Raw genomic sequence first — 57,671 nt, 5'->3', positions numbered from 1 at the left:
AATTTTCGGGTAAATTCACTGCTTCCGTTTTTCAACTTTGCAATAACTCCCGATACAAAAATAACGGCTAAAATATAAGCCATCGAAATGCCCAAGGCGACCATATTTTGCATATTATCTCTCCTTTGAAACAGCGGTCGCCTTACGGGACTGCAATTCTGTGATAAGTTGTGTTGCTTTTAAAATGAGTTTGAATTTTGTGAGCTTTGATGTTGAGCAGCGTCTTGAAAAGCAGTTATACCCGTTTTTTCTCACCTCATCTTCAATAGCCTGATATATCAGGGCTGCTGCCGCTACGGAAAGCCGGCATGAGCTTTGAAAATACATAAGGTATCTTACATAATCGTTATAGAAACCTGTTCCAAGCCTTGAAAGTTCTTCCCACAATGCTGTGAACTGTGCAGGTATCGCAATGTTGCCCTGTACTGCCGCTTTGCTCATGTGTAAAATGTCATCCTTTGTCAGATTATGCGTGATCATCATGTCCTGAGGAAGGTAGATCCGATTGCGCGTCAGTATATCTTCTCCTATATCGCGCAAAATATTGGTTATCTGCATACCGATACCGAGATTTTCACAGGCTGAAAGAAAATCCTCATCGCAGGGATTGATTTTCTCATCCGCCAATATGGGGGCGAGCATCAAGCCTACCGAGCCCGCAACAAGACGGCAGTATTCGATAAGTTCGTCGCTCGTTTTTATATCTTGAAAGTGAAGATCAAGGTATTGTCCCCGTATTTGGGCTAAAAAGCCGTCTTTCGGGATTGAAAACCTTTGTACCGTATCCGTAAGTGCGGGGAGCCATTCTTCCATAGAAGTTTTTAAAGCCTCATCGGCAGTTCGGGAAGCATCCTGCACGCGACCGCCATACAACGATAAAACGGTTTTTTCAAGATTTTCAAGAAGGGCTTCGGTTTGAGCCGCTGTGCGGGATGCAAACACATCGTCTACCAGATCATCAGCATAGCGGCAAAAAGCATAGACGGCGGCAACAGCGTTAAACCGTTCTTCGCTTAAGCGAGAAAAGGCACGGTAAAAACTTTTTGCTCTGTTTTTTATCAGAATCCGTGCCGCCCGATAAGATTGTTCAAGAACCGTTATCGTTTTATCCTCATTTTGAGCCGCTATCATCGGGATCATCTCTTATCAGTTCGCAAGCGCATATCTTTCCCCCTTCAATAGCGATTGGAACACCCGCACCCGGATGCGTACTGCTTCCCGTAAAATACAAACCTTCGCAGTGTTTTGCCTTCGATTGGGGGCGAAGGTGATTGCTTTGCCGTAAGGTCGGCTGTAGACCGAAGGTTGCCCCGTAGTGTGCATTAAAACGGTTTCTAAAATCATTCGGTGTAAATACGTGTTCCGAAACGATTTCTTCTTTCAGGTTTTCAAGTCCGGGAATCGATTTTAGGGATTCGAGAGCTTTTTCGCGGTAATAATCGACCGTCTTTGCATCCCACTCATACTTTACGGTTTTCAGTTCGGATACCGGTATTAAAAGATAAAAGCTCGATTTTCCCTGTGGCGCGGTATCGGGATCCGCATTTGAAGGCACATGAAGATATACCGACGGATCTTTAAGCAAATCGCCCGTAAAAATCGATGCCAGGTTGTCGTCCAAATCTTCGGAAATGACAAAATTATGAACGCTCAAATCCTTGTGCGGATTTTCGACTCCCCAGTAAAATACCAAACAGGAACACGAATAATCCATGTTTTTGATTTTTTCGTCCGTATATTTTCCGCGCGTTTTTTCGTCGTCGATCAATTCCTTCATGGTGTAGGGGAAATCGGCATCCGAAATAACATAGTTGGCTTCAACCTCTTTGCCTTTGGTGAGGACTCCCTTTACCTTTGCGTTTTCTATGAGGATTTTTTCGACCGGACTGTCGTAATGAATTTTCCCGCCCAATTCCTGAAACAGCTTTGCCATCTGTTCAGCCATGGTGTACATACCACCTTTTATAAACCATATACCGTAAAAGAGTTCTATCATCGGAATGATGTTATATAAAGAAGGGCCTTTTTTAGGTGATACGCCTATGTACAGAGTTTGAAAGCTGAACATACTATGGAGGTCGGCATCCGGAATAAACGAGGCCATCATTTTATCTGCACTGTTAAAGGTTTTTAATTTCAGCGCCTGATACAGGGTATAGGGATTATACATATCGAGCGGTTTTCTGAAAGGGCGAGTGATAAAATGTTTTACGGCGACAATGTAGCGCCGGTATATTTCATTCAAATAAGAAATAAAACCTGCCGAATTGTCGGTTCCCTTGGCTTCAGCCATATTCATTAAATCAACAAGATTGTTATTGACTTTATAATGTCGGGGGTTTTCTCCCTTAAAATACACTTCGTACATCGGGTCAAGCCGTGTCATAGGTATGTAATCATCGGGATTTTTACCGGCAAGCTCGAAAACCTCACGGTAGACGCTCGGCATCATCACAATGGTCGGTCCTACATCGAAGCGGTAGCCGTCCTCATGTATGGGATGCATTTTACCGCCGCTTACCTTTTCTTTTTCATAAATTTCGACTTGATAGCCTGCATGCTGCAAGCGAATAGCAGCTGAAAGACCGCCCATGCCGGCGCCGATAACGATAATCTTTTTCATGTAATCTCTCCTTATCTTACTATATATAGAGCGAGAAACTTTTTTTGTCAATTAGTAATCATTCTGATTATATTGATTTGCAGAGATAAATTTTAATAAAAAAGATACAAAGAAGATAATAATAAGTAAAAGCAAGCAAGAAAATCAACATACAGAGGCAGAGCACACAATATAAAAACAATTTTCCCAAGAATTAATTGTAAGTACGGGGAGTACCCGATTTACAGCCCCCCGAGAAAGATACCGGCAATAACTAAAATCAGGCATACGGGTACAAAGACATACTGCATATAGGGGGCGTACCAACTGCCGACCTTATGCTTGGCATGAAGGTTGATATCGTCGAGTGTCTGCTGTGCTCCATATACCCAAAAGATGACAAAGGCCGCTGTAACCGCTGCAAGCGGAAAAATGATGATAGCGACAGCGTCGGTGAAGGTGCCGAATACCTTCATGTCAAAGTTGAGCGGTACGGCGATACATGCTGCTAACGCGGTGATAATAATCGCAGCTTTTTTTCTGCCGATTCTGAATTTGGACATCAGCGACTCGACCGGGACTTCAAGCATAACAATTGAAGAGGTAAGGGCGGCAAACAGTGCACAGAGGAAAAAAAGTATGCCGAAGATATAGCCCGCCGGCATGTGTGCGATAATTTTAGGTACGGCAATAAAGAGGAGCGCTGCACCCGCCTGCGGATTGATTCCAAGCGAATATGCGACCGGAACGGTGAACAGGGCGCACATCACCGAAGCAAGAAAGTCCAAGCCTGCCGTTTGGCGGGCGGTACGGGGAACATCGGATCCCTCCGGCATATAGCTTCCGTATATCAACATTGCAGCTCCGCCGAGGCTGAGAGTAAAGAAAGCCATTCCCAGCGCATATATCCAGATTCTTAAATGACCGAATGCTTCCCACTTAGGTCTTAGCATTATGGCAACTCCGCGTAACGCGCCCGGTAGGGTGAGCGCACGGATAACCATCACGGTAACGACGATATAAAAAGTTGCCATCATCACGGTGGTAAAGCGTTCGATGCCTTTTTGAATGCCGAGACTGACGATCAGCGCCGTTGCAACAAGGGCGGCGAGCGTCCACGGAATATTGGCGGGCGTTCCTGCAAAGGATTCGAAAAAAGCGGGATGCAGCACTGGAAATGTATTGGTAATCGCCAATACAAGATAACGCAGTATCCATCCGATGATAACGGTGTAGAACGATAAAATGCCGATAAGGGCTACGACCGGAAACCAACCGACGGCACGGAGTAGGGGATTCGCGGTTTTTTGCGCAATAACCGATTCAAAGGCAAGTACCGGCCCCTTACGCATCTTTCGTCCGAATGCATATTCTCCCATCAGTCCGAAGGCGGAAAAGCCGAATAAAAAAATGAGGTACGGAATAAGAAACGTGATGCCTCCGAACTCTGCTAAGCGGGCGGGAAACATCCAAATATTCGCCAATCCCATTGCCGAGCCTACGCAGGCAAGGAGCATTCCGATGTTTGTTTTAAAAAGTTCTCGTTTTTGTTTCATTTTTACCTCAATAATTTTGCGGCTGTTTACCTTGTTTCTTTAAAAGCGGCGCCTACCGCATTCATATCCTCGATAAACTGAGGGTAGGATATTCTTACACAATCAAAATCTTCTATACAAGAGGGTTCGGAAAAATTTTCGGTATTTTCCTTCGTTGTATCCGATTGTTGTCCGCTGTGATACCGTGCGGCAATTCCGCAGGCAGCAACGGCGAGCATCATCGCGATGCGGTGGTCGCCGCGGCTCCGTACCCGTGCGGGATGGAGTTTCTGTCCGCCGCTGCCGTTTACGGTGCTGCTGTTCCCGTCGCTGCCGCCGATGCGGAGAAAATCTTCTCCTTGGGTGATATCCGCTCCGAATTTTGCGAGTTCTTCCGCCGAGGCAGCAAGCCGGTCGCATTCTTTAAAACGGCACACACCGGCGTTGAGCAACAGTGTTTCTCCCGTACAAAACACGGCGGCAGCGGCGAGGATGGGAACCGCATCGGGGATATCCGTACAGTCGAAGCGTCCGCCTTTTAATTCGCCGGATATGGGAAAGACCGAAACCGTACGGCGCTCCGTATCGCAGCGGATGTCAGCGCCCATCGCTTTGAGGATGGAAAGCGCCTGCGAATCCCCCTGCGTGTCTGCGGGATCGAGGTTGGTCAGCGTAAGCGCCGTATTGCAGATGACGGCTGCTGTTAGGGGAAAGAGGGCGGACGACCAATCGCCCGGGATTGTTTGCGTAAAGGCACGATAGCGCTGTCCGCCTGCAACCTCAAAATAGCAATTGCCGCGGTTTAGTACCTCGATACCGGCGATGCGCAGCCAAGCGCAGGTCATCCTAAGGTACGGACGTTCCCCTGCATTGTTAAAGGTAATGCGGCTCATTCCGTTTAAAAGCGGCGCTGCAAGGAGGAGTCCCGTTACGGGCTGGGAAAAAGGACCGTCGAGTTGATATGCTCCGGCGGACAGCGGGCCGCAAAAACGGAGCGGCGGGACTTCCATGCTGCCTGTACTGTTCTTAACGCTTGCCGCCGAGTACGGGATGCCCGCTTGCCGGTATACTGAAAGGAGCGGTTCCACGGGGCGGCTCCGAAGGGATTCATCTCCGGTGAGACACACCGGCATATCGGCTGCGGCAAGGATCATCCCTAAAAAGTAGAGGAGGGAACCAGAGTTGCCGAGGTCGAGAATGCGTTCCGCGGCACCGCGCCCTGCGGACGCGAGGAGACCGCCGGCTGGCGGTGTAACTTTGAGCACAAGCGGATTATTCGATACTTCCGTAATGGTAACGCCGAGCTGCCGCAGTACCTGTACGGCGCTTTCCATGTCCCCGCTGATAAGAGGCGCGGTAATAAACGAAGTATCGTCCGCTAAAGAGGCGCAGATGAGGGCGCGGAGCGTATGGCTTTTGGAAGACGGCGCCGTCATCGTTCCGCAAAAAGACGGCGTACTCACTCTGAGATTCATAACTGTCGGTTTATTCTGCTAGCCGGATGTTTTTTTTGTTCGGGGCTTTTTTACCGCTGCTTTTTCGGTTTTTGCATCGGCCGTTTCTTCTGCGGCAGGCTCAGTCGCTGCCGTTCTTTTTTTGCTTACAGCGGACTTGGTTCTTGCGGTTGCCTTTGCATCCGCAGCAGACTTAGCAGATGCAGCTTTTTTTGTCTTGGTACCGGTAGCGGGTTTTGTTGCGTCCGCTTCTTCTTCGCCTGCAGCAGACTTGGCGCTTGTCCTTTTTTTTGTCTTGGTGCTGCTAACAGGTTCTTCTACATCCGCGGCAGATTTGGAAGCTCTGCTTGTTTTTTTTGCCGAGGCTGTTCTCTTGGGCTTTTGTTCAGCTTTTGGCTCTGAGGCAGGCTGAGCGGTTGCCCCGGTATCCTGCACGAGGGCTCGTTCAAGCGCATCGACACGTTCCGACGTTTCGTACCGTTTAAGCTGTACAACCTGTGCTTGTGCCTGCTCGAACCGTTTTGTGTTGCGGTACACACAGGCAAGGTCGTAGTGCAGGTCGGCACTGTCGGCAAAGGCTTCAAGTCCGGTTCGCAATGTTACCTCCGCACGGGCATAGTCGCCTTTTTGAACGGATATGGATGCAATCAGCTGATATATCCGGACGGACGGCTGAATATCGAGCGCCTTAACCAAACCGTCATCGGCCTCGTTGAGAAGGAAGAGCGCATAGTCGTTTTCAGCCTTATCGGTGAGAAGCTCAGGATTTTTCGGATCGAGTTTTAATGCCTTATAATACCACTGCTGCGCTTCTTCGCGGGAATCGTCGTCGGCAAATGCATTCGCTAAGGCATGGAACGCTGCCGCCCGATTCCGCTCCACAGCAAGATCGGCGGTTCCGTTTTCAATATCGAAGAGCGGCAGACACTTTGCAAGTTGCCCCTTTCTGCGTTGTACTTCAAGGTAGTTTACCAACAGGGATACTTCATCGGGCAGTAGCCTGCGCGCTTCCGCGACTGCCGCTTCCGCCTGTTCAATATCGTTTTCGCGCAATGCTGCTAATGCACGTAAATTGTGCACCCAACCGTTGTGCGGATCGGCGGCAAGCGCTTGTTCCAATGCCGGCTGATATTTTCCATTACTTAAATAGAGTGCTTCCGCCAGCCGGAACTGATATAATCCGTACTCCGGTTCAAGGGTACATGCTTTTTTGAATGCTTTGACCGCCTCTTTCGGTTCATCTGTTTTGAGCAGCAGTCCGTACAGGTACCAGTCAGCGGAATCTTCCGAACCTTTTTTGCATGCCGTTTTTAATTTGAGCAAAGCATCATCGTATCTGCCCACTGCGTAAGCATATTTTCCGGCAATCGAAAGCGTTCGGGGATCATTCGGCGCTATACGTTCCAATATCGTAATAACTTCCGCAAGGTCATCGTAGGCTTCCTGCTGTAAAAATGCGCGCGCAGCCTGCATATATGCATCTACCGCTTCCGGCTTTTTCCCGCAATCGTAGAGTTCATTCGCCTGATGGAAGGCAAAAAGCCCCTGATCGGGATTGATTGTAAACGCCCGCCGGTATGCTTCTGCCGATTCTTCGTGCTTGCCCAAGGCATGGAATAAATGTCCTTCAAGGTTTGAAAGGAAGGAGGATTGCGACATCATCGGCTTCGGAACTTTTTGCAGTAAATGCTGTAAATCTTCATACCGTTCAGCCCGATAGTAAATGCCGCCAAGCTCCGCAAAGGCTTCCTCGTTGGAAGGATTCGCTTCCAAGACCGATTGAAATTCCCGCTCGGCTTCGTCAAGCATCCGCTGTGCAAAATAAATGCGGCCTGCCAGTATCCGATCCGCTTCTTCCGGTTCCTTTAACCGTGCTGCAGCCCGGAGCTGGAGCAGGGCAGGAACATACCGCCCCATCGCGTAGAGCGTTTTTGCAAGACTGATGCGGGCATCCGGCGGCACCGCGGAAAATTCGTTTGCTTCCGTGTATGCCGTTTCTACCGTCATCGGGATGGAGTTTAACGAAAAGCGGGAAAGCTGCGCGGTAACCTGCGGGTAGGTTTCCCAGTTTTGAATTGCAAAGGCAATTTTTCCCGCTGCCTGAATGGTGTCATCCTCGCAGCAGGCAACCCAATGGCCGTTTATCAAAATAGTGATAGTCGTATTATTCGCGATCAGTTTGATTGAGTACGCACGTTTTGTATCCGTCTCTTCTTTATGATTTGAATGGTCTGAATAGGACTGATCTGGATCGGAGTGATCTGAACTATGATGATCGATATCGGGATGAGCGGAGCCGGGGATTTTTACCCAGCCTAGGAGGGGCATCGGAGTGCTGTTGACGACTGCATCGAGCCGTACCCATCCCGCATCGGAGATCATCAGTGCGTAAAAGGTACTCTGGCTGATATAACGGAACAGGATTCCGGCAGCGAATCCTCCCGCCTTATCGGTTGGTGTGTCCTGTCCGTCCGGCTTTTTTGCCGGCTCCGGCAAACGCATATCGGCTTCGATAATCACATCCTTATAGCGGAATACCGGATTGACCGTCCACGCATAGAGATGCTTCCGCTGCGCTTCGAGCGTGATGCCGCCCGTATTGTTTCCGGTAGGCTCAGGCGGCGTAAAAGCTGCCGTATATCCGTCACCCGTTTCGGCAGCAAAGCGGCAGTTCTCAGGCTTGGAAAAATCTGCCTGCCATTGTTCTTCAACGATTTCTTCGTAATCAATTGGAATTTCTTCTTTAGGCTTTCGCAGATTTTTAATCTTACTTTTAAAATAATCGATGTAAAGTTTGAACATCCCCATAGGATAAAAATAGCGGAAAAAAGAAAAAAAGTCTATCTGGAGATGTTCAAGGCCGTAATTCTCATCAGATTCCAGTCATACATAAATCAACATTCTTGATATTATTCAATAAATCTTTATTTTCCGCAGTTATTTGTGTTTTTCCTATTCTTATGTGTGTTAGTTTTTTTAAGTTTGTTAAAAACGATACATCCGAAATAGGAGATGAATCAAAAATGCTCAATTTTTGTAAATTTTTAAATTCCGACAATGCCTCATAATTGCATACATTTTTACAATTCTCTATTGTCATCTTTGTGACTTTTGGCAACGTATTGCCAATGTTGTCTAAAGTTTGAAGTTTTGGACAATAAGAGAAAGTCAATTCTTCTATATTCGTATTTAATCTACAAAGCGGAATAGAGGAGGCAGTCAATCTAAAAAAAGAAACTCTTTTTAAAAATTGTAAATTATCTATTTGCTTAAAGAAACTTGCTAAATCACTACAGTTATGAATATCGATACTCTGAAGATTACTACATTGAGAAATATCACTTTTTTTATGCCACTTATAACCAATACTCGTTATATTCTTATTAGTAATACTTCCTATAAATTTTGGACTGCCTAATTCTTTCAGATTTGGCATTTCATTTACAAAAGAAATATCAATTGTTTTATAATCAAATCTTATAATCAAAGAAGAAAGAGTTTTTAATCTTACGATAACTGAAAAATCGTCAATGCAATGCGTGCTATCAACAGTAAGCTTATTCAAATTATACAACTGTAATTCTGCCTTAATTTCATCTGAAAAGTTTGTTATTGAAGCTTCTGAAATTTTATTAGTAGTATCCGTATATAGTTTTAATCCGTTTTTTTCGATCAACATCACCGTTTATTCTCCACCCATACGATTCTATCATCAAACATATATTTGAAATAATCCTAGCATACTGCTTTTTGCCTGTCAAAATGAAAAATCTATAATTTCGGTAATTTGCGAAAGATGTTCGATGTGGTTGTTTTGAAAAATATATTCTCTACAATTGAAATCACTGTATATCTATGCTATAAATAAATATGCAACCGTCCATATCTTTTTATAATGTGAAAGACCCGTCCGTATGCATTCCTTTAGAGATGCTGTTAAAAATAAACGATGAAGAAGGGGGAAATTATATTCCCCGGCAGATACCGATTTTACCCGATTCGCTGATATATAAAAACCCGCCGCCTTCCTTTCGCGATGTTGCATTTGAAGTGTTCCGATCCTTTTTTCGGGATGTTATTCCCGAATCCGATTTATACACCCTTATTGCACGCGCATTTCCTTTCAGGGTTCCGGTATTTCCGATTGATCCCCGTACTTATATCATTGAACTTACCCATGGAGACGGCGGATCGTATACCGATTTCGGCGCGCGGTTTACTGCACAGCTGGTCGATTATTTCTATCAGCGCAGCGGGAAGCCGGTGCATATTCTTTTTGCAGGGACGGAGTGTGAAACGCTTTCGCTTGCAAAAGCATTTTCCGAGTTTGAAGATATTCATGCAACTTTTTTATATCCTAAAGATCCGAAAGATGCTTTTCAGCCCATGATAAAACAGCAATTTCTTTTACTTCCCGAACACATACATATCTTTGGTGTCAACGGCTCTCTGGCTGACTGTAAAGCAATGGTTCAAGAAACGGCAGCAGATGCTGATATTGCCGGCTCGATGGAGCTTTTTATTCCTCATGCAGTGCATATCGGCTATCTGTTATCGCAGGTGTGTTGCTGTATGTATGCTGCATTAGCGGTACTTTCACGAGCCGGTTATGATAACAATATTGAACGGCCGCAGTTGATTATCGGTACTCCGTTGAAGCAGCCGAATGCTCTCAATGCTGCCGTACTTGCAAAAGAGATGGGCGCGCCCATAAACGGTTGTATTACGACAGTTAATGCTGCTTGCCGTATTCCTGAAAAAGACTACGAAGAAGAATGTAAACGCTTTAGAATGCTGTATGCACACAGCGCTCCGGAAAGATGCGCCCCGGAGGTTGCCTTATTTCGGTTTAATCAAGATTCCGTGTTAGAGGCAATGCGAGACTGTAAAGATCGAACAGGTTGTATTATCAGTCCCGATATTGCGACTGTATGGCAGGGGTGGAACGCGGTAAGAAACGGTTCGGTAATAGCGGATGAACATAATTCTATTGAAAGTCTTTGTATGAATACCGGTTCGCTGCCCCGTTGGGTATCCGATGAACACACTGTTCATTCTTGTATCACGATTATCCCGGAAATAACACATCCCGTGTTCCACTCCGAAGCAGTTAGAACGGCAACGGGAATATACCCATCAGTACCTACTTACTTAAAATATAATCCCCAAATAACAGATGAGCCGACACTGGAATGTTCATCCGCAAAAGATTTGAAAGAGTGGCTTTTGTCTCTCGTCTAATCACCTTTTGCAAAAACACCGCTACTGCATGGAACCACGGACGTCCCTGTCCGCAATGCGCCGTATATAGCCCTACCGTAAGCCTTTTGAAATAGCCTGTTCAGAAGTGTACATCCGTGTACACTTCTGAACGCGAGTTTTTGCGAGGCAAAAACATCGCTACTGCGTGGAACCACGGACATCCCTGTCTGTGATGTACCGTGTATCCTCGAAAAAAGCCTTTTGAAAATAGCCTGTTAAGCAGTTGTACATCCGTGTACAACTGCTTAACGACGAGATTTGTGCATAGCCCAAATCTCGCTCCTGTATAAAACCACTGCCATCCTTGGCAGTTCTGCAAATGCTAGGAGCCTAGCCGAAATAAAGCGGAGACGTATCGGGTATACGTTGAGCATTTATTTCGGCGTAGCGACAACGCAGATACGCCGTATATAGCCCTACCGTAAGCCTTTTGAAATAGACGATGCAGATACAAGGAGTACGACAAAAAAGTACCGCAGGCGTATCTGTGATACGTTGAGGACACTTTTTTGCCGTACGACGCAGTAGATGCACCGTATATTTCAAAAGGTCTATTGGCCTTGATATTCTTCAATAGTATCACTCAAATGCTCAAGGGTAACTCCCGCCTGTTTGAACATCTCGATTGAGTCGGCGCTATCGTGGTAGCGTTTTTCGGCGATCACCCGTTTTATACCGCAGTTGATAATCAGCATTGCACATGTTCGGCATGGGGTCATTTTGCAGTAGAGTGTTGCGCCGTCGATGCTGATACCCCGTTTTGCTGCTTGGCAAATTGCATTTTGCTCTGCATGAACGGTGCGGACGCAGTGTTGACTTACAGAGCCGTCTTCGTGCTGCACCTTTTTAAATTGATGTCCGACATCATCGCAATGCGGTAATCCGCGCGGGGCACCGACATAGCCGGTAACTAAGAGCTGGTTATCCCGTGCAATAACGCAGCCGGATCTGCCGCGGTCGCAGGTTGCACGCTTTGCAATTGCACGGCAGACTTCCATAAAGTATTCGTCCCATGTCGGGCGGACATACGGTTCTTCACTCATGTTTTATCCTTTTGGAAAATTTCCCTATAGCCACGGGTTGATGCCTTCACCCTGTATCGTGCCGTTGTTCTGTTCCTGTGTTTCGGATTCGGTACCGGCAGGTTCAGATTCTAGAGGCGGGAAAGACGGCAACGGGGTTCCCTCATCAATGGTTCCCAAATGCGTTTGAGGAATCGGAGGATTAGTCGTATTGGTTGCTCCTGAGGTGCCCGGAGTCTGTCCCGGTTGAGTTGCCGGATTTTGTGTATTTTGCTCTTGTTGCGGAGTAGGCACCTGCAGCTCCGTTGAAGAATTATCTTCACCTGAACGCAACAACGGATCGGATTCCAAAATGTTGCCGGAGGGTACTGTAAGTTCATCGGTTGTAAACGGATCTACCGTATAAGAGGTATTTCCTGTCCGCCTTTGCTTGCTCGGTTCAGGGTCTTCAAAAATACGCGGGTCAATGAGTACATCCGTTTTAATAATGTCAACAGGCGCTTGACCGGTACTGTAATTACTTTTGCGCAGACGGTCTTTTGCAATTTCCAGCAATACATTATTGGCTTCATGATAGGTACAAGCCTCCGTCGGTTCGGTGCCGGATAAAAAGTAGAGCGGCACAGTACCCTCATCGCAATAAGGCGTTTGCAGCATACCGGATTTTGAACAAACCGACACAGTGGTTAATCCTGTTTCAGGCCGGATAAAATCCCGGTACGGCATATCTTCATGAATCGACTTCATAAAGTTTGCCCACGGAGGCCCTGCAAGCATTGCACCGGTATTGTCGAGTCCCAACGACTGACCTCCCTTGTCATATCCGAACCAAACTGCAGCGGTATAATATGGAGAGTAACCGATCGCCCATGCATCCGACCAGTTTTGGGTCGTACCGGTTTTACCTGCAATAGGCATGGAAAAATACTTACCGGTTTTTTTATCCTTAAAGCGGAATTTTGATCCGCTGCCGGAAGCAGTCATAAGTGTTCCTGCGGTAATCGTTTTCTGTAGTACCGATGTCATAAGATAGGCGTTTTGGGGGCTGATAACTTGCATCGCAGTTCCCCTCCGCCGCTGTTCCAGCCGTAAATCCCGTTCGGGATCCATCACAATTGTACCATTGCGGTTTTCTACGGTACGGATGGCAATAGGATCAACCCTTCGTCCTTGGTTTCCAAAGATAGCAAACGCCTTTGCCATCTGAACGGGAGCAACACTGATAACGCCGAGCGCGAGCGGATACAGCCGCGGGAATGTACGGTCTATTTCATCCTGATCGGTGATACCGAGCAGCGCAGCAGAGCGGGTAATCGCAGCATCGAAGCCGATTGTATCGAGTACTTTAATTGCAGGAATGTTCAGTGATTTTGCCAGCGCCCGCCATGCGAGAACAGTGCCCTGCCAATGCCCTGCATAGTTGTTGGGAATATATGGGACACCGCTCTGGTTTTGGAATACTTGCGGCGTATCTTCCAGCACGGTTGCCGGCGTAATCAATTTAGTGTCGAAGGCTGCAGAATATAAAAGCGGCTTAAAAGAGCTTCCCGGTTGCAGACGTCCCTGAGTTGCCCTGATTATCTGATTCGATTCATCGAATTTACTTCCGCCGACAAGCGCCGTAATGTATCCGGTATTATTTTCCAAACAGATGAGAGTTCCTTCAACCGTTTTTCTTGCGAGCTCATCTTGAACTTTTGCCGTACTTTTTGTGCCGGTAATTTTGAGGTTGTTTAAACCGAAAAGCATTGCTGCCATGTCAACAATAGGATTTAAATCACTGCGGTAGTAGGAAAGGGTTTTTGCCTGTACCCGTTCGGAATCGATATGGAGTGCCGGAATATTAAAGGCAAGCGAAACCAGTGCAGTAATGTTGCTGTACAGTTCGCTCTGTGCAAATCGGTGCGAACGGGTATTCCTTACGCGGCTATTGGCAATGCGGATATAGTCTCCCATCTCTTTTTCAGCTGCTGCTTGATGCCGCAGGTCGCAAGTGGTATGTACGATATATCCATCGGAATAAAAATCCATTGTGCCGTACATCATCGTTTCAAGCTGGCGGCGTACATATTCGGAAAACCAGCGGGCTTTATCTTCACGGTTAAACCATGCGGACGAAGCGGTGCGGGTGTAATCGAAATGAGCCCAATACTCATCGTAGGACTCGTCCCGTTCCTCTTTGGAGAGATAACCGAGCCGCACCATCTCGTCGAGAATATAACCTTGACGTTCCTGCACACGGTTCGGATATTCAAAAGGATTGTAATAGGCGGGGTTTGACAGCTGAATAACCAGTATCGCCGCTTCCGCAGGGGTGATTTCCGCGACGGAATGTCCGAAATAAAAACGGCAGGCAGCGCTTACGCCGTAGGTACCTCCGCCGAAATATACTTTGTTCAAATAGAGTTCGAGGATTTCGTCTTTCGAGTACCGGCGTTCCATTTGAACCGCCCACCACAGTTCTTTAATCTTTCGCGAAATACTCATATCGGTACGGTCACAGTACAAGAGACCTGCGATTTGCTGTGTAATAGTACTTCCGCCGCCGAGTGTCTTACGGGTAAGTTTTCCGATAACGGCACGGAAAATTGCTTTTAAGGTAAAGCCGCGGTGCCGATAAAAGCTGCGGTCTTCGCGTACAAGGAGCGCATTGATCAAGGCCGGCGGTATCTGCTCGAATTTAATAATCTCCCGTTTTTCGTTGGAAGAGAATTCGGTAATCAAATCCCCGCGTATATCAAGTATCCGGGTCGGTAAGTCGGGATTAAAAGCCGTAAATTGTTCACTTTGCTTTACGGCAGCCGTTTCTGCCAGTAAGTAGCCCAGCATCGCTGAACCTGCAACAAGCACGGTAAAAACAATAATAAGATAAATATATAAAAAGACGGTGCGTCCGCGCATGTGCCTATAAAAGCATAAAATCATTTTTTTTTCAAGCATATACCTGTGTCTGTACAATATTGACACTTTACCGCTATCAAATAATAATAGCTGCAAGGAGCATATAAAATGAAAAGACTAAATAAGATAGTTCTGTTTGCCGTATTCGGAATTATACAGATTGTATCATTTGTATCATGTGCCAAAAATGAAAGACAAAGCACGAATAATGAGAGTAATCCTGCCGGTGAAGTAGCGGCAGCCGTTCATACGGATACAAAACAAGAGTCTGCGTCCGATATGGGGAATGCTATGGGCATTAGCGGAGTTATTTATGTGAACAATGCGGGACTTTATACGGAAAACGACGAAGGAAAAATGAAGTGGATTGCTGAAGCTTCACTGGGTGATAAGGCGCTCTATTTGGGAGAAAAGAAAGAAGCCGTAAGAACCGATGGACAAAAACGGACATTTTTTCATGTTGAGCTTAACGGGCAGCGTTATTGGATTCAAGAGTATTCTTATGAACCTGATACCATCGCAGCTTTTATTTCGGGACAGGACGTCGTGCTGTATAAATCGGAATCCCTTGCGGCTATGACGGATGAGTTTATCCCTCGTTATGCTATTGTTGCGGTATATAAAGACAGCCTTGAAAAGCCGGACAGTAAATTTATTAAAATTGCAGCGTATAATCCGGAACTGGTTAGTTCATGGAGTATTAAGGATAAATATGTAAAACGGGATGCGGTAGAAATGGATGAAATGAGTGTTTCGGCTATGATTCTCGCTCAGGTTGCGATGGAATCGAAAAACGACACCATACGGACGGAGCTGTTCCAGAATGCAATTGAACTGGGTTCTCCTTATAGCGATACCATTGCAGTTTTACAGTCGCTTTCCGAAATTATGATAAAAGAAGAGAATTTCATGAAAGAGCTTACAGCTGAAAAAATCAGTGAAAAAGTTACGGCTATCGACGATATCAATCTTTTAAGTATTCCCGATGAAGACTCTGCAAGAACGGTAAATATGCTGAAAGCAGGAGCATCGGCTACTGCCACCCGCAAATATATTAAACAGGATGGAGATTCCGAGAGTGGTATTGAATGGCTCTATATCCAAAACAAGCAAAAAAAAGGCTGGGTTAGAGCGGATTCGGTAAAACTTCAAAACGGATAATATTTATTCGTGCAGTTTAATATTACCCCCTGACGCTCTTGATATTTTACCTTGCGTAATCTATAAAAAAAGGTTACACTAAATAAATAGCAGTATCCGAAAGCGATTCAAGTTTTTAAAGATGCCTTAGCAATATTCAGATTTATGAGAACAACATACCCCGATGTGCTGCGTCGGGGTATGTTGATTATTAGAGGAGACTCGATCATGGATAGTAGTACCATTCTGGCTTATGCAAAGCAGTATATGGCGGAAGAAACCGATCCGACATTCATAAAAGAAGTGGAAGCACTCGTTACAAAGAACGATGAGAAAGAGCTGTTTGACCGCTTCTACCGTCAATTGGAATTCGGAACCGGCGGTTTGCGCGGGATTATCGGCGGCGGAACAAACCGGATGAATCCCATGGTGATTAAAAAGGCAACCCAGGGGCTCGCCGACTATATTATCGAAACCTTTCCTGAAAAGGCAAAGAAAGGTCAACTAAAAGCGGTTATCGCGCATGATTCACGCCGCTATTCGGATGTGTTTGCAGAGGCAACCGCACTCATCTTTGCAGCGAATGGTTTTACAGTCTATTTGTTTTCGGCATTACGCCCGACACCGGAGCTTTCCTATGCAATCCGCGAGCTCGGCTGCGATACCGGCGTTGTCGTTACCGCTTCGCACAATCCGCCGCAATATAACGGATACAAAGCCTATTGGAATGATGGAGCGCAAGTTATTCCGCCCCACGATAAGGGCATTATCGACAAGGTAAACACGGTTAAAAAAGTGAACATGATGAACCGTGACGAAGCGATTAAGAGCGGGAAACTCATCATCATCGATAAAGAAATAGACGAAAAATATTGGGCGAGCGTTAAGGCCAAGCTGCATCGTGGTAATCTTATTAAAGAGATGTCCAAGTCCGTAAAAATTGTCTACACACCGCTGCACGGTACCGGTGCGATGCATGTCGAGAAAGTGCTTGGCGATATGGGCTTTAACATCATCACCGTACCCGAACAGCGCCAGCCGGATGGAAATTTTCCGACGGTGAGCTATCCTAACCCCGAAGACCCTGCTGCGCTTAAAATGGCGATTGAATTAGCGGAAAAAGAAGGCGCAGATATTTTAATGGCAACCGACCCCGATGCAGACCGTTTTGCCTCAGCGGTAAAAGATGCCAACGGAAAGATGCATCTTATTACCGGTAACCAGATGGGAGCTCTTTTTACCGACTATCTCTGCCTGACTGCAAAAGAATTCGGCGTTATGCCGGCAAAACCCGCTATTGTTCGTTCCATTGTAACGTCCCATCTGTGTGATCGCATCGCAAAAGGTTACGGAGTTGAAGCCTTTGAATGTCTAACCGGTTTTAAATGGATCTGCAATAAGGCTGATGAAATTTCCAAACAAGGGTATCACTATATTTATGGTTTTGAAGAAAGCTACGGCTATAATTTCGGGATGGAAATCCGCGATAAAGACGGAATTGCAGCTTCCGCACTTTGTGCCGAAATGTCGCTCTATTGGCGTAAACAAGGAAAGAGCTTGTTAGAGCGTTTAGACGAACTCTTTATGCAGTACGGCTGTTTCTACGAAACAACCATCAACAAGGTATTCCCCGGTGCGGAAGGTGTAGAAATTATGAAAAATATGATGATAAAGCTTCGCACTTCCGCGTTAAAGGATATTGCCGGTGTAAAGGTTCTCACCATCCGCGATATCGATCAATCATGTTCCTACAACCCGCTTACTCCCGATAAGAAAGAAACGGTAGATCTTCCGGTAAGCAATGTGCTGCAGTATTATCTTGAAGACGGAACAATTATCAGTGTCCGTCCGAGCGGTACCGAACCCAAGATCAAGTTTTATATCATCCATCCGCAGCCGGTACAGGGTAAGGATGTTGCCGCTGCCCAGACCAAAGCAGAACAGCAGGTTAAAATTTTTGCTCAAGCATTGGACACTCTTGTCTAATGACGAGTTATGATTGGTTGGCTGCCGTATACGACACGGCAGCCTTTATCGCTTTTGATACCGAAACGACCGGACTTGATCCTGCATCGGGGCGTATCGTCGAAATCGGTGCGGTAAAGTTCGACCGGTGCGGTGTTATTGCCCGGTACAATGTGCTTATCAATCCCAAAATGCCGATGCCGGAAGAAGCAGGCAAGGTCAACGGAATCACCGATGAGATGCTGAAGGATAAGCCGCTGATAGCCGATGTCTTTCCCGACTTTTTCGATTTTATCGGCACCGGTGTTTTAGTTGCGCATAATGCTCCGTTTGACATAAACTATGTTAATGCGGAGTTAAAGCGCGCCGGAAAATCTCCTTTAACCAATAAAGCCATCGATACGCGAATATTTGCAAAGGAAGTATTTCCCGGACTTTCCAGCTATGCATTGCAGGATCTTGCCGTGCAGTTCGGCATTACAGCGCTGGAAGCTCACCGAGCCGAAGACGATGCCCGCGTCTGCATGGAGCTTTTTGAAAAGATTTTAAGCAGATTTTTAAAAAACAATCCCGAACTGGTAGAAAAAATCCGTGCAGAAACGGATGCTGCAAGCCTGTTAGCCCCCGAAACGGAGCAAAAAGAGAAAGATTATTCACGGAGTTTATTTTGATACCGCAACAAAGACGAGAAACGACCACAATCCAAAATCCTTTTAAGGCGCCCGTGTATTATTATGCCCGCACCGACTCTACCTTACAAGCCGCCCGCGAATGCCTTGCCGACGGTTGTCCCGACGGCACGTTCATCTATGCCGGCTACCAAACGGAAGGTCGCGGCCGCATGTCCGGCCGGCAATGGTTTTCCCCTGCAGGGGAAAACCTGCTCGGTACACTCATTTTGAGGCAGCCCGCATCCACCGATTTTACGCTGCGGATAGGCTTAGCCGCTAGTCTAACACTCGATTCTTTTTTGCCTTCCGGCGTACGGACTGCCGTTAAGTGGCCGAATGATATCTTGATCAACGGTAAAAAAACTGCCGGCATCCTGTGCGAAAGCGCGGGCGGCTGTGTTCTTGCCGGTGTCGGTATCAACCTGCTTCAAACGGCTTTTTTGCGGAGTATAGAACACACGGCAACTTCGCTTGCAATGATTATCGGCGCGGATAAATGCCCCACGTTTGAAGTGTTTATTCCTGCGCTGCTGACTCAAATACAGGAATGTCTTAGTTGCCGCGATTGGAATGAAGAAATCAGCCGCCGGCTTTGGAAGCGAGGCTCTATGGTTCGCTTTATGCGCGGGCAACAGGAAGACGATATTATCGAAGGCATTCTTACCGGTATCGCTCCGGATGGGGCGCTGTGCATTACGGAAGAGGATAAGGAACATCGGTATTATTCGGGAGAACTGATCTATTAATCATCCTCGCGGCACTTAGGGATGATAACGAGATTCCGTTCCGCGTCATAAAAGGGTGTTTGTACCGGTATCACCTGATAGTCCGGTTTATGAGCGCCCAATGCCTGCATCTCTTCTTCAATTGCAGTGAGCTTTCCTTTGTAGGCAGCTAAGATACCGGTACTGCGAATTCGTTTTTGCAGGGTAGCAAGCATTGCGCGGTCAAGCGGCCGAAACGCTCGGAATACGGCAATATCAAAATAATCGGCAGGAGCTTTTTCCGCTTCGGATTCCAGCACGGCGGTGTTGGTCAATCCCAGCATGGCTTGTACGTTTTCCAAAACAGCGCATCGTTTGTGCATCCGCTCTATTAACGTAAATTTAATGCTGGGATCTTTAAGTAAAAACAGACATGCAAGCGGAATTCCCGGCAGCCCCGCCCCGGAACCGATATCCGCAATAGTACAGGTGTCTTCGCGTTTGTATGAATCGAGCCGGTGCGCTAATGCTTCCCACGGCGCAAGACTGTCGAGGATATGCTTGATAATCAGCTCTTGAGTGTTTTGTACCTTTATCAAATTAAATGCGGCATTAAACGTTTCAAGTTCGCGAATATATCTCGTTAACATCTCTGCCAGTTTGTCTTGCCGGTCTTCAATATGTAATGCGGCCAATCCCGCTTGTAAAAGTTCCGTGTTTTGTGTATCCATTGTAAAGTGCGCTCCTAATGCCGATCACAAATTAAATCTAAGGAAAACCGGTAAGCAAAGCTCACCTCTAAAAACTAACCTTGAGTTTTTTAAGATGCCCGAAAGGTACCTGCTTAAAACTTAAAACGATCTGCCGCCGCCGCCGTGTGAGCGCCCGCTCGAAGATGTATGGGTGGAGCTTTCGCTTGATTTGTTTTTAGGCCGTACGGTGCTTATTGTATTGGTGCTGATGAGCGGGTCGTCCGTAGAAGCAAAGTGTACCTGTGTTTGTTTCGCTCGATTATAGTACGGTTTTGCACCGGCGATTTTATAGCGTTTTAATAAAACCAAGAAGCTGATTAAAAACACGAAAACGCCGGTGCCGAGGGCAAATAAGATGCTGTTTTTCAGCTTTGTGGCGGCCGCTTGTTCCGGTGATTGGATTATGGTGTGCAGTTCATCGATATATGCATTGATACCGGCGGCATAATTTCCATCCGCTGCTCCTCCGTCGATGAGTGCATCGAGCAGATCATCAATACGGGAATCGGTAACGGTATTGATAGTACGCTTACCTGAGGTTGAAATATGCGCTTTTCTTCCGTTGCCGTCGCCGTATCCCGTTACGATTAATAGCAAGATTCCATCGCGGTCTTCTCCGTAGCCGTAGCCGCCGTAATCAAAGAAATCATCTGCGTATGCTTCCGCCGTCAAATCACCGGTGTCGGGAACCAGTACCACTGACGCATCCGTTTTGAGGCTTTCGGAAAATTCCGTAAAGCGTGCCGCTATTTCCTGTTGTTCGCTGAGAGTCAGAATGCCCGCCATATCGACGACCGGGTTCCCGGCAAATTGTTCTACCGGAATAAAAAGTTCGTCTGCATCCCATTCGGTTTCGCTCCAATCAGCCTCGTCCGAAGTGCTCGTCTCTGCATAAAGAAGTATAAGGGGGAGAAAACAGCAAAAAAGCGTTATAGCGAACAGTTTTTTATAGGCGTATTTTTTTGAACATACCGGCGTTATCATCGTTACCATATAAACATCCCTCCTAAGAACATGAGCGCACCGAATACGATGCCGAGAAGCCCCGATGTCAGTGCTGCTTTTGCCTTATCCAGCGGCAGTTCGCCGCAGGTTGTACCGGTTTGTCCGTTTACGGCAAATACATACGGCTTACCGTGATAGATGTAGGTAAGAATCCACGAGGGGAGTAACACATACCGTTGATCGCGGACGGAATACGCGGTTGAATCTTTTTCCGATTCAAAATGAGTACACGATGTTGACTCTTTGATAAGTGCCGTTGTGGTTTGTTTTGCTTGTGTCATTAACGCAGGTTTTATTGCTTCTTTATCTTCGGTGTATTGTTCGGCAAAGAAACCTGCCAAATACCCTGCGGAAAAATTTTTCATCTCCGCTTCATCGTAGGGAGTAATGCTGTTGAGTAACGATTCGTCGATTTTTGAAAATGCAAGCTTTTGTAGGTTGTTTACGGCAATATCACCGGTGCGGTCGATTTTGTATTTATCGGTTTTTACATAGTCTCGGTCTCCGCTTGACCAGCGGGTAACGTTCACACCGACCGCATGGTAGTCAACCTTTGCATCGATGTCCGCTTGCCAATACGGAAGGTAAATGCCGGTGATTTTTTCCTGCTGCATTTCGCTCGTAAAGCCTTTGGGGGTAAATTTCTTTTTGCCCGCCCATTCCAGAAATTTCTGCACAGCGGTCTTTTTATCAACCTTAAACGGGATAATGCGGTCGGGTTTAAAATTGCCCTTGAGCCGGTCGGTTATAACGACCGGGCTGTGGCAGTAGTAGCAAAAGGCCGCCGTTGAGGTGTCGCCCGCAACAACTTCCGCGCCGCAATTAGCGCATTGGTATACCTTAACGGTTTGTCCGCCTGTTTCGCTGCTGTTGCCGGAAGCGGTATCTTTGTCGGTGTTTTCTCCGCTGTCATTTCTCGTACCGGACTCTGTTGCGGCATTATTACCGGCAGAAGCATCACCGGCGCTTTCGTCTGCTGCAGCAGTTTTAGCTTGCAGTTTTTCGAGATAGGCAGTCAGCTCTTCTTCCGTATGCTCGGTAAAACAGTATCCGCATTTAAATTTGCCCAATCGCGGATTAAACTCAATCGGCGCCCCGCATGCGGGGCATTTGTAGTTTATTACACTCATAGTTGTTTCCTACAGTTTAGCGCCGCACTCGGAACAGAATTTTGTTCCGGGTTTAACTTCTGCGCCGCATGAAGGGCAATTATTTCCTGCGGGTTTCGGCGTGCCGCATTCCGCGCAGAATTTACCGGTGTTCTTGTGTCCGCATTCGGTGCAGAACCATTCGCCTGCCGCTTTTCCTTGAGCGGCTTGTCCCGCCGCGGCGGTTTGCTGCCCAGCCTGTTGTTGAGCTGCTTGCTGCATGTGCATTTGCTGCATATTGGTTTGGCTTGCCTGTCCCATAAAGTTTCCGCCTGCGTTCATGCCCATTCCCATGCCCATAAATGCCATACCGGCGCCTGCCTGATTGGAACCTGCTGCTTCCATACCCCGCGCAATAGAACCCTGCACATAACCTTCACGGATAGAAGGATCGCCGAGCATTGCCCCTTTGTTTCTCATATTGATGAGTTCTTTGGAGCTGTCGTCATACGTGATGCTTGCGATACCGACTGCCAGCACCTCCATACCGCGCAGATCTTTCCACGAATCATCGAGAATCTGTGACATGTGCTTACTGAGGATCGTTCCCTTTGACGGAATAAACGAAATCCGCTCGCCTTCCATCGACATTTGACTGATAGCCGCCTGCAATGCCTCCAAAAATTCGGTTAAATACTGCTCGTTGATTTCATCGATATGTACATGCGTTGCATTTCGGGGACAAGCTTCTTTAAAGAATTTGATGGGATCGGTTATCTTGATGGAGTAATTTCCGAACGCCCGCAAAAAAAGTTCTGCATTATAGAAATTATCAAAATACTGGAGCGGATTGGGCGTACCGAACTTAATCCCCTTGATTTCCTGCAAATTGATATAGAAGACTTCCTGCTTCATCGGTGTTGTTCCGCCGAATTTAAAACGGCTGAACGTTTCTTTTAAAGCATCGCCGAAGCTGCCGCTGAAAAGAGAGGGAGCCGAACTGTTGTCAACCTTGAAATATCCCGGTTCCGCCGTGTAGTCGATAATTTTTCCGCCGTCTACCAGCATCATAAACTGATTTTGATTAACATGGATAATCGACCCATTAGAAATTACATCGCTTGAACCTTTGGTATTTCTGTTACGCTTATCAGTGCGCACCGGAACACCCTTTGCGAGTACAATGCCCTCACCCATATCATCCGCTTCGACAACCTCAAGCCACTGATCCGCTAAACCGCCGCCTACCGCGCTAAGCGCCGCTGTTATCAATCCCATAGTATTACTCCTCTCTGTTTGTAAGATCTCTATTTTATAAGCTCTATATTAGTATAGAAATGAAGAATCGGTAAAGAGGGGGAGATAAGTAGAACATGGAACTCAGTTTTTAAAAAGGCTACTCAAAAAATAAGCAATAATAAAAGATGGGATGGGATACACGTTTGCGACGAATGATGTCCCATGGAATGCCGGGAGGTAAACTTCTTGCAGAATGTATTAAAATATGCTATAACAGCACCAGTTTGTAAACCGGGGTAAACAAGAGGAATACATTGATGCTGCAAAAAAAATTCTCTGTTGAAACAGTAAAATATCTTGTTTTATTTTTATTCCTGATAGCGATAACGGTTTTTTCTATATTTATTGCTGTTTCGCTCGGCCCTGTTAAAATCGGATTGGCAAATACGTACCGGATTATGCTGGGAAAAGCAGTTGCCCCCAATTTACTGACCGGTCTTTCAAACGCTGCTATTGCGATTGTATGGAATATGCGTGTACCGCGGGTTTTACTCGGGTTTTTTACCGGTACAGGGCTTGCCGTTTGCGGATGCGTTATGCAGGCAACGGTCAACAACCCGATTTCCGAACCGTACATTTTGGGTATTTCTGCCGGTGCGACATTCGGGGCTGTTGTCAGTATCATTCTCGGCTTTATTTCTGCCGTAGGGCTTGGAGCCTTTCTCGGCGCGATTGCCGCGACCGTATTGGTGCTGATCATCGCTTCATCACAGCGAAAGATGACCACGACAAGTCTCATCTTATCAGGTACCGTGGTAAATGCCCTGTTTACGGCGTTTGCCAATTTTATCATTTCAATTGGGGCAAATTCTGACAGTATTATGACGGTTAAGTTTTGGACAATGGGTTCTCTTGCCGGTACTTCATGGTCATCACTCCCGTTACCGCTGCTCGTAGTCAGCCTTTCGTATTTTTTTTCTTCTTACAGTACCGCGTTTTTAATGCAATGATGATGGGCGATGAAGTCGCGATAACGTTGGGAATTTCGCTCTACTTCTATCGGTATCTTTTTATGGCAGTCATTGCAGTAATAACCGGTGTATTGGTGTCTGTCTGTGGTATCATCGGGTTTGTTGGGCTGATTACCCCGCATATTGCCCGTGCACTTGTGGGAGCAAACCATCGTAGACTCTTTCCCGTCGCAGCACTCTTGGGTGCGCTTTTTATTATCTGGGCGGATGTATGTGCGCGAATATTGATTCAAAATGCGGAATTGCCGATCGGGATATTCACCGCATTGGTTGGAGCTCCCTTTTTTATCTTTATTGTTGCAAAGCATCAACGGGGAGCAGGGCAGTAATATGGATTTGATGTGCAAGGATGTCCACTGCAGTATCGCTCATAAAGAAATTTTACGAGGTATATCGCTCCATGCGGACGGGCATAAATTTTATACGATACTTGGCCCAAACGGGTGCGGTAAGACGACGCTTTTAAAAAATATCTACCGGATTATCAAACCGGACTCAGGGGCCGTGTATCTTGACGGAAAAGACATCCGTACTGTCCGCCTCAAGGATTCGGCAAAGGAAATGGCGGTTGTCGCACAATTTAATACGCTGAATTTCAACTGTTCGGTACAGGATATTGTGATGCTGGGGCGGACACCTCATATCCGCTTTATGCAAACCGAACGGGAAGAGGATTTTACCATTATACAGGATGCACTGGCAAAGGTCGGGATGTTGACTCGAAAAGATCAGCCGTATCAATCGCTATCAGGGGGAGAAAAACAGCGGGTTGTGCTTGCCCGTGCAATCGCTCAGCAACCTTCTCTCTTATTGCTGGATGAACCGACCAACCATTTGGATATAAAATATCAGCTGGAGATATTGCAGATTGTAAAAGATTTACGGATTAACGTACTGGCTGTGCTGCACGATATACAGTTGGCATGCCGGTATTCGGATTATTTGTATTTGATGAAAGACGGGGATATTTTATATGAAGGAAGTCCTCGCACAACTATTACCGAAGAATCCATGCTGACGATCTACGGTGTTCGCTGCAATATCAGCTGGACAGAGGATTCGCAGGCGATGATTCACTATAGGGGGCCGCTATAATATCTTTGGCTATGCTATCTTTGATAGATAGAAAAGACATCGGCATCTCTAAAAATCTATATCTCAGTTTTTAGAGAGTCACACAACTCTCAGGAGGTTATTCAAATGAAGCAATGTATTAGTATTGCATTGGCTCTTTTTCTTGCTGCCGCAGTGAGTGCGGAAACGGCATATCCGGTCAGCGTTACCACCTATGACAAAGATGGCAAAGTAATAACACAGGTCTTTAAGCAAGCGCCTAAAAAGGTTATTACCAATAATCTTTCAATGACGGAAATGCTGATTGAACTCGGCTTGCAGGATCGTATTATCGGTATGCTGGATCCGGATAATGCAGTGACCGGTAAGCATAAGAAAGCGATCGATTCTATCCCTCATATCGGGAATAAGAAAACCGTTTCCCGGGAAGTGGTATTTTCGTATGAACCGGATGCAGTGCTCGGTAGAAACATGATGTTTTCCGAAAAGTCTTTGGGTACGGTGGGCTTTTGGAATGAAAACGGTATCCCGATATATGCACAAAAAGCTTCGGTTTTAAATATCAAGCAAGACCTTCAAAATATTATCGAAGATGTGAGAAATCTTGGCATTATTTTTAATGTACAGGACAAGGCAGAAGCGTATGCAAAGCAACTCGAACAACGTTTGAATGCTGTGCTGCAACATATTTCAACAAAGGGGACTTCTTTTAAGAAGGCGCTTATTATGTGTGCATATAATGGCACAACGTTCGGGGCGTATAAATCTGCATTGCAAGAAAGTCTCCTGAATGTACTCGGTTATACCAATATTGCAACGGGTACGTCAGGGCTTACGACAGAAAATCTGATAACTATGAATCCTGAACTGATCATCTATGTAACGAGCGACCGGAATAAAAAATTAGACGCAAATGCGGTTTCGTCTTTGCAAGCAAATGTAGTACTAGTTGACGTACCCGCTATTGCTCAGCATAAAATTATGACGATTTCTTATGATGAGCTGATGGACTATGGTACGGCTGTGCTGAATGCCTTGGAAGCTGTTGATGCCTTCCTGCGGAAGTAGCTTCAGTACGAAACGCGATATAACGAACCATATCAGTCTGTCCGGTATAGACATTACCGTGTCGGAACCTGCAGAATATAACCTGCAGTACCGTTATCCTGCGGTTTTTGTCAACGACGGACAGATTGAATATCTGGAGTCACTTGCCCCGAGTATTTTCTTGTTCGGGCTGCACGCACGCAACCGATTTGACGACTATACACCATGGGCTGCCGAGTCATTCCGCACCGATTGTTCTCCTTTTGGCGGCAAGGGCGCGGAATATCATCATCTATTGTTCAAGACACTACTGCCCGAACTCAAAACTAAATATCCCCTTGACGATTCGAGGCTTGCATATGGGGGCCATTCCCTCGGTGGCTTAGCTGCCGTGTGGAGTTTATTCGAATATACCGATATACCGTACATATTTTCCCTTTGCGGTTCGTTTTGGTATCCCGGATTTCCGGAATACTGCCGTGAACACAAAGTTTTGCATAGCAATGCCGCTGTCTATTTGCTGAACGGAAAGAGAGAGGGCGGAAAACACGGCAACCGGTTAGAGAATGCGCCAAAATACGCAGCAGAAGTACATCAGGCGCTTAGAATACAGATAGCACATACAACCGTTGTGTTCGATCCGTTCGGGCATCACGATAAAATGCTTGAACGCTTCAGGGCAGTACAGCAGTGGCTTACCGAATGCTGGCAGCTGTAGAGCGATATTGATTCGTGCGGAGAATCAGTTAATCATAAAAAAATTTAGGCCTTCCAAAATATTTTTAGTTTTTTTCTTGCGTTTTCTCCGATTCTATGGGATACTGAAAAGAGTACAAACATCAGCGGAGGGTTAATTCTATGTTATTAGTTGGAAACGGTATGCTTATCACCCGCGATCCGAACAAGCCTTTTATCGAAAACGGCTGTGTTTGCATTGAGGGAAGTTCAATCAAAGAAGTCGGCGCCGATGCCGAATTGCGGGCAAAGTACCCCGCAGCGGAATATATCGATGCAAAAAAGCGGTGCATCATGCCTGCCTTTATTAACACGCATCATCATATTTATAGCGCTTTTGCCCGCGGCATTGCATTAAAAAATTACAATCCGCAGAATTTCTTGGACATTTTGGAAGGGATGTGGTGGCATCTTGATAATAACCTTCTTTTAGAGGATACAAAGTACAGCGCTTACACGACGCTGATCGACTGTATTAAAAACGGCGTAACGACGGTTTTTGACCATCATGCAAGCTACGGCGAAACAACGGGGAGTCTTTTTACCCTTGCGGATGTTGCCGAAGAGCTCGGTTTGCGGGTAAACCTTTGCTATGAAGTTTCCGACCGGAACGGCGAGGCAGAGATGAAAAAAGCGGTTGCCGAAAATGCCGAATTTATCCGCGCTTGTCAAAAGAAGAAAAATCCCAAGCAAGCAGCGATGATGGGGCTCCATGCCGCATTCACACTGTCGGATAAAACACTCGAATACTGCGCTTCTCAGCTTCCGGCGGGCGCAGGATACCATATCCATGTTGCGGAGGGTATGTCCGATGTGTTCGATTCGGTGCAGAAACACGGGAAGCGGGTTGTACAGCGTCTCTACGATTTTGACATCCTCGGTAAAAACACCTTTGCCGTGCACTGTATCCACATCAATCCTTTGGAAATGGATTTATTGAAAGAAACCGATACGATGGTCGTGCATAACCCCGAATCGAATATGGGCAATGCAGTCGGCTGTCCGCCGGTGTTGGAAATCTTTAAGCGCGGCATTTTGATCGGGCTCGGGACGGACGGATATACGAGCGATATGCTTGAATCGTACAAGGTTGCGAACATTCTGCACAAGCACAACACCTGTGATGCCACGGCCGCGTGGACGGAAATCCCTGAAATGCTGTTTACCAATAATGCAAAGATTGCCGCGCGCTACTTTGATGGTGAACTTGGCGTCTTGAAAGCGGGAGCGAATGCCGACGTAATCGTTACCGACTATAACCCGCTGACACCTCTCCATGGCGATAACGCGAACGGCCACATTCTGTTCGGTATGAATGGCCGTAACGTGGTAACGACCATCGCGGCAGGCAAGGTGTTGATGAAAGATCGCGTTGTTACCGTCGCCGACGAAGAAGCCGTCTTTGCCAAAGCGCGGGAAGTCAGCGCCGCCCTGTGGAAGAGGTTGTAGGTAAGTTCCTCAGTGCACACCGCTATGAATAGAAGATGTAGAAAGGATGATCTTATGGTTAAAGATTTTGATAGATTGACCATAACCGACGATTTCATGTTTTGTAAAGTTATGCAAAATGAAGGATTGTGCAAAGAGTTGCTTGAAATGATTTTAACCGATAAAATCGGCAAGATTACTGCTCTTGCGGCACAATACAGTATTGCAACTTATGAGCAAGCAAAATCGGTACGTTTTGACATAGCGGTACAAAATGAAAAGGGAACTTTCTACGACATCGAAATGCAAGTTGCAGACACGCATAATCTTGCGAAACGTATGCGCTTTTATCAGGCGGCAATTGATATTTCTTTTTTGGATAAAGGCTATTCATACAAAAAGATGAGTGATAGCTTCATTATTTTTATTTGTCTTTTCGATATGATAGGAAAAAACAAACCTGTTTATACGTTTGAAAATATCTGCATTGAAGATAAAAGTATCTGCTTACAAGATGGTACTAAAAAGATTATATTGAATGCAAATGCTTTTAATGAAACTGATGATAAGGATTTAAGCGGTTTCTTAAAATATGTAAAGACAGGTATCGTAACAACGGATTTTACAGGGAGGATAGAAAATATGATCCAAGCAGTAAAAAACAGTGAACAAGCTCGGCAAGAATATCGAATTATGTCTGCCGCCATGATGGATGAACGAGAAAAAGGTTCTCATCAAGCAAAACTTGAAACAGCCGAAATCTTAAAGCGGCTTGGTGATCCTATTCAAAAGATAGTGCAAGTTACCGGTCTCACTGAGGAAGAGGTAGAAAAAATTCATCTTTAATTATGAATTCATAATTAAGAATACCGGTATTCACAAGAGTATGCATCTGCCGGATACCGGGATTGTTTATACAAACGGAGCAGTTATTCGGACTGCATTTGTATCGAATTTACGATGATACAAGGGAGAAAATAGAGTATGAGTGATAGAATGAACCCGATACCATTCAAGAATTTGATGGAATGGATTAAAACGGAGTATCAAACCGAAGGAACGATTTTCGGCGTTAAAAAACTGTACCGCGCCGATTCCAAACGCTATTTGGAGCTGTTCGGGCAGCGGTTTGAAAACCCGCTCGGGCCGGCTGCGGGGCCGCACACACAGTTGGCGCAAAATATCGTGGCTGCGTATGCTGCGGGCTGCCGATTCTTCGAGCTAAAGACTGTGCAAAAGTTAGACGGAGAAGACCTGCCGGTTGCAAAGCCGTGTATCAATGCGGCGGACGAATGTTACAATGTCGAATGGTCAACCGAGCTGCGCGTACCGCAGGCTTTTGACGAATACGTAAAGGCGTGGTTTGCGCTTAAAGTGATTTCGCAGGAATACGGTCTCGGCAGCCCCGACGGTTTTATCTTTAACATGAGCGTCGGCTACGATCTTGAAGGGATTAAGACCCCGAAAGTTGACGCTTTTATCGAAGGGATGCGGAACGCATCGAATACGCCGGTGTGGAAGGAATGTACCGACTACCTTTTAAGCCATACCGATTTGTTCCCGTCCGTGTCGGAAGCCTTCCTCAGCGGATTGCCGACGCAGGTGTGTACCTCTATTACGCTTTCCACTTTGCACGGCTGTCCTCCTGCCGAAATCGAACGCATCGCGATGTACCTCATCACGGAAAAACATCTCCATACCTATATCAAGTGTAACCCCACACTGCTCGGCTATGAGTTTGCCCGCGACCGTATGAACAAGATGGGCTATGAGTATATTCAGTTTGACGATCATCATTTTAAAGATGATTTGCAGTTCAGCGATGCGGTACCCATGCTTGAGCGTTTGCTGCAGGAGTCTGATAAGCGCGGACTGATGTTCGGGGTTAAGATTACCAACACCTTCCCCGTAGACATTGCCCGCGGGGAGCTGCCCGGACAGGAAATGTATATGTCGGGGCGGTCGCTGTTCCCGTTATCTATCGCCGTTGCGCTGAAGCTCTCGGAAGTCTTTAACGGAAAGCTCCGTATTTCCTATTCGGGCGGTGCGGACTACTTTAACATTGCCGATATTTACGAAACGGGAATTTGCCCCATTACGATTGCAACAACGATTTTGAAGCCGGGCGGATATGCACGTTGTCAGCAGCTCGTCGGCGAGTTGACAGCCAAGCCGTTTAACAAGGATTTTTCCATCAATGTGGAAAAACTGCGCCGCCTTTCAAATGCCGTTGTTGAAAACCCGCGCCATCGCAAATCGGTCAAACCCGAAGCGTTCCTCAAGATTCCTGCAAAGGTGCCGCTTGCCGACTGCTTTGCAGCTCCCTGTATTTCCGGCTGTCCCATCAATCAGGACATCCCCGCCTATATCAGGCTGACCGGCGAGGAAAAATACGAAGAAGCGCTCCGTGTTATCACCGATAAAAACCCGCTGCCGTTCATCACCGGTACGATTTGTAACCACCGCTGTATGACCGGCTGTACCCGCAATTTCTATGAAGATCATGTGCATATCCGTGCCGTTAAACTCGAAGCGGCGCGCCATGCGATCGAAACTTTGAAGCAAAACCTAAAGACACAAAAACCGGCGCAGAAAAACGGAGCAAAGGTTGCCGTTATCGGAGCCGGTCCTGCCGGTCTTGCAGCCGCTTATTTCTTAACCCGCGACGGAGCGGACGTTACCGTATTTGAAAAGAAAGCGCGCGCTGGCGGTATCGTGCAGTACGTCATTCCTGAGTTCAGAATCCCTGCCGCGTCGATCGGGCAGGACGTTGAGCTTGCATCTTCCTTCGGCGCCTCCTTCGTGTATAACAGCGAACAGCGTTCCGTTGAAGTGCTGAAAAAACAGGGCTTTACCCATGTTGTGTTTGCTATCGGCGCGTGGAAGCAGAGTGCGCTGACTTTGGAAAAAGGTGCGGCGGCAAACGTTATCGAATTCCTTGAACAGGCGAAGCAAGCGCCCGAAACGCTCAAGCTGGGGAAAAACGTCGTGATCCTCGGTGCGGGAAACACCGCGATGGATGCCGCCCGCGTTGCGAAGCGTACGAAGGGGGTTGAACATTCCTTTATCGTATACCGCAGAACCAAGCAGTTTATGCCTGCCGATGCGGAAGAACTGGAACTCGCTTTGGAAGACGGGGTTGAATTTAAAGAACTGCTTGCGCCTGTTTCGTATGAAAACGGAATTTTGCGCTGCGAAAAGATGAAGCTCGGTGAACGGGGCGCAGACGGCCGACAAAAACCGGTACCGTCGGGTGAGTTTGTAGACATCCCCGCCGACACCGTAATTGCATCTATCGGTGAAAAAAATCGACACCGATCTCTTTGCGGAATCCGGCATTGCGCTGGACGGAAAAGGAAGAGCGCAATACAATCCCGCTACGTTTGAAACGAATGTGAAGAACGTGTATGTCATCGGGGATTGCGCCGCGGGGCCTGCCACGGTTGTACAAGCTATTGCCAATGCAGCCAAAGCAGCGAAGGCGATTATCGAGTCGGTAAAGGCGCAGGCATGGACGGCTCAGTTTACAACACTGAACTACAACCCTGTTACCGTATCGGCGTACTCAAAGCGGGCAATTTTAATGCCGATGAACCTTGCCGCCTCCGACGGCGTTGCAAAAGAAAGCGTCCGCTGTTTGGAATGCTCGACTGTTTGCGAATCCTGCGTCGATGTGTGCCCGAACCGCGCGAACCTTGCGCTCACCGTACCCGGTATGCGTATGAAGCAGATTGTTCACGTGGACGGTATGTGTAACGAGTGCGGCAACTGCGCAACATTCTGCCCCTACGAGAGCGCCCCGTACAAGGATAAATTCACGCTGTTCCACTCGGAAAAAGATTTCCTCGACAGCACAAATGAAGGCTTCCTCTATCTTGATGATGCACGCAGCCGATGCAGAGTACGGCTTGCCGGAGAAGTCCGCGATATCACGCTTGCAACGGAAACCGCTCTTCCCAAAGAACTCTTGCAGATTATCAATGCGGTAAAGACGCAGTACGCGTATTTACTGTAGGTTCAGCTGAGCGTTTAGAAATTAAAAGGCAACCGTATCGGAAGATGCGGTTGCCCTGCTTGACGGCCTCAGTTATTCGTGCAGAGGCCGTAATGTCTGCCGTTTCTCGGCAACGCTGTGCATGGGTGAGGGGATTACGGTTCCGTTATATTTCCCTGTGCATCAAGGTAGTATACGGGAATCGTAACAACCGGGTCGCGATCGCTTCGCCATTTTGATTGCAGTCCTTTCTGAAGGGGGCTGTAATAAAAGGCCTTGCTGCTTGCCTCATAGTGAGATGTCCAAAAATCTTTGCCCGTAAATTGAGCTATTTTTTCGGCTTCATCCCGTGAGGGGAGCCAGCCGCCCTGCTCAATGCAGTACATAACTGCAGAATTCTTCGCAGTATGCAATTTAGAACCGTTCGATTCAAATTCGCGCTTTAAGAAAATACTGTTTTCTTTTCCGTCCCCGATATTTGAGCCTATATTCTTTGTGCTTATATGACGTGAGCTGTCCAAATCCCACGGCATCGGCTCGGAGGGAGTGCCCATTGCAAGAAACCGCCACGAACCTGCACCTGTGTTTTCCCATACAATGGTCTTGTTGCCCACTCTATCACCTACGGCGAATGATCTTGGTACAATAGCTTCGTCAAACAAAAAACAGCCGTGCAGCATAAGCGCTACGGCAAGAGTCAGCACGGTCGGCGCTGCACAACGGAAGAGTAATAAACCCTTTAAATTAAGCTTTTTCATGCATAAGTCTCCTTTCAGTTGTTTCCTGATTGAAAAAGTGTAACACGGTGGTGAGAGAAAGGTCAAGAATACGCATTGCCTTTAGCTCCGTATTCTATTATACTAACGATATGCAAACACGTTATTTTACCGTTACCGGTATGAGCTGTGCCGCCTGCTCCGCAAATGTAGAAAAGGCGGTAAGTCGTCTTGCCGGCGTAGAGACGGTGCAGGTCAATCTTTTAACAAAGCGGATGACTGTAACCTATAATCCCGATACCCTTAATACCGATACCATCATACAAACGATAGAAAAAATCGGCTACGGAGCATTTCCGCTGTCTGAGGAAAATGCAGCGAGCCCGTCTGTTCAACAGACTGATTCTGAAATCGCCGATGCCGAAAAAAAACAATTTATCTTCTCCCTTTTCTTTCTTATTCCATTGATGTATGTGTCGATGGGGCGGATGCTCAAGCTGCCGCTTCCGTCTTTTTTTGCAGGAACCGAGAATGCCCTCATCTTTGTCTTTACGCAATTTCTGCTCACGTTGCCGGTTCTTATACTGAACCGCCGTTTTTTCACTAACGGACTTACGAGCTTATTCCACCGTGCGCCGAATATGAATAGCCTCATCGCCATCGGTTCCGGCGCTGCGGTTATTTACGGGATTTTTGCGCTGTACCGGATCGGATACGGCTTAGGGCACGGTCAATTAGATGTCGTGCAGCTCTATATAAAGGATCTCTATTTTGAATCTTCGGCGATGATTTTAACGCTGATTTCTTTGGGAAAATTTTTGGAGGCACGGGCAAAAAAGAAAACCTCCGAAGCATTGGAAAAATTGATTCAGCTTCGCCCCCGAACAGCTCAAATAGTGCGGAATGGAATTGAGATTGAAATTCCGGTAGAAAATATTGTGATCGGTGATGCAATCATTATCAGGCCGGGACAAACATTGCCCGTTGACGGAACTATCATAGAAGGAAGCACATCGCTTGACGAATCTGCCGTTACGGGTGAAAGCCTCCCGGTCGAAAAAACGGTCGGAGATTCGGTGATTAGTGCCTCGCATAATATATCGGGCAGCTTTATCTTCCGTGCTGATAAAGTAGGTAATGATACGACATTGGCGCGGATTATTGCGCTCGTCGAAGAAGCGTCCTCATCAAAGGCTCCGGTTGCAAAGCTGGCTGACGTTATCAGCGGTTATTTTGTACCGATTGTCATGTTGATTTCGCTTGCATCCTTTATCGGCTGGCTTATCGTAGGCGCTTCTTTTGAGTTCGCGCTTTCGACCGCTATTTCCGTGTTGGTTATTTCTTGTCCCTGTGCGCTCGGGCTTGCGACGCCGACTGCGATTATGGCCGGTACGGGCAAGGGGGCGCAGCTCGGTATCCTCATCCGTTCCGCGGAAGGACTCGAACTCGCTCACCGCGTGAATGCGGTTCTGCTCGATAAGACGGGAACGATCACGGAAGGAAAGCCGACATTGCAGCACATTGAAGTGTTTTCGGAACAGTATACGGATAATGATATTCTGTGGATTGCCTATAGTCTTGAGCATTTATCCGAACATCCGCTTGCTCATGCAATTATCAAGGCGGCAGAAGAAAAAAAACTGTCGCCGTTTAAGGTGCGCGGTTTTGCGGCAGTACACGGGAAAGGAATTTACGGAACGGCTGCAATCGATGAGCTTAACGGAACTACATCGATTAGTAATTTAAGGATCGGCGCCGGAAATACGAAACTCTGCAACGAATTGGGAATTCCCGTATCGGAAGCGATTCAAATGCGGATTGCGGAAGCTGCCGAACAAGGCGCTTCTCCGCTACTGGTTACAATAGGGGATGAATGTGTCGGGCTTATCACCGTCTCCGATCCGGTAAAAGAAGACAGTATCCGGGCTATTCATGATTTCCACGAAATGAGTATCCATACGGTTATGCTGACAGGAGACAATCAGCGGACGGCGGAGGCTATCCGGAAAATTGTCGGGATCGGGGATGTCGCAGCAGAGCTATTGCCGCAGGATAAAAAAGCAAAAGTTGAATACTATCGCTCGAAAGGGTTTTCACCGGCTTTTATCGGCGACGGTATTAATGATGCGCCTGCACTGACTGCTGCGGATGTCGGTATTGCGATCGGCGGCGGCACGGATATCGCTATTGAAAGCGCCGATATCGTACTAATGAACAACAGCCTCGAAACGGCGGTTACTGCAATTCAACTTAGCAAGGCTGTGATGCGTACCATTAAACAAAACCTGTTCTGGGCGCTTTTTTACAATTCGCTGTGTATTCCGCTTGCGGCAGGTCTCTTTTATACCGTATTCGGGCTTAGGCTTAGTCCTATGTTTGCCGCCGCCGCAATGAGCTTCAGTTCGGTGACGGTTGTTACCAATGCATTACGGTTGAACAGATTCCGCCCAAAACGCATTGCACAGGATGTTCATAATATGCAATACTGTTCCGCTGTTCCTACCGATAAAAAGCATGATGATACAAAACCGGAAAATATAACGCATAAGGAGAATATCGATATGAAAAATATCACGTTGACTGTTGAAGGAATGTCCTGCGGGCATTGTTCCGCTCGGGTTGAAAAAGCGTTGAACGCTATCGAAGGGGTATCAGCAAAAGTCGATTTGGGTGCAAAAACCGCCTCCGTTACCTATCCCGATTCCGTAACAATCGATGCGCTCAAAGCTGCCGTAACCGATGCAGGCTATTCAGTAACCGGCTCACACTAAAAAATCGAAACGTTAGGCACGGTGTATATCATCTCTCATCTCTTCACTATGGATAGATTAAGGTATCGATTACGGCAGCCGCTCTGCGTTTTTATTTCTTTTTTTCTGATTGCCTCACTTCTGTCGGCGGCTCCGGTTAAAATTACTTTTTCTGCCGATAAACTCCAAGGATCGGGGGGAAAAGGACAAACCTCAACCTCACTGACCGGTAATGCAAAGGTAAGTGTAGATTCTCTCACTATTTACGGTGAGCGTATCGAACTATACGGTAAAGATTACCGGTATATTAAGGCAAGCGGGAGTGTAACCGGAGAAGATGCGGAAAAAGGCTTTACGTTTTCCGCCGCTTCGTTATCTTATGACCGCGAAACGGAAGTAGCTGAGTTTATGGGGCAAGCAAAGGTTGAGGATACCAAAAATAAGGTAGAAACAGCCGCCGAACGTATCGAATATAATCAAAAAAATGAAATTATCCTTTTACAAATGGCGGTAAAATTAAAGAGTAAAGATATTGCTTGCGACTCGCTTTTTGCCGTTTATAACCGGAACACTTCTATGCTTGAATTAACGGGGAAGCCAACGGTTAAGAAAGGGAAAGATGAATTTAAGGCTGCTCGAATTTCAGTCAATCTGGATACCGAGGATATTAAACTTGAAGGAAAGGTGAGCGGTTCGGTTACCGAAGAAAAAAAAGAAGAAACAAATAAAACGGAAACTCCTCCAAAGGAAGAAACAAAAACGCCATGAGTGACGGCCTTAACTATTTATCCGAAGAGGATACGATGCATCACGATATTGAGCGTTCCGAACAAAATACGGAAATAGCATTGCTGAACACCGAACCGTTTCAAGATGTCGAGAGTAATGATGAGCCGGTACGAAGCGATTTCTTGTATGCCTCTCGGTATTTTACCGATGCTTATATGTCTAAGAGCATATTACGTGTGGAGGGGTTGAATAAGTCATTCCATAAAAAACAAGCTGTCCGTGATGTCAGTTTTTCTATGACACAGGGAGAAGTTGTCGGACTGCTCGGCCCGAACGGAGCAGGAAAAACGACGAGCTTTTATATGATTGTCGGCTTTTATACGCCGAACTCCGGCGGGATATACCTCGATGACCGCTGTATTACCAATCTTCCGATGTATAAGCGAGCCCGCATCGGTATATCGTATTTGCCGCAGGAGGCTTCCGTATTCCGTAAACTCTCCGTCGAGCAAAATATCGATGCTATTTTGGAAACACGAAAAGATTTAAGCCGTGCGGAACGGAAGGAAAAACTTGATTCGCTCTTGGAAGAATTCGGAATCACCGCTAATCGGAAACAACCTGCATATACCTTGTCGGGAGGAGAGCGCCGGCGTACCGAAATTGCGCGGGCGCTTGCTATCGAACCGAAGTTTTTATTGCTCGACGAACCATTTGCCGGTATTGATCCGATTGCCGTACACGATATCAAGCTGATTATCCGATTGCTTGCCCACCAAAATATCGGAGTGCTTATTACCGATCACAATGTCCGCGACACCTTGGAAATTACCGACCGCGCCTATATTATCAATAAGGGCGAAATTGTCGAACAAGGGCCGCGTCAGAAGATATTGGAATCCGAGATTGCACGAAAGGTCTATCTCGGCGAAGAATTTAGAATGTAGGGAGATACTATGAAATATATTTGGATTATAGCCGGTTTCCTCTTTTTGGGACTCGGCTTACTCGGTGTGGCCTTGCCTATTTTGCCGACAACCCCCTTTGTGATTGTGTCGGTCTTTTGTTTTGCAAAAGGTTCAAAGCGTCTGCATCAATGGCTGCTTTCCACTAAGCTCTATCAAAATCATGTTAAACGATTTAATGAAACCCGCTCAATGACGCTTAAAAGTAAAATAGTTATTTTAGGGTTCGCTTCTTCAATGTTGATTGCCGGGTTTTATTTTTCAAAGAATATCTATGCCCGTATTATCATCATATTGCTGATATGCATAAAATATTATGTATTTATCTTTAAGATAAAAACCGCCCCCGACCCGACAAAAGAAACGGAAGCGATTTTTATTGATTCTGATCGGTAGAACCGGACGAGGTTTCTTCCTCGCTCAATGAGATTTCGTGTTCGGAGTAGAATTGCATAGAGAGCTTTTTTCCCATACCGTCTACCGCCAAGGTAAGGTCACAGTATTCGGGGCTGAGCGTTCCCGTCAATAGAGCCTGCGGTTTTGACATCGCAACCTTATATATTCCGGTGAGACCGTCAATAATGTATGCGCCGGTCTCATTTTGTATTATCTCTTCTCGACGAATAATAAATTGAAAAAATGAAGAGAACGGCATTTTTCCCAATTTGAATTTATCCGACCGTATTTCAATATCTCCCGATGGAAGTGCAGTTACGATCAGCATTACTTGGTTTTCAACAGATTCTTTGTCTATAGTACTGTAAATCGTTTTTTCTGCTCCATTGGAAAGAGCCTTAACATTGACTATTTGACGATATAACACAGTGCTTTCAGCGCTGAATACAAGAGTAGCGGCAGTCAAATAAAAAAAAGTTAATAAAATTTTCATGTGTTGTATCATAATAATGACATAAAAAATGTCAAGGTACGGTTACAAGTGTTATACACAAGACCTCAAACATAACCTGCCGCATTATTCCTTATAGACCAACTTGATGGGGCAATGGTCGGAACCCAATACATCGGCTTTAATTGATGATTCGCAAATATTCGGTAAAAAGGCGTTGTCTACACAGTGATAGTCTATTCTCCATCCGATGTTTTTCTCGCGGGCATGGAAACGGTAGCTCCACCACGTGTACTGATGAGGTTCCGCACAAAAATGCCGGAAGGTGTCGGTGTATCCCGCCTGCGTAAAGGTATCCATCCATGCCCGCTCTTCGGGTAGATAGCCGGGATTTTGCTCGTTTGCCTTTGGATTGGCAAGATCTATGGGGTTATGCGCAATATTGTAGTCCCCGCAGAGTACGATATGCCTGCCTTCTTTTTGCAGTGCATTACAAAACTCAAGCATCGCAGCGCAAAAATTGAGCTTATAGCCGAGCCGAGCTCCTCCTTCTTGGGAATTGGGAAAATAGGCGGAAATAATCGATACGGTCTTAAAATCGGCTACCAGCACTCGTCCCTCATCGTCAAAGGCGGGAGTGTTCATCGTGCGGATATTGAGCGGTTCTTTTTTGCAGAAGACGGCGGTTCCCGAATAGCCGGGCTTTTTTGCCGCCTGCCAATATGTTTTATAGACCCCTTCTTTCCAAACAGGGTTGATCAGTTCCGAAGTCAGCTGTTCTTTCCGAGCCTTTGTTTCCTGTAAACAAAGTACATCAGGGTTTTCGGTATAAAGCCATTCCAGAAAACCTTTTTTTTGGGCGGCGCGGATACCGTTTACGTTCCACGAAATAATTGAAGTCATAATCGGTATATGCCATAAAATCGTAAAATATGCAATGAGGTACTTCCTACAGTAGGCTGCGGGGAGAATACCGGAGGTACAGCAATTCGGCATAAAGAGAATGGGCTAAACTGCCGATATAAACGTAAGAGGGCATCGTAGATATGCAATGCCGTTAAGGAAGAGGAATATGTCAGCAAAGAAAATAGTCTTAATCGTAGCCGCCGCCGTTTTATTTGGAGCATGGTGTTTTGCCGCCGAAACGGACGGTGAAAGCAAATCCTTTGATGCGGATGTTGCAATCCGATTTTACGATCGCCGTGTATACTATCCCGGGAACGATGGAACGGAACCTATTTTTGTGAAGGTCTCTATTACCAATAAAGGGAGCAAACCATTGCGGTTTAAACTGGCAAACGATCGTATGTTTAGCATTGATTTTTCGGTACTGAATACCAAAAACAAGAGCCTTGCTCATACTGAGCCGTGGATTCGGAAACGGAATACCAATCAGCAGATTTATTTCCGGGAAATTACGATAGAGACCGGGGAAACGTATGCCTTTGTTGAAAACGTGAAAGATTATATTACGATTGAAAGTCCGGGCGCATATATGCTTTCTGCCAATTTTTATCCCGAATTAAAACGCCTCGGCGATTCCTCAGAAATGCATGTATCTTCCAATAGACTTGGACTTGAAATAAAACCTTCTCCTTCGGCCGCTGCCCTTGGCTCTGTTCCCATCGCATCGGTATCACGTGAAGTACTTCAACCTCAGCCGATTTCACCCGACAAGGTTATCAGCTATATGCTGACTGCTCGTCAAAAATCTCAGTGGGATCAATTCTTCCTGTATCTTGATATTGAACGCATGATTGCCCGTGATCCGATACGGAGCCGCAGATATAAGGCGGAAGCCGAAGCGGGACGTATTAGCATGCTTGACACTTATAAGCACGATCTTATGCAATCCCGTGCCGATAAAGATATCGCAATGATTCCGGTAGAGTTTACCGTTGAGCGGACAACCTACAGTGCAACCGAAGCTGAGGTTACGGTTATCGAATGGTTCGACTACACCAGCTTCCGCGAAAAGAAGCGCTTTACCTATAACCTTGCTTCCCGCGATGATATTTGGACGGTTTACGATTACAGTGTAGACAATCTTGGAACCGAATAAGCAGAAGAATATAGGCCGGTATTTTTTCGAATGTGTTATCTCTGTAGGGAGAGTATTCGTTCCGGAGCGGCGGTACGGAAGTATTAAAAAACGGCCTAATGTGTTAGCCCTGCTTCCGGTAATATTTGTTTCCATGCGTCCAAAAGCTCTGCAAAGCCGAACCGTGCATTTGCAGGGCTGGTAGACGGGAGCTTAATAGCCGAAATTCCAATATGCTTGATGCATACTTCGTATGCTTTCGTACCGTTTGCAAAGACTGCTTGGATCGGTGCTTCTTGGAAAATACTGCTTAAATCTGCCGGTATGATGGACTGCATACTTGCATCGGCGGATCCGGCAATAGTACAGGCGGTAACGGCATCGTACAACGCAATATGATGGTTTAACAGCATATGTATTTTTTCTTCTATTGTTTGCGGTGCCCGTACTTCCAGCAAAGCGGCAAGAAGCGGCCAAAATCTGTTCCGCGGATGACCGTAGTAGAATTCCTGCGCACGGGATGCGGCGGAGGGAAAAGAACCTAAAATAAGAATGCGTGATTCGGAGTTATATACCGGCGAAAAGGGATGTACAATTCTTTCAGACATTGTGTTAGAAAAACACAGAGTAAAAACCTCTAAAAACCGAACAAGGTTTTTAGAGGTTCCCTGTATTTTAAAATAATTCGGTATAGATTTTAATCAGCCGGTCTCTGTCAAGGAATACAAAATTGTTTGCCATCAGGCGCTGCTGGTTCGCAATAACACTGTCGGCAAATTCTGCAATCTGCTCTTTCTTCATGCCGTATTCGTGCAGCGGCTTTTTGGCGATCAGGCAGTTGAGCAGCTTTTCCAATGCGTCATAGACGTGTTCCGTATCGCAGCCGAGGATATCGGCCATAAACCGGTTAAGCTTTGCAATTTCGCCGTCTTTTTTAATTTCAAGGTAATTTTTCAAGACACCGGTAAACATCGCATAGTTTGATTCACCGTGAGCGACATGGAAGGTCGCACCGACCGGATAGCTCATTGCGTGAACCGCTGCACATCCTGCAATGCTGAAAGCGATACCTGCATAGTTAGATGCAAGCAAGAAATTGCTTAACAGCGGGAGCCGTGCATCATGGCCGTTTTTTTCAATTTCTTTATAGCCCTTTAAAATCATCTCGATAGCTTTGTATCCGAATAGCTTTGTGCTTTCCGTTGCCTTGGGCGAAAGCGATGATTCAACGGCATGTACCAATGCGTCGATGGAGCTCGTTGCAAAAAATTTAAACGGCAAGTCTTTCAGCAGTTCGGGAATCAACACCGCGTAGTCTCCGTACATTTCGTCGTGCGCAAGGCCTTTTTTCGTACCGCGCGCATTCAGCGAAAGTACCGCGATATTGGTTACTTCCGAGCCAGTGCCGCAGGTAGTCGGGACGATAATCAGCTCTTTGTTCTTCACGATTTCCTGCTTTCCGTCGTATAAGTCCAACACCGGTGAGGTGTGCTTTAAGGAGAAAAACTTTGAAATGTCGATGACGGTGCCACCGCCGATTGCGATAATACGCTTATAGCTGCCGTGTACATCTTTGTACATTGCTTCGACCATATCGTCGGAAGGTTCTCCCGCACCGTATTTTTCCTGAAAAAGCGTCGCGCAGGGCAGGTTCAATGCTCCGAAAAACGGTTTATAGATATACTCATTTGTGATAACAAGATCATCTTTTCCGAGCTTGAACGCTTCCGCAAATTCTTTCGCCGTTTCAAACTTGTGAATTTCAGGTTTTACCGCAAGTTGCTTCATTGTTTTTCATCTCCTATCTTTTCGTTAATTTCGTTTGCTCTATCCCAGAGGTCGCCTGCGCGGCCGTAAGAGCAGCAGCTGAACAAAACGGGGTCGCCATTTCGTTTAAACTGTTCTCCGACACCGACACACGCGGCTTCTTCAATGGATAGTTCTATTTCCCGTTTAATGGTTTTAATCCGGCAAGCGGTTTCGGTATGTGCTATCACTTCTACATCCGCGCCGGCTGCGATACCCATATTTTCCATCCGTCTTTTAAAATCGCGCGGGCCGCTTATTTTTTTGACGGTATAAACGGCGCAGGGCGCTTCTTGTAATGTCATCATATCATACCGAACCTTTCATACCGGTTAGACCGGTGTTACGCGGCCGTTTTGGTGTCGGACTTTTTTGCAAAAAGCTCGGTGCCTTCGATAACAACCCACAGGATAATGCCGACGAGCAGCGCCCATCCGGGGGTGTAGAAACAAAGTGCCGAAGCGATAACGCAGGCAATACCTCTTTCGTTACGGTTGGTACACATTGTCATACCGACGTTACCGCAGGCAAAGGCCTGAACACCCATCGTAATACCGAAGAATATGGCGAAAGCAGGACGGATAAGCGTAACGAGCGGCAAAATCAAAACAGCGATAACCGTTGCGGCACGGAACGTACAGACACCATCCCAGTAGCTGTGCAAGGTTTTGTATCCTCTCTTGTATCGTTCCGTAATGGTCAGTAAGCCTGATGCCCACAGCGGACCGCACATGGGAACCCACGGAGCAAAGAGCGACATGATGCCGTTACGCAGGAAAGACACGAGGTTTGAACGTCCGGCGTCGAAGATAACGGTTTCATCATTGCGGGTAGCGGTTGCTTCGGTAACAATTTCTTTTGCAAGAACGAAGTCTGAGAACGCAATAATATAGACGGTCAGTGCCATCGGCAATGCTGCCATAAAGAATTTTGCAGCCGGCAATCCTAAGCCGAAGATGGTGAAGTGCTCAAGCACAAAGCCGAAAGAAAGCGGCGTTAACCCCCATTGAATATTCGGCACGGCTATTTCTTTGATAAGGAACGGCGCCAATACGATGGCGAACACTTGTGCCGGAACAACGCCTTGGTTGCGGAGCGTATCCAATGTCTTGTTCTTTGAGGCGGCCTTTGCAAAGGTCGAGTTAAACAAGAAGAAGTAGGACATCAATACGGCTATGACAACGGTAATCGGCGCTTTGGGCATACGGGATTGGAATACGTTGATACCTGCGGTAACGCCGGCGCCCAATACGATACCCGCCTTAATGGAGCGTGGTACTGCATCGACCAGTTTACGCCCGATACCGGTTACGCCCATCACTAAGAAGAAAAGTGCGACAACCATTTGTAAAGCGATCATTGCATAAACGCGGTCGACATTTCCTGTTGCGTAGTTAGGCAGTTCCCATTGCGCCAAATACTTTAATGTAAGCGGGAGCGCAGGGGTAATCCATCCGGGTACGACGGGGTCGCCCAATAATGACGGCAGATAATAACAGATGGCGTTCAGTACGCCGAATGTCAGCGACATTAAAAAGACGCTGTTTTCCGTCATTCCCAGTGCGGCGATGTTTTCGGGATTGTCGAACCCGAAAGTTGTCATTGTGGTAGCGGTTCCTGCGCCGAGGCAGGCGACGCCGAGAAAGAATGCCGCGAGCATTTCCGTCCACGACCATTCGTGATGGATCAGTGGGATACGTAAATTGAACGGGCCGAGCGGAATGTACGGCTGTACGCCGCCGAATTCTCTCTTCTTTAAAGGAAATTTTCCTTCATTGAAGTGCTCAGGCATCTTTGCAGTTGCGGGTTGTTCACTCATGTGAGTCTCCTCCGTTTTGATGTATTTGTTATATATATATTATTATCGCATAAAAATACTGCTTTGTAAATTATTTTAAAAAAAGGCAGGGCTATCGACCCTGCCTTTTTTCATACATTGCACTCTTCTAACTACAACATGAGATAAACCGGTGTAGTTAAAGCGTGCTTAAAAGAGCTGTTACTCCTTAATCTTTGCGATATCCTTTGCAAGCTTTTTCTTCATTGCAAGGTTACCTTGGCGGGAGATCATGATGCGCTGTGCCTGCGGAGAACCTGCACCGTGCATAGACTCTGTGCGGTAACCGACTGCGGCGCTGCCGAGTGTCAGGTTTTCGATCAAGCGGAGAATGCGTAAGCGGTTCTCGGTAGAAACGGAAGCGACACCTTGCAAGTATTTAACGACGTACGGTCCGAGCTTTGGATCGCGCAGATCGGATTCTGCCGGAGCGGTAACCATCAAGCCGCCTGCGATGTCTTCTGCAAGACGTGCAATTTCGTACGGGAAGCGCGTAACGTTCTGCTTACAGACGTTGGCAAGCAGCAGGTCGATAAGGTAGTTACCGGATTTGGTCTTGGTACCTTCTGCCGAACAGGCGATACCGCAGCAGTACAGTGTTTCGTTCAGGTGGGTCATTTCAATCAGCTTGTCTTTAACGTGAGAAGCTTTCTGTGCGCCGTTGTAGTCTGCTGCAACCGCTGCCGCACCGATAAGAACGTCGCCGACGCCGACCTTGCATCCGCCGTAGGACTGGCGATGATATCCTGCAAAGCGTTCAACTAACATACCGGCAAATTCAAATTCGCCGTTCAGGAAGATGTGATCGTTCGGGATAAATACGTTATCGAAGATAACCAATGCTTCGGTTCCGCCGTAGGTGGAGTTACCGACATCGATTTCGGAACCTTCCAGCTTTCTGGTGTCGCAGCTCTGGCGTCCGACAATCATGAAGATACCTTTCGCATCGGTCGGGCAGGCAAACGCTACCGCGTAGTCTTTGTCATCTTCGCCCATTGCGATGGTCGGCATAACGATAACTTCGTGCGAGTTGATAAAACCGGTTTGGTGCGCTTTTGCACCACGAACGACGATACCGTCGGCTCTCCGTTCTACGACATGGAGGTATAAGTCGGGATCGGTCTGAGCATGGGGCGCCAGAGAGCGGTCGCCTTTGGGGTCGGTCATTGCACCGTCTACGGTCAGGTCTTCATCCTGAACATGCTGGATAAACTTTTTGAAGTTTTCATGATAGTGAGTTCCATATTTTTCATCGAGCTCATACGTTGTGCTGTAAACGGCGTTAAACGCATCCATACCGACGCAGCGCTGGAAGCAAGCCGCTGTTTTTTGTCCGCAAAGCCGCTGCATCTTTACCTTTTTAATCAGATCCTCAGGACTCTGATGAATGTGTGTGAAACGGTTGATCTTCTTTCCGGTCAAAGAAGATTTAACGGTCATTAAATCTTCATATTCCGGCATCTGAGCCAGATCATAAGTAGCCTTCACCGAGTTCAGGGACGGTCGAAGAATCGGATTGTCAACAACATTGTCAACCTTTTTTCCGAACATGTAAACCTGCAAATTCAGTTTACGCATACTCTCAACATACTGTTCGCCTGTCATAAGTGCCATGTGCATACTCCTTACTTTGTTTATTTGTCTATCAGGATAGACGTCTTATTAATTTATAAAGCAATTTTTATGCCAACGTAATGTATATCGAATGTGTTATACCTTTTTTTAATTATTCTCCCTGATGTATTTACCGGTCTACTAGACAAGATTTCTCTCAGGAAAGGATGATCAATGTTTTTGCCGTCATCTTATTTTTTTTCGTTCGTGTGGAGTGGTTATTACCTGACGTTTTACATCTGCGCTCTGCATCGGGGATGATGCTTGGTTCATTTATGAGTCAATCAAGGAGAATGGTTTATAAATGAACCAAAATATTGAGCGGAGTGTAATCTGTAAAGTTAGATATAGTTTACATTTAGGCTGTTTGTACTGCTGCTGATGGAACTCATGGAAATGCTAAAAAGCCGCTTTTTTTTCAAACACACCATAATTTATCGATATAAAATATAGCAAAATGCAGTATTGTTTTTCTTACCTTACGGCGAAGTCTTTGAAGGACAGTGTTGTGAAGGTTTGTTTTGGAAGAAGGGTAAGCGTATCAGGCAAAATAGACAAAAGCGCAGAATAATGGAGGTTGTGAGACCATTTGAACCGCGAAGAGGTTCAATTCTGGTTGAACAACCTCCACTTATTCTGGGGGCTGTTTAAAGAATAGTCTGATATGCTTACCCTGATATTTTAGAGGTTGGCATAAAAATTGCTTATAAAATAAATAACCCGTAGTGTCAAATGACCTTCGCGGTAAATGATAAAGTCTTGATTTAATAAAAGGCTTTAAGGGGGGAATTTTTTATGACAGATGCGCAGATGCAATTCAAAAGCCGCTATCGTGAGTACGGCGGTGAGCAAGCGTATTGGCCGGCGGGACCGTTTAAGATTCGGTTGCCTTTTATTCACTATGCATGGTCTTTTCCGGAGATGTTCCAGGCGCTCTTTATGTGCGCGACCTGTTTGGGGGCTATTCCGGTATTGACCGAAGTGCTGGGCGTCAGCTACGACGTAGCGTTGTCGATGGTTATCATCAACGGTTTCTTCTACACGCTCCACGTATTACTCGGCGACCCTGTTGTTCCGGGATGGGTTACTCCGGCAATTCCGCTGATTACGGCCTTCTTAACAAACGGTTATGTAATGGGACCGGAGCGGACGCAGGCCTTGGTTGCCGTTCAAATGTGTCTCGGTCTTATCTTTTTGGTATTCGGTATCACCGGTTTGGGCGGTAAGATGGTTAAAGTCGTACCGAATTCCGTTAAAGCCGGCGTTCTGATGGGCGGCGGTATTGCTGCTGTTCTCGGTGAATTTAAAGCAAACGGCCGTTTCGATAAATATCCGATTTCCGTTGCGATTGGTATTGCCGTTGCGTATTTCTGCTTATTCAGTCCGATCTGGGCGGATATGCGAAGGAAAAATAAGATCATCGATGCTATCGGTAAATTCGGTATGCTTCCTGCAATTTTAGTCGGCGTTATTGTCGGTCCTATTGCCGGAGAGTTTGCTATTCCGCACGTACAGTGGTGGCCGCTTATCAAGGTGCCCGATTTTGCGGATATTTGGAATCAACTTTCTCCGTTCGCCATCGGATGGCCGAGCATGAAAATTTGGGCTGCAGCAGTGCCTGTAGCAATCGTTACCTATATTATTGCATTCGGTGACTTTGTTACGTCGGAAGCGCTTATTCACGAAGCTGATGAAGTCCGGCAGGATGAAAAAATTGACTTTAACGCGAACCGTTCAAACCTCGTTAGCGGCGTCCGTAACGTGGCAATGGCAATGACTTGTCCGTATACTCAGATGTGCGGTCCGCTTTGGGCAGCTGTTACTGCAGCGGTTTCGCAGCGTTACAAGGAAAGCCCCAAGTCTATGGAATCAATCTATAGCGGTTTCGGTACTTTCCGTCTTTCAACTTTCGTTGCCGTTGCGCTGTTGCCGATTTCGTCTTTGTTGCAGCCGGTTCTCCCTGTTGCGCTTTCGTTAACGCTTATCGTTCAGGGATATATTTGTACGCAGCTTGCAATGAATATGTGCAAAACTAATATTGAACGCGGTATTTGCGGCGTTATGGGTGCCGTCTTAGCAATGCGCGGTGCTGCTTGGGGGCTCGTCGTCGGACTTATCCTTTTTGCAATGCTCTATGAATCAAATAAAAAAGAGACTGCAAAGCAAGCTGAAAAGGCAGAGAATTAAAAATCATCTCTAAAAGCTGACGTGAGTTTTTAGGGATAGAGGTACAGCCGGTTTGCTTCTTCATTCGAGATGATCGAGAGGAAGGAGCCGGCAGTTTTTAAGGTAACAATGGTTGTCCCGAAAGATACTGTTGTCAGCTTTGCTGATGAGGCATTTTTTAAAAATCTACCTGAGCTTTTAAAAGATGTCCTATACCGTATTTCAAAATGGGTGTGGTAAAGGAGAAGCCGGTATGTACGAAGAACTGGAAAAGACATTAGATACCTATGTACGCCCGCTGCTGAGAACTCACGGCGGTGATATGGAAGTGGTGGATTTTACGGACGGTGTAGTTAAGTTCAAATTACACGGGCATTGTGCGGGTTGTCCCGCTGCCGACTTCACAACGGAAAATCTTATCCAATCTGAGCTGATGGAACACATGCCTGAAGTAAAGCAAGCCGTTTTAATACAGGAAGTGAGTCAGAGTTTATTGGATGAGGCTCGATCTATTTTAAAACAGCGCCATGGCGGATAAAATACCGATAGGCGTACGTTATTGCGGGGGCTGTAACAACCGGTATGACCGTGTTGCCGTTATCCGCCGCCTCGAAACGTTGGTGCCGGATGTTGAGTTCGTAACGGCACAGGCGGGAACTTCATATCCTGCAGCGCTTATCGTTGCAGGCTGTCCGGCGGATTGTGCGAAGCGCGATGATATTTCCGTACCGGCAGGCCGCCTTTTTAAAATCGGCGGCTGGGAAGACCTTTTATCGGCGCGGGACTTTATTAAAGCTGCCTGCGAAGAAGCGCGTGCAAAACAAGAGGCACGTTCGTTAACCCATGAACAGGTGTTGGAAATACTGCCGCAGCGGCCGCCGATGCTGTTTATCGACACGGTATCTACGCTTGTTCCCGGTAAGGAAGTTAAGGCAACCTTTTATGTTACGTCTGAGTTGAGTTTGTTAAAAGGGCACTTTCCCGATAATCCGATATTTCCGGGAGTGTGCGCCGTAGAAGCGATTGCTCAGGCTGCGGATATTTTGTTGTTGACGCTCGATCGGTATGCCGGAAAAACACCGCTCTTTATGGGAATTAAAAAAGCAAACTTTCGCAAGAAAATTCTTTTAGGCGATACGCTTGAAATCTACAGTACGCTGTTGGAAGAGCGGGCGGAATTAGGTTGGGTCAGCTGCCGCGGCCAAATTTTTTCAGGCGGCGATTTAGCTGCCGATGCCGAAATAACCCTTGCCATGCGGTGAGGTATAAAAATTTAATGAAAGGAGTATTGTATGTCAGATTGGAAGAAGTATTATCAGGAGCATTTGACAACCGCTGCAGAGGCTGTCAAGCACATTAAGTCGGGTAACCGCGTTGTGCTGGCTCATGCGTGCGGTGAACCGTCCCATTTGGTGAATGCGATGATGGATAACGCTGCGGCATATAAAAATGTCGAAATTGTCCACATGGTTGCGATGGGCGGCAGTAAGTATTGTCAGCCGGAATATGCCGAAAACTTTCGGCACAACGCGCTGTTTGTCGGCGGCGGCACACGCGAGGCCGTTGCTGCAGGACGTGCGGATTATACGCCCTGTTTCTTTTCTGAAATTCCCCGGCTGTTCAGCACCACATTACCGGTCGATGTTGCGATGGTAACCGTGAGTCAGCCCGATGAGAACGGTATGTGTTCACTCGGTGTATCCGTCGATTATACACAAGAAGCGGTAAAAAAGGCGAAGGTGGTTATCGCTCAGGTTAATAAAGAGATGCCGTGGACAGGCCCGAACAGCCTTGTTTCGGTACAGGATCTTGATTTTATCGTCGAACATGACGAGCCGCTCATCGAGCTGCAGCCGCCCAAGATCGGCGATATAGAAAGAGCAATCGGTGAATACTGTGCTTCCTTGATTCCCGACGGTTCAACACTCCAGCTCGGTATCGGTGCAATTCCGGACGCTGTTTTGTTATTCTTAAAGGGTAAGAAGGATTTGGGTATCCACTCCGAAATGTTCTCGGACGGTGTACTTGAACTGGCCAATGCCGGTGTTATTACCAACAAGAAAAAGACACTGCATCCCGGAAAATTTGTTGTTACCTTCTTGATGGGAACAAAGAAACTGTATGATTTTGTTAACCATAACCCCGATGTCGATATGCGGCCGGTTGACTATGTTAATAATCCCTACGTTATCGCTCAAAACGAACATTTGATTTCGATCAACTCCTGCGTGCAGGTTGATTTGATGGGACAGGTTGCTTCCGAAACCATCGGCCCCAAGCAGTTCTCCGGTGTCGGCGGACAGGTTGACTTTGTGCGCGGTGCATCTGCAAGCAAGGGTGGCGTTTCGATTATGGCAATGCCGGCAACGGTAAAGGGAAAGATTTCAAAGATCGTTCCGCTGTTGGATGAAGGCGCTGCCGTTACCACGAGCCGCAACGATGTGGACTATGTCGTTACCGAATACGGCATCGCAGCGCTGAAAGGCTTGACATTAAAGCAGCGTGCGCATAATCTGATTGCAATTGCGCATCCCGATTTCCGCGAAGAATTAAAAGCTGAATTCGAAAAGCGCTTTAACTGCAAATACTAAGTATCAACGGCTTGCCCCGTGCTGTATAGTAAACCTGTTCGGAAACTTCCGTTTCTGAACAGGGTACCTTGAAATACGATGTTCTAAATCGTGCTATTTGTGCGATTTAGAACTCGACGACCTATTCGAAAACGCAGTTATCGAATAGGTCTAGTATTTGAGCGGTGCAAGCCGGAACGCCCAATTAAAAATTGAAGATTCGGAGATGAAAATGACAAATCTTGAACAATATGACCGCATTTTTTTACAAAATTTTCCGGTGAAACAAGAGGATTTACCCGGATTAAAGTACCGCGGTTTGAAAGAATGGGATTCGGTTGGGCACATGGATTTGGTAGGCCTTATCGAAGAAACGTTCGGAATTAATTTAAGTACGCTGGATGTTTTGGAATTTTCAACTTACGAGAAAGGCAAAACGATCCTTGCGAAATACGGTGTAGAGATTTAAGTGTCTGCCGTAGCGATTTCGGTGTGGATGGAACCTTTAGCCGAAAGCAACTGCTATATTATATACGAACATAACGAAAGGCACGGGAACGAGGTCGCTCCCTGCGTGGTGATTGATCCGAATGACCCTGCGGGGTCGCTTTCGGTGCTGGAGCAAAAAGGCTTACGGCCTGAATGGATACTTTTAACGCATGAGCACTGCGACCATACGGCCGGTTTGGAGCCGATGAGGGCGCGTTTTCCCGATGCGCAGGTAATGGCGAGCGAGCAGTGTAATGTCGGGATGCAGAATGCGCGGCTCAATATGTCGCGGATGATGGAGGTGTATCTCACCTTTTTCGGCAAGTCGGGCGTGTCCTATGCTCCGTTTGTGTGCCGTCCTGCGGATAAAACATATAGCGAGGCCTGTACGCTGGACTGGCGCGGGCATACGTTTCGCTTTGTGCCGTTGCCCGGGCATACCGCAGGCAGCGTCGGTATTTTTCTTGATGACGATATCTTTTTTTCGGGCGATTATTTGTTGCCGGGCAGGGAAGTGATTTTGCGGCTTCCCGGCGGCAGCGAAAAAGACTATCGTGAAATCACGGAACCCTTCTTAGCAACATTACCGGTCGGTATTCATATTTACCCCGGCCACGGCAAGGATTATCATTATCATGACCATAGATGAATTCATACAGCTGAAACCGTATTCATTGACGCATCAAGAAAAAGCGGCGGCATACACCGAGCTGCTGACGGAACGGACGGCTTTTCACCGTAACCATTGCGAGCCGTATGGACGGCTGTTAAAGGCCTTAGGGATTCCGGAGAATGCTGCTTTTTCGGCGGAGACGGCGCCGATGCTGCCGGTGTCGGTTTTTAAGGAGCTTCCGCTCAAGAGTGTTCCCGAAGAGGCGGTGTTTAAAACGCTCACCTCATCGGGAACGACCGGCCAGCGTGTTTCGCAGATTTATTTGGATGCGGAAACGGCGGCGAATCAGCAGCAGGTGCTGTACCGGATTATTGCCGATTTTGCCGGTGGAAACAGAATTCCCTATTTAGTGTTCGATACGAAAAAAACGCTGCGGGACAGGAAGATGTTTTCGGCACGGGGAGCCGGTATTTTGGGCTTCTCTTTGTTGGCGTCCCGTACCTGTTACGCACTTGACGAAAATATGGAGCTGGATATTCCGGCTGTTCAACACTTTCTTGCCGAACATGCAAACGAGCCGGTGCTCGCCTTCGGTTTTACCTTTATCATCTATAAACACGTAATCCGTGTTCTTGAAGAAAAAAAGGTATGCCTTGATATTCCGAATGGGATACTGATACACGGCGGCGGCTGGAAGAACCTCATTAACGAAGCGGTTTCTCCGGAAGAGTTTAAAGCACGGATAACCGCTGCAACCGGCATTGCGCGCATCAGCAACTATTACGGTATGGCGGAACAAACGGGCTGTATTTATATGGAATGTCCTGAAGGGCATCTGCACGCAAGTATTTGGTCTGACGTGCTTTTTAGGCGGGCAAAGGATTTCAGCCTGTGCGGCATCGGGGAGCAGGGGATTGTACAAGTACTGTCGCCGCTGCCCGGTTCATACCCGGGACATTCGCTGTTGACTGAGGATACGGGTGTGTTGTTGGGAGAGGATGACTGTCCCTGCGGGCGGCTCGGTAAGTATTTTTCCATTACCGGACGTATCCCTCGGGCGGAGATACGCGGGTGCAGTGACACGTATGAGCAGCTCTAAAACTTGGTTAGATTTTTAGAGCTGCCCTTTTTACCGCGCAATAGGGCCGATACAAACCCCAATCAATCAATAACTTTTCCTTTAAAACGCTGTCTCGTTTGCTCTTTATCCTTTTTTTATTTTGCCGATATTGATTACGGGGAATATACTATGAAAAAGCGGATACCGATAGTGCTTTTATGCTGCACTATGCTCTGTGGTGCGGTATATGCAAAAACAATCGGTTTTGCTTGTATCTATAATTCCGATGCACCGTCCGGAGCAGCTGAACTGACGACAGCGCTCGAAACCGAGCTTTTTGAATTCTGTTTTGACCGAGGGGTGGTAACAACCAGTGTCGAATGTACAGCGGAAAACTATGAACGGTACAAAGATACTGCTTCTTTGCTCAAGCGGTTCGATTCATCGGTTGACTATGTGGCGGTGTTGTATTGTGAATATAAACAGGCATTGAACAATACCGTCCATAGACAGAGACCGGCTGTTGAATGGAAGAACCTTGAATGGAAGTTCATTGATTTTTCCTCCCAAAAAATCATTTTTGAAGAAAAGATCGATCCGAAAACAATGTCGGAAAACGAATTGAAACAAAAAATAAAAAGCGCCGGTCAATCTATCGGTACCAGTATGTTGGAAACTTTATAGAGGTGAAAAGGGGATACAGATGATTAAAAAAATAATGACTGTCCTAAGTATGTTACTACTAAGCACTGCACTGACGTGGGCAGTATGGGAAGGTAATGCTGCTGCGGGATCACAAGAAGAGTTCCCTACAGGGCTTTTTGCTTCCAGTGATTTATTCCCTAAATATACGCTTATCGAAATCACCAATTTGGAACAAAATATAACATCCCGTGCAGTTGTTATCAATAATGAGGGAGCACAGGGAGTATTAGTAAAGGTGTCTCCTGATTTAGCAAAAATTTTGGCAATCAAAGAGGGGCGTACCGTGCGTGTTCGTGTTTCCATACCTCCGCTTGTAGCCGAGGAAGGTGCCGATCCGGTACTGTTAGGTAAAGTTGAAGAGAGGCAGCTTGCCCCAACGGCGGCTCCTGAAAAACCGGCAGAAGAGACTCCTCAAGATTACCCTGCAGAGGCTGTCCCCATAGAGGAACCGATACAACCAGCAGAAAAACCGATACAAGAGGATAACAACCGGAAAGATCCGTATGAAGAACCTATTCAAAACGAAGCCCCTATTCAGAATGAACCTGCACCTCCTCCGGAAGTGTCCGAACCGGTACAGCCGGCAGTGGAACCGGAAGTAGCTGAACCGGTGAAGCCGGCAATTGAACCAAAGGTAGAAAAAACCGAAGAAGTTATACCGATAACGGTAGCTGAAGTTGAAACGCCGGTGCAAACGGTACAACCGGAACCGGAAGAACCAGTGTCTCCGATTGCCGAAGTTGAAGAGCCTACCCAACCTGAAGTGGTGCCGGCAGAACCTACTGCGCCTGTAGCCGAAGTATCGGAACCTGTTTTACCGGAACCGGAGATCGTACCGGCTCCTGCTGCCGTTTCCGAGGTAACCGAACCCATAGAACTTGTTCCATCATCCGAATATTCCGCAGAGGCTGAAAAACCGGTATTGGATGCTCCCCCCATTCAAAAGCCCCCGATAGAAGCGGGGGGCGAATCTTCCGGAGAGTATACAAAACCGGTAGTGCAAGTTGCAGAAATAGCCGTTCCGGCGACCGCTTCGGAGCTAGATGCGTTACTTTCACCGGTGCCGGAAGTGTCAACTCCGATTGAACCGGAACCGGTAACGGTCGATGAAGCTGAGCTTGAAAAAGACACGGAAGAGCCTACAGTTGAGCCGAAGCTTCCTGCCGTTGAACCTAATGAAGAACCGGCGGAAGAGTCGGATGAGCTGCAAGACGAACCGGAAGTTGTTATCGCTGAGGAAGCTCTTGCAGAGCAAGAACCCAAGGATGACACTACGGATGATGACTTGATTACAGAAAATCAGGTTATACTCGTACCGTCGGAACCGCGGGTACCGATGAAAGAATATATCCCTGTTCCCAAAGAACCTGAAAAGCCGGCTTTGCCTGCTGCGGCACCGGTGGTTACACAGCCTGCCGAAGAACTCTATACTGCCAATGTCCTTACAAAGGGAGCATTTTATGTGCAGATAGGCCGGTTTAAGGATATGCTGAATGTGGAAAGTTTTGTACAGCGGTATGGTAAACAGTATCCGATTGCGGTAGAAAAATCTTCTACGGCACAAGAGGTGTTCTATAAGGTATATGTCGGACCGCTGAAAAAAGATGAACAGGGCGCAACATTGGAAACCTTCCAAAAATTAGGCTTTAAGGATGCGTTCTTAAAAAAAGCTCCCTAAACTAAAATACAACGCGGTACAGGGCGGCCTCTCACGATAACCAAGACTTGAGCGGCGCTCTAGCATATAAGGGGTGGGAATGGACTTCAAACGGAAAAAAGATTTTTTAGTCTGTATCGATAGCGACGGCTGTGCTATGGATACAATGAACCTCAAGCACTACCGTGCTTTCGGGCCGGAGCTGGTAAACATATTCAATTTGCAGGATCATGCGGAACCGATTCTGCACTATTGGAATAAGGTAAATCTATTCAGCAAAAAGCGTGCCATCAATCGCTTTAAGGGATTTTTTGAGGTATGCCGGTTTATCGACAAGCATTTTATTCCTATTGACGGATTGGAAGCCTATGAACATTTTCTTAATTCGGGCGGAAAGTTGTCGAACGAAGGCATCAGGGAGGCATATCAAACTGTCGGTCATCCTATTTTTGCACTTGCCGAGCAATGGTCGATTAATGTAAATAAGACTATTGCTGCAATACCTTTGGAAGATCGCATCCCTTTCCCGCATGTTTACGAAAGCATCGAAACCATTTATACCGTTGCCGATATAGCTGTTGTCAGTTCTGCCAATAATGCTGCCGTGACTGCCGAATGGGAGCAAGCCGGTTTAACAAAATTTGTGAACGGTATTTTTACGCAAGAAAACGGCAGTAAAAAGCAAGTGATTGCCTCATTGAAACAGACCGGCGGATATAAAGATGGCTGTATATTAAAAATCGGTGATGCTCCCGGAGATTTACAGGCTGCGCAAAGTAATACCGTGTTCTTTTATCCGATTATTCCTGAAAAAGAAGCTGAAAGCTGGATTCAGTTGAAAGATACCTATATACCGCTCTTTATCAACGGACGGTATGCCGAGTATGAGCAGCAGCTTATTGACCGGTTTTATTCGGAACTTGAAGATTAACTTTTGAGGATTAACCGTGAATCAGTATAGAAAAAATGTATCGAAATTATTAGTACTATTCTGTTTTTTCATTTCTGTAACAGCTCCTGCGTTTACAGAATCGCTGCAGTCTGTTAAAACCAAATATTTTGAAATTATCTATAGGGAAGCATCGGCTCCTTCTGCAGCGCTGCTGGTGGAATACGCCGACGGTTATGCCGATGAGATATGTACCGCGCTACAGCAAAAAATTAAAGGACGCATACCGGTGTATCTTGTATCCGATACGGAAGAACTGAACGGATATTTTACCCGAAAACCATATCGCCGTATTGTCATCTATGATACCGGTATTACGGATGGAACACTTGGCAATTTGCCCGACACACTCTTACAAGTTTTTTACCATGAACTTACCCACGCTCTTACGCTTGACGTTCCTTTTTCTCTTTTAAATATTTTACCGATGTCTTTTGTAGAAGGAGCGGCTGTTTCATTTGAGAGTTTGCATGGACAAGGTCGTTTAAATGATCCCTTGATTAGACAGTATGTAATTCAGAATAAAATCGATGGTCTAACTCCAACGTGGCAGGAAGCTGCAAGTTCACGGGATATGTACCCAACCGGATTATGGCCGTATATCTATGGCGGTTATTTTGCCGACTATTTACAAAAAACATACGGGATGGAGGCGTATTCAAAGCTATGGAAACTGAGCTGGAGACTTTTTATACCGGGAAAATTTAAGTCGATTTATGATAAGGATGTAGGCGCTGCATGGAATCAATTTATCAATACTATTCCGCTGCCGGAAAAACTGAATAAACCTGTTTCCTTTGCTCCTCAGACAAAGAAGTCTGGATATAGCGCTCTTGCAGCTTCTCATGACGGTTTTGCCTATTATGATTTTGATAGTCAAGCTGTGTATTTTACGCACGTAAACATCGATAATACAGACAGTACCATTGCAGCTTCCACACCCGTCAAGCTTTTTACGGCGGATTTTTCGTTAAATCAACTGTCTTTTTCGGAGGACGGCTCTCTTCTCGTTGTCTCGGATTCTGTTGAAACAAGTAGTAAGACATCGCAAAAACGCTCACGTATTTTTGATATGAAAAAACACCGGTTTATCGGTAAACCGATACTATCAAGTATGGCGGCGTGCTTTGTCGACGATCAGACACTCTGTTCAATAATGTTAAAAAATCAATCGTTTTCTGCAGTGTTGATTGACCGCACTACACAGGAAGTTAAAAAAGTTTTATATACGGCCGGTCCCGGTCAATCCTTTGCCTCATTATATAGTCCTTGTTATATCGGAGAAGGGCAGGTTGCCCTTATCGCAGCAAATGGGGTAAAACGTACTATTTTACGTATCGATACCGAAACAGGCAGTCTTTCGGTGTTGCCCGAACAAGATACCCCGTATGCAATCCGCTACTTACAATCGGTAAAAAGCGGTAATGAGTATATTCTTGCTTTCTCTTGGGCTGAGATGAATATGCTCTATCGGCTCGGTCTTTATTACCCTAAAAGCGGCATCGTAA

General features: G+C 46.6%; 50 protein-coding genes and 1 pseudogene (2 of these 51 running past the window's edge). 30 read left to right on the top strand and 21 right to left on the bottom strand.

The features are described from left to right. From QI63_RS11675 to QI63_RS11645, 7 genes are all read right to left on the bottom strand, one after another. Positions 1-113, bottom strand: partial view of a DUF92 domain-containing protein gene (locus tag QI63_RS11675; protein WP_044016611.1) — the 5' portion only. 1,345 nt of this gene lie to the left of the window's left edge; only the first 113 of its 1,458 coding nucleotides appear in the window; its start codon is at positions 111-113; its stop codon lies beyond the left edge, outside the window. Position 114: 1 nt separating this feature from the next. Continuing rightward, positions 115-1,131 carry a phytoene/squalene synthase family protein gene (locus tag QI63_RS11670; protein ID WP_158506668.1) on the bottom strand — a complete coding sequence of 339 codons (1,017 nt, stop codon included), beginning with the start codon at positions 1,129-1,131 and terminating at the stop codon, positions 115-117. After that, entirely contained in the window at positions 1,112-2,623 is a 1,512-nt protein-coding gene (locus QI63_RS11665) for a phytoene desaturase family protein (RefSeq protein WP_044016607.1), read from the bottom strand. The genes QI63_RS11670 and QI63_RS11665 overlap by 20 nt, the downstream gene beginning before the upstream one ends. A gap of 221 nt (positions 2,624-2,844) precedes the next feature. Further along, positions 2,845-4,158, bottom strand: a complete 1,314-nt coding sequence (locus QI63_RS11660) for a sodium-dependent transporter (RefSeq protein ID WP_044016605.1) — start codon at positions 4,156-4,158, stop codon at positions 2,845-2,847. A 26-nt stretch (positions 4,159-4,184) separates the two neighbouring features. Next, positions 4,185-5,612 (bottom strand): 3-phosphoshikimate 1-carboxyvinyltransferase, encoded by a 1,428-nt coding sequence (gene aroA / locus QI63_RS11655; RefSeq protein ID WP_044016603.1) that lies wholly within the window; start codon positions 5,610-5,612, stop codon positions 4,185-4,187. An 18-nt stretch (positions 5,613-5,630) separates the two neighbouring features. Continuing rightward, a complete protein-coding gene (locus QI63_RS11650) occupies positions 5,631-8,393 on the bottom strand; it encodes a tetratricopeptide repeat protein (protein WP_235619711.1) in 2,763 nt (920 codons plus the stop codon). A 70-nt stretch (positions 8,394-8,463) separates the two neighbouring features. Then, complete coding sequence (locus QI63_RS11645; protein WP_144389686.1) at positions 8,464-9,273, bottom strand: leucine-rich repeat domain-containing protein; 810 nt, start codon at positions 9,271-9,273, stop codon at positions 8,464-8,466. Positions 9,274-9,461: 188 nt separating this feature from the next. On the opposite strand from QI63_RS11645, the gene QI63_RS11640 reads away from it, so the two are divergent. Continuing rightward, the gene (locus QI63_RS11640; RefSeq protein ID WP_044016597.1) at positions 9,462-10,832 is read left to right on the top strand and encodes a PALP domain-containing protein; all 1,371 of its coding nucleotides are present in this window, start codon (positions 9,462-9,464) and stop codon (positions 10,830-10,832) included. A gap of 572 nt (positions 10,833-11,404) precedes the next feature. Here QI63_RS11640 and QI63_RS11635 read toward each other — a convergent pair. Together QI63_RS11635 and QI63_RS11630 are read right to left on the bottom strand one after the other, a co-directional pair. After that, entirely contained in the window at positions 11,405-11,896 is a 492-nt protein-coding gene (locus QI63_RS11635) for a deoxycytidylate deaminase (RefSeq protein ID WP_044016595.1), read from the bottom strand. A gap of 24 nt (positions 11,897-11,920) precedes the next feature. Next, positions 11,921-14,776 (bottom strand): penicillin-binding protein 1A, encoded by a 2,856-nt coding sequence (locus QI63_RS11630; protein ID WP_044017392.1) that lies wholly within the window; start codon positions 14,774-14,776, stop codon positions 11,921-11,923. Positions 14,777-14,884: 108 nt separating this feature from the next. On the opposite strand from QI63_RS11630, the gene QI63_RS11625 reads away from it, so the two are divergent. The 4 genes from QI63_RS11625 (at position 14,885) to QI63_RS11610 (ending at position 19,298) form a co-directional block, all read left to right on the top strand. After that, on the top strand, positions 14,885-15,937 hold the full coding sequence (locus QI63_RS11625; protein WP_044016593.1) for a hypothetical protein: 1,053 nt from the start codon (positions 14,885-14,887) through the stop codon (positions 15,935-15,937). A 207-nt stretch (positions 15,938-16,144) separates the two neighbouring features. Further along, positions 16,145-17,902 (top strand): phospho-sugar mutase, encoded by a 1,758-nt coding sequence (locus QI63_RS11620; RefSeq protein ID WP_044016591.1) that lies wholly within the window; start codon positions 16,145-16,147, stop codon positions 17,900-17,902. Continuing rightward, the gene (locus QI63_RS11615; protein ID WP_044016589.1) at positions 17,902-18,552 is read left to right on the top strand and encodes a 3'-5' exonuclease; all 651 of its coding nucleotides are present in this window, start codon (positions 17,902-17,904) and stop codon (positions 18,550-18,552) included. The genes QI63_RS11620 and QI63_RS11615 overlap by 1 nt, the downstream gene beginning before the upstream one ends. Then, positions 18,549-19,298: a biotin--[acetyl-CoA-carboxylase] ligase gene (locus QI63_RS11610; RefSeq protein WP_044016587.1), complete on the top strand. Its 750-nt coding sequence runs from the start codon at positions 18,549-18,551 to the stop codon at positions 19,296-19,298. The genes QI63_RS11615 and QI63_RS11610 overlap by 4 nt, the downstream gene beginning before the upstream one ends. On the opposite strand, the gene rsmG is transcribed toward QI63_RS11610, so the two are convergent. The 4 genes from rsmG to QI63_RS11590 all read right to left on the bottom strand — a co-directional run bounded on the left by rsmG (position 19,295) and on the right by QI63_RS11590 (position 23,379). Beyond that, positions 19,295-19,987: a 16S rRNA (guanine(527)-N(7))-methyltransferase RsmG gene (rsmG, locus tag QI63_RS11605; protein WP_044016585.1), complete on the bottom strand. Its 693-nt coding sequence runs from the start codon at positions 19,985-19,987 to the stop codon at positions 19,295-19,297. The genes QI63_RS11610 and rsmG overlap by 4 nt on opposite strands. Positions 19,988-20,107: 120 nt before the next feature. Beyond that, positions 20,108-21,001, bottom strand: coding sequence for a TPM domain-containing protein (locus QI63_RS11600; RefSeq protein ID WP_235619710.1), 894 nt, complete (start codon positions 20,999-21,001; stop codon positions 20,108-20,110). After that, entirely contained in the window at positions 20,995-22,143 is a 1,149-nt protein-coding gene (locus QI63_RS11595; protein WP_044016583.1) for a TFIIB-type zinc ribbon-containing protein, read from the bottom strand. Before QI63_RS11595 ends, QI63_RS11600 begins: the two co-directional genes overlap by 7 nt. A 9-nt stretch (positions 22,144-22,152) precedes the next feature. Continuing rightward, positions 22,153-23,379, bottom strand: coding sequence for an SPFH domain-containing protein (locus QI63_RS11590; RefSeq protein WP_044016581.1), 1,227 nt, complete (start codon positions 23,377-23,379; stop codon positions 22,153-22,155). Between the two features lie 278 nt (positions 23,380-23,657). Between QI63_RS11590 and QI63_RS11585 the strand changes: the two are divergent. The 8 genes and pseudogenes from QI63_RS11585 to QI63_RS13370 all read left to right on the top strand — a co-directional run bounded on the left by QI63_RS11585 (position 23,658) and on the right by QI63_RS13370 (position 32,670). Beyond that, positions 23,658-24,700 (top strand): annotated as a pseudogene (locus tag QI63_RS11585) (FecCD family ABC transporter permease). Between the two features lies 1 nt (position 24,701). Continuing rightward, a complete protein-coding gene (locus QI63_RS11580; protein WP_044016579.1) occupies positions 24,702-25,466 on the top strand; it encodes an ABC transporter ATP-binding protein in 765 nt (254 codons plus the stop codon). Positions 25,467-25,571: 105 nt separating this feature from the next. After that, the gene (locus QI63_RS11575) at positions 25,572-26,513 is read left to right on the top strand and encodes an ABC transporter substrate-binding protein (RefSeq protein WP_044016576.1); all 942 of its coding nucleotides are present in this window, start codon (positions 25,572-25,574) and stop codon (positions 26,511-26,513) included. After that, positions 26,476-27,210: an alpha/beta hydrolase-fold protein gene (locus tag QI63_RS11570; protein ID WP_235619707.1), complete on the top strand. Its 735-nt coding sequence runs from the start codon at positions 26,476-26,478 to the stop codon at positions 27,208-27,210. The genes QI63_RS11575 and QI63_RS11570 overlap by 38 nt, the downstream gene beginning before the upstream one ends. A gap of 140 nt (positions 27,211-27,350) precedes the next feature. Then, positions 27,351-28,676 carry a putative aminohydrolase SsnA gene (ssnA, locus tag QI63_RS11565; protein WP_044016572.1) on the top strand — a complete coding sequence of 442 codons (1,326 nt, stop codon included), beginning with the start codon at positions 27,351-27,353 and terminating at the stop codon, positions 28,674-28,676. Between the two features lie 54 nt (positions 28,677-28,730). Beyond that, positions 28,731-29,501: an Rpn family recombination-promoting nuclease/putative transposase gene (locus tag QI63_RS11560; RefSeq protein ID WP_044016570.1), complete on the top strand. Its 771-nt coding sequence runs from the start codon at positions 28,731-28,733 to the stop codon at positions 29,499-29,501. 138 nt (positions 29,502-29,639) lie between these two features. Then, positions 29,640-32,042: a putative selenate reductase subunit YgfK gene (gene ygfK / locus QI63_RS11555; RefSeq protein ID WP_235619706.1), complete on the top strand. Its 2,403-nt coding sequence runs from the start codon at positions 29,640-29,642 to the stop codon at positions 32,040-32,042. Next, positions 31,954-32,670 carry an FAD-dependent oxidoreductase gene (locus QI63_RS13370; protein WP_235619705.1) on the top strand — a complete coding sequence of 239 codons (717 nt, stop codon included), beginning with the start codon at positions 31,954-31,956 and terminating at the stop codon, positions 32,668-32,670. The genes ygfK and QI63_RS13370 overlap by 89 nt, the downstream gene beginning before the upstream one ends. 134 nt (positions 32,671-32,804) lie before the next feature. Here the strand turns inward: QI63_RS13370 and QI63_RS11550 are convergent, their stop codons facing one another. Continuing rightward, a complete protein-coding gene (locus QI63_RS11550; RefSeq protein ID WP_052185561.1) occupies positions 32,805-33,407 on the bottom strand; it encodes a hypothetical protein in 603 nt (200 codons plus the stop codon). Positions 33,408-33,517: 110 nt separating this feature from the next. Here QI63_RS11550 and QI63_RS11545 point away from each other — a divergent pair, with 110 nt between their 5' ends. The 4 genes from QI63_RS11545 (at position 33,518) to QI63_RS11530 (ending at position 38,205) form a co-directional block, all read left to right on the top strand. Continuing rightward, complete coding sequence (locus QI63_RS11545; RefSeq protein ID WP_044016568.1) at positions 33,518-36,136, top strand: heavy metal translocating P-type ATPase; 2,619 nt, start codon at positions 33,518-33,520, stop codon at positions 36,134-36,136. A gap of 48 nt (positions 36,137-36,184) precedes the next feature. Continuing rightward, the gene (locus QI63_RS11540) at positions 36,185-36,883 is read left to right on the top strand and encodes an LPS ABC transporter substrate-binding protein LptA (protein ID WP_044016566.1); all 699 of its coding nucleotides are present in this window, start codon (positions 36,185-36,187) and stop codon (positions 36,881-36,883) included. A gap of 176 nt (positions 36,884-37,059) precedes the next feature. After that, positions 37,060-37,791, top strand: coding sequence for an LPS export ABC transporter ATP-binding protein (gene lptB / locus QI63_RS11535; protein ID WP_235619814.1), 732 nt, complete (start codon positions 37,060-37,062; stop codon positions 37,789-37,791). A 9-nt stretch (positions 37,792-37,800) separates the two neighbouring features. Further along, positions 37,801-38,205, top strand: a complete 405-nt coding sequence (locus QI63_RS11530; protein WP_044016562.1) for a YbaN family protein — start codon at positions 37,801-37,803, stop codon at positions 38,203-38,205. Here the strand turns inward: QI63_RS11530 and QI63_RS11525 are convergent. Both QI63_RS11525 and QI63_RS11520 read right to left on the bottom strand, forming a co-directional pair. Further along, positions 38,186-38,698, bottom strand: a complete 513-nt coding sequence (locus QI63_RS11525) for a hypothetical protein (RefSeq protein ID WP_044016560.1) — start codon at positions 38,696-38,698, stop codon at positions 38,186-38,188. The genes QI63_RS11530 and QI63_RS11525 overlap by 20 nt on opposite strands. 84 nt (positions 38,699-38,782) lie before the next feature. Continuing rightward, entirely contained in the window at positions 38,783-39,559 is a 777-nt protein-coding gene (locus tag QI63_RS11520; RefSeq protein ID WP_044017386.1) for an exodeoxyribonuclease III, read from the bottom strand. Between the two features lie 169 nt (positions 39,560-39,728). Here QI63_RS11520 and QI63_RS11515 point away from each other — a divergent pair, with 169 nt between their 5' ends. Further along, entirely contained in the window at positions 39,729-40,718 is a 990-nt protein-coding gene (locus QI63_RS11515) for a hypothetical protein (protein ID WP_044016558.1), read from the top strand. Positions 40,719-40,813: 95 nt separating this feature from the next. Here the strand turns inward: QI63_RS11515 and QI63_RS11510 are convergent, their stop codons facing one another. The 5 genes from QI63_RS11510 to QI63_RS11490 all read right to left on the bottom strand — a co-directional run bounded on the left by QI63_RS11510 (position 40,814) and on the right by QI63_RS11490 (position 45,954). Further along, positions 40,814-41,305, bottom strand: a complete 492-nt coding sequence (locus QI63_RS11510; protein WP_044016556.1) for a DNA-deoxyinosine glycosylase — start codon at positions 41,303-41,305, stop codon at positions 40,814-40,816. Between the two features lie 67 nt (positions 41,306-41,372). Beyond that, the gene (locus QI63_RS11505; protein ID WP_044016554.1) at positions 41,373-42,485 is read right to left on the bottom strand and encodes a 4-hydroxybutyrate dehydrogenase; all 1,113 of its coding nucleotides are present in this window, start codon (positions 42,483-42,485) and stop codon (positions 41,373-41,375) included. Beyond that, on the bottom strand, positions 42,482-42,811 hold the full coding sequence (locus QI63_RS11500; RefSeq protein ID WP_044016552.1) for a ferrous iron transport protein A: 330 nt from the start codon (positions 42,809-42,811) through the stop codon (positions 42,482-42,484). The genes QI63_RS11505 and QI63_RS11500 overlap by 4 nt, the downstream gene beginning before the upstream one ends. A gap of 35 nt (positions 42,812-42,846) precedes the next feature. Further along, on the bottom strand, positions 42,847-44,322 hold the full coding sequence (locus QI63_RS11495) for a hypothetical protein (RefSeq protein WP_081984443.1): 1,476 nt from the start codon (positions 44,320-44,322) through the stop codon (positions 42,847-42,849). 180 nt (positions 44,323-44,502) lie between these two features. Continuing rightward, positions 44,503-45,954: a 4-hydroxyphenylacetate 3-hydroxylase family protein gene (locus QI63_RS11490; RefSeq protein ID WP_006188709.1), complete on the bottom strand. Its 1,452-nt coding sequence runs from the start codon at positions 45,952-45,954 to the stop codon at positions 44,503-44,505. A 795-nt stretch (positions 45,955-46,749) separates the two neighbouring features. Here QI63_RS11490 and QI63_RS11485 point away from each other — a divergent pair. The 12 genes from QI63_RS11485 to QI63_RS11435 form a co-directional block, all read left to right on the top strand. Continuing rightward, positions 46,750-48,141, top strand: a complete 1,392-nt coding sequence (locus tag QI63_RS11485) for a hypothetical protein (protein ID WP_200877756.1) — start codon at positions 46,750-46,752, stop codon at positions 48,139-48,141. Positions 48,142-48,210: 69 nt separating this feature from the next. Next, positions 48,211-48,360, top strand: coding sequence for a hypothetical protein (locus tag QI63_RS13145; RefSeq protein WP_215904695.1), 150 nt, complete (start codon positions 48,211-48,213; stop codon positions 48,358-48,360). A 13-nt stretch (positions 48,361-48,373) separates the two neighbouring features. Beyond that, positions 48,374-48,658 (top strand): NifU family protein, encoded by a 285-nt coding sequence (locus QI63_RS11480; RefSeq protein ID WP_044016549.1) that lies wholly within the window; start codon positions 48,374-48,376, stop codon positions 48,656-48,658. Next, complete coding sequence (locus tag QI63_RS11475; protein ID WP_044016547.1) at positions 48,648-49,382, top strand: 3-hydroxyacyl-ACP dehydratase FabZ family protein; 735 nt, start codon at positions 48,648-48,650, stop codon at positions 49,380-49,382. Before QI63_RS11480 ends, QI63_RS11475 begins: the two co-directional genes overlap by 11 nt. Before the next feature lie 30 nt (positions 49,383-49,412). After that, a complete protein-coding gene (locus QI63_RS11470) occupies positions 49,413-50,711 on the top strand; it encodes an acetyl-CoA hydrolase/transferase family protein (RefSeq protein WP_044016546.1) in 1,299 nt (432 codons plus the stop codon). 211 nt (positions 50,712-50,922) lie between these two features. Continuing rightward, entirely contained in the window at positions 50,923-51,159 is a 237-nt protein-coding gene (locus QI63_RS11465; protein WP_044016543.1) for an acyl carrier protein, read from the top strand. After that, positions 51,160-51,828: an MBL fold metallo-hydrolase gene (locus QI63_RS11460; protein WP_052185560.1), complete on the top strand. Its 669-nt coding sequence runs from the start codon at positions 51,160-51,162 to the stop codon at positions 51,826-51,828. Further along, a complete protein-coding gene (locus QI63_RS11455) occupies positions 51,815-52,891 on the top strand; it encodes a LuxE/PaaK family acyltransferase (protein WP_044016541.1) in 1,077 nt (358 codons plus the stop codon). Before QI63_RS11460 ends, QI63_RS11455 begins: the two co-directional genes overlap by 14 nt. Before the next feature lie 150 nt (positions 52,892-53,041). Then, entirely contained in the window at positions 53,042-53,536 is a 495-nt protein-coding gene (locus QI63_RS11450; protein WP_044016539.1) for a hypothetical protein, read from the top strand. A 19-nt stretch (positions 53,537-53,555) separates the two neighbouring features. Next, positions 53,556-55,235, top strand: coding sequence for an SPOR domain-containing protein (locus QI63_RS11445; RefSeq protein ID WP_044016537.1), 1,680 nt, complete (start codon positions 53,556-53,558; stop codon positions 55,233-55,235). Positions 55,236-55,314: 79 nt separating this feature from the next. After that, positions 55,315-56,145 carry an HAD hydrolase-like protein gene (locus QI63_RS11440; protein ID WP_044016535.1) on the top strand — a complete coding sequence of 277 codons (831 nt, stop codon included), beginning with the start codon at positions 55,315-55,317 and terminating at the stop codon, positions 56,143-56,145. A gap of 16 nt (positions 56,146-56,161) precedes the next feature. Beyond that, on the top strand, positions 56,162-57,671 hold the 5' portion of the coding sequence (locus QI63_RS11435) for a hypothetical protein (protein WP_044016533.1). The gene runs 1,340 nt beyond the window's last position; 1,510 of the gene's 2,850 nt are visible here — the first part of the coding sequence; the start codon lies at positions 56,162-56,164; the stop codon falls past the right edge of the window.

The organism is Treponema sp. OMZ 838, from assembly GCF_000775995.1.
Lineage (GTDB): Bacteria > Spirochaetota > Spirochaetia > Treponematales > Treponemataceae > Treponema.
This window is presented reverse-complemented; position numbering and strand designations above follow the sequence as displayed.

What these genes read in the sequence shown, in the direction of transcription:
- QI63_RS11670 (WP_158506668.1), bottom strand. Translation starts at nt 1,131, where the DNA reads ATGATAGCGGCTCAAAATGAGGATAAAACGATAACGGTTCTTGAACAA.
- QI63_RS11665 (WP_044016607.1), bottom strand. Translation starts at nt 2,623, where the DNA reads ATGAAAAAGATTATCGTTATCGGCGCCGGCATGGGCGGTCTTTCAGCT.
- QI63_RS11660 (WP_044016605.1), bottom strand. Translation starts at nt 4,158, where the DNA reads ATGAAACAAAAACGAGAACTTTTTAAAACAAACATCGGAATGCTCCTT.
- aroA (WP_044016603.1), bottom strand. Translation starts at nt 5,612, where the DNA reads ATGAATCTCAGAGTGAGTACGCCGTCTTTTTGCGGAACGATGACGGCG.
- QI63_RS11650 (WP_235619711.1), bottom strand. Translation starts at nt 8,393, where the DNA reads ATGTTCAAACTTTACATCGATTATTTTAAAAGTAAGATTAAAAATCTG.
- QI63_RS11640 (WP_044016597.1), top strand. Translation starts at nt 9,462, where the DNA reads ATGCAACCGTCCATATCTTTTTATAATGTGAAAGACCCGTCCGTATGC.
- QI63_RS11635 (WP_044016595.1), bottom strand. Translation starts at nt 11,896, where the DNA reads ATGAGTGAAGAACCGTATGTCCGCCCGACATGGGACGAATACTTTATG.
- QI63_RS11630 (WP_044017392.1), bottom strand. Translation starts at nt 14,776, where the DNA reads ATGCGCGGACGCACCGTCTTTTTATATATTTATCTTATTATTGTTTTT.
- QI63_RS11625 (WP_044016593.1), top strand. Translation starts at nt 14,885, where the DNA reads ATGAAAAGACTAAATAAGATAGTTCTGTTTGCCGTATTCGGAATTATA.
- QI63_RS11620 (WP_044016591.1), top strand. Translation starts at nt 16,145, where the DNA reads ATGGATAGTAGTACCATTCTGGCTTATGCAAAGCAGTATATGGCGGAA.
- QI63_RS11615 (WP_044016589.1), top strand. Translation starts at nt 17,902, where the DNA reads ATGACGAGTTATGATTGGTTGGCTGCCGTATACGACACGGCAGCCTTT.
- rsmG (WP_044016585.1), bottom strand. Translation starts at nt 19,987, where the DNA reads ATGGATACACAAAACACGGAACTTTTACAAGCGGGATTGGCCGCATTA.
- QI63_RS11600 (WP_235619710.1), bottom strand. Translation starts at nt 21,001, where the DNA reads ATGGTAACGATGATAACGCCGGTATGTTCAAAAAAATACGCCTATAAA.
- QI63_RS11595 (WP_044016583.1), bottom strand. Translation starts at nt 22,143, where the DNA reads ATGAGTGTAATAAACTACAAATGCCCCGCATGCGGGGCGCCGATTGAG.
- QI63_RS11590 (WP_044016581.1), bottom strand. Translation starts at nt 23,379, where the DNA reads ATGGGATTGATAACAGCGGCGCTTAGCGCGGTAGGCGGCGGTTTAGCG.
- QI63_RS11580 (WP_044016579.1), top strand. Translation starts at nt 24,702, where the DNA reads ATGGATTTGATGTGCAAGGATGTCCACTGCAGTATCGCTCATAAAGAA.
- QI63_RS11575 (WP_044016576.1), top strand. Translation starts at nt 25,572, where the DNA reads ATGAAGCAATGTATTAGTATTGCATTGGCTCTTTTTCTTGCTGCCGCA.
- QI63_RS11570 (WP_235619707.1), top strand. Translation starts at nt 26,476, where the DNA reads ATGCCTTGGAAGCTGTTGATGCCTTCCTGCGGAAGTAGCTTCAGTACG.
- ssnA (WP_044016572.1), top strand. Translation starts at nt 27,351, where the DNA reads ATGTTATTAGTTGGAAACGGTATGCTTATCACCCGCGATCCGAACAAG.
- QI63_RS11560 (WP_044016570.1), top strand. Translation starts at nt 28,731, where the DNA reads ATGGTTAAAGATTTTGATAGATTGACCATAACCGACGATTTCATGTTT.
- ygfK (WP_235619706.1), top strand. Translation starts at nt 29,640, where the DNA reads ATGAGTGATAGAATGAACCCGATACCATTCAAGAATTTGATGGAATGG.
- QI63_RS11550 (WP_052185561.1), bottom strand. Translation starts at nt 33,407, where the DNA reads ATGAAAAAGCTTAATTTAAAGGGTTTATTACTCTTCCGTTGTGCAGCG.
- QI63_RS11545 (WP_044016568.1), top strand. Translation starts at nt 33,518, where the DNA reads ATGCAAACACGTTATTTTACCGTTACCGGTATGAGCTGTGCCGCCTGC.
- QI63_RS11540 (WP_044016566.1), top strand. Translation starts at nt 36,185, where the DNA reads ATGGATAGATTAAGGTATCGATTACGGCAGCCGCTCTGCGTTTTTATT.
- lptB (WP_235619814.1), top strand. Translation starts at nt 37,060, where the DNA reads ATGTCTAAGAGCATATTACGTGTGGAGGGGTTGAATAAGTCATTCCAT.
- QI63_RS11530 (WP_044016562.1), top strand. Translation starts at nt 37,801, where the DNA reads ATGAAATATATTTGGATTATAGCCGGTTTCCTCTTTTTGGGACTCGGC.
- QI63_RS11525 (WP_044016560.1), bottom strand. Translation starts at nt 38,698, where the DNA reads ATGAAAATTTTATTAACTTTTTTTTATTTGACTGCCGCTACTCTTGTA.
- QI63_RS11520 (WP_044017386.1), bottom strand. Translation starts at nt 39,559, where the DNA reads ATGACTTCAATTATTTCGTGGAACGTAAACGGTATCCGCGCCGCCCAA.
- QI63_RS11515 (WP_044016558.1), top strand. Translation starts at nt 39,729, where the DNA reads ATGTCAGCAAAGAAAATAGTCTTAATCGTAGCCGCCGCCGTTTTATTT.
- QI63_RS11510 (WP_044016556.1), bottom strand. Translation starts at nt 41,305, where the DNA reads ATGTCTGAAAGAATTGTACATCCCTTTTCGCCGGTATATAACTCCGAA.
- QI63_RS11505 (WP_044016554.1), bottom strand. Translation starts at nt 42,485, where the DNA reads ATGAAGCAACTTGCGGTAAAACCTGAAATTCACAAGTTTGAAACGGCG.
- QI63_RS11500 (WP_044016552.1), bottom strand. Translation starts at nt 42,811, where the DNA reads ATGATGACATTACAAGAAGCGCCCTGCGCCGTTTATACCGTCAAAAAA.
- QI63_RS11495 (WP_081984443.1), bottom strand. Translation starts at nt 44,322, where the DNA reads ATGAGTGAACAACCCGCAACTGCAAAGATGCCTGAGCACTTCAATGAA.
- QI63_RS11490 (WP_006188709.1), bottom strand. Translation starts at nt 45,954, where the DNA reads ATGGCACTTATGACAGGCGAACAGTATGTTGAGAGTATGCGTAAACTG.
- QI63_RS11485 (WP_200877756.1), top strand. Translation starts at nt 46,750, where the DNA reads ATGACAGATGCGCAGATGCAATTCAAAAGCCGCTATCGTGAGTACGGC.
- QI63_RS13145 (WP_215904695.1), top strand. Translation starts at nt 48,211, where the DNA reads ATGATCGAGAGGAAGGAGCCGGCAGTTTTTAAGGTAACAATGGTTGTC.
- QI63_RS11480 (WP_044016549.1), top strand. Translation starts at nt 48,374, where the DNA reads ATGTACGAAGAACTGGAAAAGACATTAGATACCTATGTACGCCCGCTG.
- QI63_RS11475 (WP_044016547.1), top strand. Translation starts at nt 48,648, where the DNA reads ATGGCGGATAAAATACCGATAGGCGTACGTTATTGCGGGGGCTGTAAC.
- QI63_RS11470 (WP_044016546.1), top strand. Translation starts at nt 49,413, where the DNA reads ATGTCAGATTGGAAGAAGTATTATCAGGAGCATTTGACAACCGCTGCA.
- QI63_RS11465 (WP_044016543.1), top strand. Translation starts at nt 50,923, where the DNA reads ATGACAAATCTTGAACAATATGACCGCATTTTTTTACAAAATTTTCCG.
- QI63_RS11455 (WP_044016541.1), top strand. Translation starts at nt 51,815, where the DNA reads ATGACCATAGATGAATTCATACAGCTGAAACCGTATTCATTGACGCAT.
- QI63_RS11450 (WP_044016539.1), top strand. Translation starts at nt 53,042, where the DNA reads ATGAAAAAGCGGATACCGATAGTGCTTTTATGCTGCACTATGCTCTGT.
- QI63_RS11445 (WP_044016537.1), top strand. Translation starts at nt 53,556, where the DNA reads ATGATTAAAAAAATAATGACTGTCCTAAGTATGTTACTACTAAGCACT.
- QI63_RS11440 (WP_044016535.1), top strand. Translation starts at nt 55,315, where the DNA reads ATGGACTTCAAACGGAAAAAAGATTTTTTAGTCTGTATCGATAGCGAC.